Raw genomic sequence first — 57,671 nt, forward strand, 5'->3', positions numbered from 1 at the left:
GCTTCCGGCGTGCAAGGGGCCTCACATGCCATGCTGGTGGGCTCGGGATTAGCCTGCCTTGTGTACGTCGGCATCGCGGTCTTGAGCCTTCGGTGGGCTGCGCAGCGGCTCAGCGCACGGGCGCTCAACAGCGAGGTTCCTGGCATGGGCGCCGGGTGGCGGCTGTCTCCAACGGGGGCGGGTGCGAGAAGCTTCAGATTGAAGATCGTGGCGCCGTGGCTTGGCGTCCTCGTCAAGGACATGCGTATCGTGTTTAGGTCGCCATCTGAGGCCGCGTTGCTCCTCATGCCTGCCGCGGCCGTGGTCCCGTGGGCCATCACGATGGGTTCTCGCGGCCGGCTTGCGGTGGGTGCTCCTGACCTCGCCACATTCCTGGGGCTCATGGCCGTCACCGCCGTCCCCGCGCTCGTTAACGTGGAAGCGATCGGGTACACTTACTTGAAGACACTTCCCGTAAAGGCGCGGTGGAGCCTCGCAGCAAAGGCAGCTGTCGCGACCACCACTTACGTTGCATCGGTCATCGTATTGCTGGTGGTATCGATTCTGGTTGGGCGAGGCGAGGCCGACCAGATCGCTGTGTTTGGCGCATCCGGGGTCATGCCCACAGCCGCGGGCTCGCTGGTGACAGGTTTCGCGCTGTCATGGCGACCGGGCCGTGCTGGTCGGGGCGGTGGCCGCGCGGCCCGTCCTGACCGACCCCATCGCCGACCTCATCGTAGTGCTGACAGCCGCCCCGGTCTCCATCGCGGCCCGAGACTGAGGGTAAGCCCGTTTACGTCTCCGTGGGCCTACCTCAAGGCCGTCGCCAGCGGTGGACTAGTCATAGCAGTGCCTCATGTGGCCGCGCGAATCGGGCGGGCGGCCCTCGGGCTTCCGCAGCTGCCGACGTATTTCATCCTGGGCCTTCTTGAGTTCGGCCTTGTCGCCGCAACGACGCTCTTGCGACCGCGCGCAGACTAGAACGACACCGCGGTGGCACGCAGGGACGAAACGATGTCCATCGTGTCCCTGGCGATAACGAGTTCCTCGTTTGTGGGGATGACAAGCACCTTCACCGCCGAGCCTTCCGCTGAGATATCGGCCTCCTTGCCCCTTATCTCGTTTTTCGCGAGGTCGATCTTCACTCCCAGGAACCCGAGTCCTTCGCACACCCTGCGCCGCAGGAGTGGCGAATTCTCGCCGATCCCCGCTGTGAAGACGATGACGTCCACGCCGTTCATGGCCGCCGCGTATGCTCCTATGTACTTGCGAACGCGGTATTCATAGACGTCGAAAGCGTCTTTGGCCCGGGGGTTGCCCTGCGCCATCCCGGCCTCGATCTCCCGCATGTCGCCGCTCAAGCCGGAAAGCCCCATAAGGCCGCTGTGCTTGTTGAGCATGGCGTTCGCCTCTGCCGGCGTCAACTGCTCTTGCTCCATCACGAAGAACACCACGCCTGGATCGAGGTCTCCGCTCCGTGTCCCCATCATGAGTCCTTCGAGAGGGGTGAACCCCATGCTTGTGTCTACGGACTTGCCGCCCTTTACGGCCGCGATGCTAGCTCCATTTCCAAGATGGCAGCTGACTATTTTCAGGTCCTCCAGAGGTTTTCCGAGGATCTCGGATGCGCGCTGCGCCACGTACCTGTGTGAGGTCCCGTGAAAGCCGTATCTCCGCACCTTATAGCGCTGGTAAAGCACATATGGGATGGCGTACAGGAACGCCTGCCGGGGCATCGTGGAGTGGAAGGCCGTGTCGAACACCGCCACCTGAGGCACGCCGGGCATGAGCGCCTCTGCTGCTGCAATGCCTGTGAGATTCGGGGGGTTGTGAAGGGGTGCAAGGTCAATGCAGTCGCGTAGCGCTTTCTTGACCTCCTCTGTGATGAGAACAGAGCCTGTAAAAGCCTCGCCGCCGTGGACCACGCGATGGCCGACAGCTCCGATCTCACTGACATCGCGGATGACACCGTGCTCTTGGTGGGTGAGCATATCCAAGACCTTGCTGATGGCGGTGGTGTGGTCGAGGACGGGGCCGACCTGCTTGACAGGTTGCCGTCCTTCGGGCCGGTGCGTCAAGATCGCATCGTCCGAGCCGATGCGCTCGACGAGGCCCTTTGCCATTACTGATTCATCATCCATGTTGAAGAGCTGGTACTTTACGGATGAGCTACCGCAATTAAGGACGAATATCTTCATGGCGCCGCCTCCTGCTGGGTGTTGCGATTTGCTCTAGATTGAGGTCATTCGATGAGGTTTCCATCTTCGTCATATCTGAAGAATCCCTGGCCTGTCTTGACGCCGAGGTGCCCTCCGCGCACGAGCTTACGGAGCAGGGGGCACGGTCTGAACTTGTGGTCCCCAAGGTCGTGGAACAGCCGTTCCATGAAGGTCAGGACTGCATCCAGGCCCATACGGTCGGCGAGTTCAAGCGGCCCTCTTGGGAGGTCAAAGCCCAGCTTCATGGCGGTATCGATGTCCTTAGCCGATGCCACGCCCTCCATCAGGGCATACATTGCTTCATTCAGGAGCGGCGCGATGAGCCTCGTCGTCACAAAACCGGGCGACTCGTGCACCTCGACGCCGGTCTTGCCCAGGCTTGCAATGAACTTGCTGGCCTGCGCGAATGTCTCGTCGGATGTTTTGAGCCCGCGGACGATCTCGACCAACTTGATCCTGGTGACCGGGCTCAGGAAGTGGAGCCCGATGACCTTGTCCGGCCTGCTCGTGGCAGCCGCAAGCTCGGTTACGCTCAGAGTGGACGTATTCGTCGCAAACACCACATGAGCCGTGCAAAGGTCATCGAGGGCCCTGAGTACCTCCTTCTTCACTTCGGGGTCCTCGGTGACCGCCTCAATTACAAGGTCGGCCGGTGCGATGCTGGCGAGTTGAAACGCGGGCCGGATGCGGCCGAGGGTAAGCCTCTTTTCCGCCTCGGTGATGGCCCATTTCTCCAACCTTTTGTTGAGGCTCCTTTCGATGCGTGCCCGGGCTTCGTTAACGAGTTCCTCGGTGCGGTCCACGAGGATCACTTCGTAGCCCTTTTCCGCAACACTCTCTGCAATGCCGCAGCCCATTGTGCCCGCGCCCACGATGCCGACCTTTCGAATTGCCACAGCCCGATGACCTCCCGCGTTCGCCATATCATGTTTATCTACATCAGCGTATCAACGACGGCGAATGAGCAACTCCGAAGCTGACACGATGCCTCGTCGGAGACAGTGGGTTCGCCTGCCGGCTGTCGTCCCCACTCCACACGCAACTTCCGACAAGCCTGGGCTTGGTCATCCACACATACCACTGGTACCGGAGTAGTTACCCATACCAACCAGCTGCCGCCGCCGTCGAGAAGACGAAAACGGCAGCCACAGGATGAAAACGGGCAACCACCGGTCATTTTCAACGTAACAAGTGAACGACGTCACAATCCCGCGGGGACCACTGCCAACGCAAACGACCGAGGTCCGCGGCGCTTTCGTCGGCGCGACAGGCAGGCTTGCGTCTGCGCTCCAGCGCCACGATCTCGACGCGCCCAGCCAGAGCCCGTATCGTCTCAAAACCCTTCTCCATTTTAGACCTAGGGACCCGCCGGGTCAACCTTTCGCAGGCGATTCTCACGTAAAGTACCACAAGTAGAAAATGTTACTGCGCCCGACGCAGGTGTCGGGGCTTCCATAAGAGGCAAGGGGCGAAAGCAGTCCGTGCCGAGCGGAGCTTGAGAGTCTCGCGCGGCGCCGGGATGCCCGCGGCGCAGACCCCGACATGGAACGAACAGTCCTGCAGGTGCCGCCACGCCGGGTCGTGGCAAGCGACCCGCGGCGGTCGAGCGTCGAGCACAGAGCGCTAAACCCAGGAGCTCCGAGGCGATTCTGCTCGTATCCACGATTGACACTGGTAGACGCTTAACATATAATGCACCACAAAGGCTGGTGCGGGCGGGGCCGGCCCCCAGTCCCGGGAGGAAGGACGCGATGTCTAGCATCGTCATTTCTTGGTTGCCGCGGCAGGTTATCATGTCCACGCCCGGCTCGGTTTGCGGGACCACCATGGAGCTTTTGTCAAGCCGCCCGTTCAAAGAAGTGGTCCGAAGTTTCATTTCCTGGCTTCGGCGGAAGGACTCGCCGCTCCTTGCCCTCTTTGCGGAGCCCGCGGCGGACTCGTGTTCGTCCGCAGGGCCCTGCCCACGGGATCACGGCGAGGCGGCCACTGCGACTGGAATTGAAGAGGAAGGGCTCTTGGAGAAGAAAGTGGACGTGCTCGTCGCCCTCCTTCATGCGCTGGCTGCCTTCCCCCTTGAACAGGCTGCACGGAGCGTGCCTGGCGCAGAAGCTCTCGCCCGAGATCCGCGTTTGCTGCACGAGTTCGTGGAAGCGCTGTACGACTATTGGCGCCGCTTTAACCGCTTTCTCGTTTGTTACTCCGAGCATTCCGAACCAGGCGCGCGAGCCGGCGCGGTAGCCGGCGCAGGCCCCGCTCTCGGCTCGGGGTTCGGCCTTGGCCTCGATCGGAGGCCCTACCGGACGTTCAACGATACTGTGGAACAACTCACCCACGTGGTGAGGGCTGCGTACCGCGATGTGTGCGAGAACATCACGGGGGACCACCCGCGTATCTACCGCCAGGTGGCTGCCGGAGCCCAGGTCGGCCTCATCGCCGTGCCGAAGGATTGGCCGTGTCCTGAGGAGTACCGCACACTTCGCAATGTCCGCTTCATCCGGCAAGTGCTCATCGACCCGCCTCTCATCATCGATCCCCCGATGAATAAGCGGACAGGCGAGTTTGTCAGAGTGCCCGACAACCCTCTTCTTGGGCTTGCGTTCAAGGCGGAGGAGTGGCTTTGCTACCCCGCGCAGGTGGGGCCGGTCGTGGTCTTCGTGTACTTTCATCAAGAGTTTATGGGCCTGGGCTGCTCCCTGGCGAACCTCTTTGAACTTGCCACCGACGAGCAGATCAGGCGCGGGCCTGACGCCGTTTTTGCTTTCGGCGTCTCGCCTGAGGCAATGATGAGATTCGGGGAGCTTCCGACAGTCTTCCACGAAGACCGCGCCAATGGCCTGCTGGTGGCGGCCATCCCTGGTGAGAACAGGTTCGGGTATTTCGGCTATCTCAAGAAGATGATCCTTACCCTCCACAACGTGCTCGTGATGAAGAAGCTCGGACGCATGCCTTTCCACGGTGCCATGACGAGGATCGTGATGAAGACCGGGCCGGCGGCCGGCGTCGTGATCATCGGCGACACGGGCACGGGCAAGTCAGAGTCCCTGGAGGCCTTCCGTGTGCTTGGGCAGGAATACATCCGCGAGCTCAGAGTCATCGCAGATGACATGGGGTCGTTCGAAGTGGCTCAGGACGGCAGCATCAGAGGGTATGGCACCGAGATCGGAGCGTTTGTCCGCCTGGACGACCTCCAGCCCGGGTACGCCTTCGACCAGGTGGACCGGGCCATCATAATGAGCCCTCACAAGACGAACGCTCGGGCGGTGATCCCCGTCACGAACACAGGCGATATACTGGCCGGGCACCGTGTGGACTACCTCCTTTACGCCAACAACTACGAGGAGGTGGACGCAGACCACCCGGTCCTCGAGAGGTTCGGGGACGTCCGGGCGGCGCTTGACGTCTTCCGCGAGGGCGCCGCTATGTCCAAGGGCACAACCACCTCTACCGGCCTCGTGCGTGCTTACTTTGCGAACATTTTCGGGCCTCCGCAATACAAGGACATCCACGAGGACCTTGCGGAACGCGTCTTCAAGGCGGCGTTTGAGCAGGGCGTGTTTGTCGGACAGATCCGCACGAGATTGGGGATCCCGGGCTACGAGCTCGCGGGACCGGAGGCTGCGGCGAGGGCTCTCTTCGACCTGATCTCCCGCACCGGTCGGTGAATCATCCCGCTTTCCGTATCAAGGATTGCCCCGGAACACGCGAATTGTCACCCAGCTTGAAACGTGCGGCGCGCCGTCGCCATGTGAGCAGTTTACGGCCCGCGCTGGTGGTGATAGACTCTTCGCGGGAGGGGATGCGCGTGTACAGCAAGGTTGACGAGCGGATCGTGGACATGCTCGCGGAGATCGTCGGGTCCGAAGCCGTCGTGACCAGCGAGGAAGGCCTGGAGCCGTACTCGCACGACGAAATGCCGGGATGGCGGTTCATGCCCGAGGTTGTGGTGAAGCCCGGGTCGGTGGACGAGGTAGCGCGCGTGGTTCGACTCGCCGCGCGCGAAAACGTCCCTGTCACCCCGCGCGGCCTTGGGACGGGGCTCTCGGGGGGCGCTCTCGCGGTCCATGGGGGCGTCGTCGTGTCAATGGAGAGGATGAACAGGCTCGTCGAGGTGGACCAGGACAACCTCATGGCGGTCGTAGAGCCCGGCCTCGTGGTCGGGGAGCTACATAAACAGGTCGAGGCACTGGGGCTTTTCTACCCGCCCGACCCCGCGAGCCTGGACAGCTGCAGCATCGGCGGCAACATCGCTGAGAACGCCGGTGGGCCGCGAGCGCTCAAGTACGGGGTAACCCGAGACTACGTCATGGGAATCGAGGCGGTCCTCCCAGATGGAAGCGTGGTGCGTTACGGTGGCAAAACCGTGAAGAACGTCACCGGCTATGACCTTGCGAACGTGCTCATCGGGTCCGAGGGGACTCTAGGCATCGTGACTCAGGCTATCCTGAAGCTTATTCCCCTGCCGCAACACCGCGTTGACCTTCTCGTGCCGTTCCACAGCTTTCACGACGCGACGCGCATGGTGACCGAGATCATCCGTGCGAAGAGGATCGTGCCTGTGGTGCTCGAGTTCATGGACAGGGAAAGCGTGAAAGCGTGTGAGATATACCTCGAGAAGGAGCTCCCGTTCAGCGACGCCGAGGCGCAGCTCATAGTGGGTCTCGATGGAAACAGGCGCGAGGACATCGACGCCCAGGCGGAGATCGTGGCCGGGCTGTGCCTCGAAGGCGGGGCTGACGATGTGCTGGTGGCGGACAGCGCGTTCCAGAAGGACCAGCTCTGGCACGCGAGGCGCGTCCTTCTAGAAACGCTCAAGGCCATCAGCGAGAGGGTCGAGGTCGAGGACGTGGTGGTGCCGAGGGTGAGGATTCCGGAACTCATCTCCGCCGTCGAGGAGATCTCGGAGCGCAGCGGTTTGCCGATAGTGAACTGGGGTCACGCGGGGGACGGCAACGTGCACGTGGGCGTCCTCAAGCGCGGCGTGAGCGACGAGAAGTGGAACGCGGAGCTCGACCGGGTGAACGAGGCCATTTTCGAGGCGGCGCTCAGTCTCGGAGGGATGATCACAGGAGAGCACGGCATAGGCATCTTCAAGAAGAGGTTCATGCCCAAGGCGGTGGACGAGCCCACCATGGCGGCCATGCGCGTCTTGAAGCGCGCTTTCGATCCGGCGGGCATCATGAATCCTGGCAAGGTGCTGCCGTGAGCAACATCAGGGTAACTTGAAAGAGCTGAGGCAAGTTCGGGAGGACAACGAGATGACACACGAGATGACATCAGAGAGCCGCCTCGCACTGAAGAGGCAGATCGTCGAGGCCGGGATCCATATGATCCGGACCGGCCTCGTGTACGGGACCGGCGGGAACATCAGCGCGCGCCTGCCCGGGATGCGCTATTTCTATGTCACGCCGAGCGGCATGGCTTACGAGTCATTGAGCACCGACGATGTCGTCGGGGTCGACTTCAATGGCCGCGTGGTCGAAGGCACAAGGCGCCCATCCATCGAGTGCATGATGCACGCCGCTATCCTGCGGGCGAGAGAAGACGTGGGGGCCGTGGTTCACACTCACTCCATGTACGCCACCGCCCTCGCCTCGGCTCGCGTCTCGATCCCGCCATTCCTCGAGACGGTGATAGCCGCAACGGGCGGGCATGAGGTAAGAGTGGCGGACTTCGCCCCGGCCGGGTCGCGGGAGCTTGCGGACATCGTGGTCCGCACTCTTGGCAGCGACAACGCGGTCCTCCTCGCAAACCACGGGGTGGTCGGCGTTGGCCGCGACCTCGACGAGGCCATGGCGATGTGCGAGGTCGTGGAGAAGGCCGCCATGGTATTTCTGTTGAGCAAGGCGGTGGGTGGGCCCGTTCTCCTCCCAGGGGAGCTCGTGGCAAGACAGGTAGAATTCTTCAAAGCCCGGTACGGCCAGCAAGGCTGAACCGGAGTCTCCACCCTACCAGCCCGGCTATGCAGGCCTTCAGCACGTCTCCCGGGATGAACGGCAGGGCGCCTGCAACGATGGCCTTGGTAGGCGTGAGGCCTGTCACAAGTGCGAGCTGGGACACGCCGAGGCCATACACGACGACCACTCCTCCCGCTAGACACGCGAGGACTAGCCATGCCGGGCCGAGACGTCTCGGGGTCGCGTGTCTTTGCGGCAAGAGGGCCAGTATGCTGGTCACGCCCGCCCCGACCACGAAGCCCGAAAGATAGCCGCCGGTCGCCCCAGCCAATACCGCAAAGCCGGAGGCGCCCCCCGCGAAAACGGGCAATCCGGCAGCCCCGATGAGCACATAGAGCAACTGACTCAGCATGGCCTCGCGAGGCCTGAGGAGGAGCCCCGCAAGCATGGGCCCGAAGGACTGCGCCGTCACAGGGACCGGGCTGAAAGGCAAGGGTATCGACACGAATGCCAGCACGCTCGTGAGTGCGGCGAAAAGAGCTATCCTGGTCAGCGAGTATATGTCGTTTCTTCTCATAGCGTGGGCGATCCCTCAACTTACACTTACGCTTACGCTCGACGGTGTCCCAAGGGCCCGCCGTAACTAGCGGCGCTTTTGGGCAAACCTAATGGAGCGTCTTGACCATCCTGTGCAATCCTTCGATCCCGCGGCGCCTTGTCTCCGCGTGAAACGTGTAAGTGCCAGCGACCTTGTAACCAAGGCGCTCATATAGCCCTCGGGCCCCGGTATTGCCAAGCTCGACATCGAGCGAGCATTTGCTGAGCCCCTCGGCTTTCGCCTTTTCCTCGGCCGCCGCAAGGAGCATCGTGCCAATGCCCTGGTCTCGCCATCCGGGCAGGACGGCAACGTGCGCTATGTAGAACTCGCCAGGGCCGGGCCTGGGGAGCTCGAATAGAAGCGGGCCTGAGTGTAAGGCAAGGCTCAATGCCCGACGCAGCCCGTACACGAATGGCGCCTGAAAAGCCATGTTCAGGTTCAACCGCCTTATCCTCCGGCTTGCGTATCCCAGGAACATGCCTACGACCTTGTCGCCAGCCTCCGCCACCATCGCGAACTCATAGCTGAACCGGTTCGCGTCTCTCATGAAGAACGCACGGAGCGCCTTGCGCGCGAGGTCCGGGTTGCCCAGGCCGAAGACCGCGTCGGCCACCTGTTCAGACGGGAACGACATCCGGACGAGAGCCGCGCCGACCGGCGCGTCGTCGGGTCGCGCGTTCCGCATGCGAACCTCGATCGCCATCTCACATCACCCCATGCAGTGCAGGCGGGCATTGATCCTGGCCATGCGTTGTGCCCGTAGTGTCCCGGCCCGACACGTCACGAGGACCTCAGTTGGTGGGCGCCAGACCTGTCTGCGGCAGGTAATGAGGTCACATGTCCCACGAATGCGGCATGCCGGGCACCGGTCGTGTTCTGGTGTTGCCAAACCGGAATTCCGCACATGCTCCCTGATCTCCTTCTCAAATCCTGGTTGGATAAGAAGTCTTTCATGCCTTCTATTCTTCTTGTTTCGGAAGGAGGAGACCGGCGTTTGGTGTAGAACATATTAGTTCGGTATGACATTTGGTGTACCAAATCGGTGTGCCAACTGCCTGCTTGAAGAGTCGAACACGTTACTTGGATGCCACTTGGGGACGCTCTCTTGAAAGGAGGGGGGCGGCGCGGAAGCGGGACAACTAGACTCGGTGGGACCTCTACACTGGTGACGGAGCGTGCGCTGGGAAGAGTCGTAGCAAGGTATTTCATCAGCTATGTCGTGGCAGCGTACGACCCAGGAGAAGCCGAAATCTGATGAACGAAGAAGACCCGCGTCGGCGGGTGAAGGCCGGGAGGGGATATCCGTGCGAAGGTTCACGAAGGTAATGGCCATGGTAGCAGCGCTCACACTCCTCTTGAGTGCGGTCGGCACTAGCGGAGAGGCCGCTAATAGGGTATTCATCCGCATTCCCACGGCGAGCATGGGCGGGTCGTTTTATCCCGCTGGCTCGGTTATTGCGAGCCTGATCAACGACAAGTTGGGCAAGGAAGGCGTTGTAGCGTCGGCCCAGGAGTCCGGCGGCTCTCCTGAGAACATCAATATGATGGCGAAGGGTGAGGCGGAAGCCGCAGTTCTCCTAGCAAGCGTCGTTGTTGACGCGTACAACGGCAGAGGGGCATTCAAGGACAAGCCTTACAAAGATCTCCGGATGATAACGGTATTGTGGCCGAACGTCGTCCAGATGGTCGTGACTGAGAAATCAGGCATCAGAAGCTATCGGGATTTGAAGGGTAAACGGGTGTCAGTCGGCCAGCTCGGAAGCGGCACCGAGCCGAATACCATAGCCGCTCTGGACGGTGCCGGCATGACCTACAAGGACATTCTCCCCGAGTTCCTGGGCTTCTCCCAATCTGCTGATGCGATAAAGGACGGGCGCATAGTGGCCGCGCAACTCTCCGGCGGCATCCCCCACCCGTCGGTGCTAGACTTGTTTGCTAGCAGGGTCGGGGCTCGGCTTCTGTCGATGACGCAAGACGAGGTCAAGCGCGCGTGTGAGCTGCATCCAGAGTTCTCGGAGTTTACGATACCTGCGAACACGTATCCGGGCCAGGATTACGCGGTGCGTACTATTGCTACGACGACTGCCCTGGGCATCAGAAAGGATATACCTGAGGACCTCGTGTACAAGATTACCAAGACCATCTTCGAGAATCTAGACTACATTCATAAGTCGTACTCCGGACTTGAATACATGTCACTTGAGCACGCCATACCTGGGCTTGTTGCGCCATTGCACGCAGGGGCCGTGCGTTATTTCAAGGAGCGCGGCATCAAGATTCCCGAGAACTTGATCCCACCCGAGTACAAGGGTTAAGTCGAGTCGGGGAATTCAAGGCTCGTTCAGGTATGAAAGCATGAAACGCACCACGAGCGGACCAATGTGAGCCGTCGGGCCCCGGCGGTTGATCGGGAGCCCCGGGGCCCGGGGCCGCTGACAACTGACAACGGCCCTTGGGCGGTATTAAGGTACGCAGCACTGAGCACTGGAGGTACGCACCTATGTCGACGAGTCTGGAAAGCGAAGCGAGGCCTCAAGCGGGATCGAAGCGCGCAACAGGCGTTGTCGTATCGATATGTTCGATCATTGCTGTGGCGTTCTCGGTATTCGAGATATGGGCGAATAGCTTCTCGTTTCTTCCCACACTTAAGCTCAACACGATTCACCTAGCGTTCCTTATGTTCCTGTGCTTCTTGATGTACCCTGCGCGACGGGGCGCTGCGAGGGACAAGGTCCCAGCCATTGACTGGATCTTCGCGATCCTTGGGGCAGGATGTGCTCTCTACTTTTGTCTATCGTTCGACGCGCTGTACAACCGGGGCATGATTCCGCTGCCCAGAGACTACGTTGTTGCCGTCGTGGGATTGCTCCTGGTTCTTGAGGCGGGAAGGCGGTCGACAGGGCCCATACTGCCAGTTCTTGCCATCATATTCCTGCTATACGCAAGATATGGCCAGTACGTTCCGGGCGTGTTCGCGCATGGCGGGTTTCCGTGGTCAAGGGTCGTATCGAGGATGTTCATGACGGACGCGGGCGTTTTCGGAACCACCATTACCATTTCCTCGACGTACCTCTTCCTCTTTGTGCTCTTTGGGGAGTTCCTCGCAAAGAGCGGTGTGGGCGACTTCTTCAATGATTTCGCGTTTTCGTTGATAGGCCACAGAAGGGGCGGCCCCGCTCAGGTCTCGGTGATTTCAAGCGCGCTCATGGGCACGATAAGCGGGAGCTCCATAGCAAACGTCGCCACGACGGGGAGCTTCACTATTCCGCTCATGAAACGCATCGGGTACACGCCTGACTTCGCCGGGGCCGTAGAAGCGACCGCATCGACTGGCGGAATGATCATGCCGCCGATCATGGGGGCAGCAGCGTTCCTGATGGCTGGTTTCCTCGGGGTTCCTTATACCACGATTATGGTCGCTGGCATAATCCCAGCTATCCTATATTACCTATCTCTGCTCTTTGTGATAGATATGGAGGCACAGCAGAGAGGCCTTCTGGGCCTCCCGAAGTCGGACCTTCCCAAGTTGTGGGAGGTGCTGAGGGACAAGGGGTATCGCGTTATCCCCGTGCTCGTGATCATCTACGCACTCGTCACTGGCCTCACTGCTATTACGTCGGCGTTCGCGGGCTTAGTATCAACGGTGCTTGTCAGCCTTTTCAACAGGAAGTCTAGGATGGGGCTCAAAAAGATTGTAGAAGCGCTCGCTGGTGCAGGACGGAGTATCGTGCCCATCGGCCTTGCCTGTGCGGTGGTGGGCATCATCGTCGGGGTAACGGGCATGACTGCTCTGGGCTCCGTGGTCGCCTACAACATGATCAACCTTTCAAGGGGCGTCACGCTCCTCGCGCTCGTGTTCGTTCTCCTTGCCTCGCTCGTTGCTAGCATGGGGCTTCCCGCCACAGCCTGTTATGTGGTGGTTGCTGCAATCGCCGCGCCGGCGCTTGTGCGAATGAACATCCCGCCCCTTGCAGCCCACTTCTTCGTGTTCTGGTTCGGCTGCCTCTCAGGGATCACGCCTCCAGTAGCGTTGGCTTCCTACACAGCTGCCGGAATCGCAGGCTCGAACCCTAACAAGGTGGCTATGACCGCATTGCGGATAGCTGCGCCGGGGTTCTTGCTCCCGTTCCTTTTGGTGTATCGACCGGAGTTGCTTGGGCTGCCCGCTCCCATGCCTAGGCTCGTCGTTTCTATCGGAGTGGCCGTTCTGGCGTGTCTGTCAACGGCTTGTTGCACTCACGGCTACTTCATGGGCAAGCTCTCCATGTGGGAGAGGGTTTTGATGGGCATCGGGAGCGTGATGTTGGTAAACCCTGACATGTGGTCGTACGTTGGCATAACGATGATAGCGTGTGTCCTTGCATACCGATGGTATCGCGCCAGGAGAGGACGGAACCGCTCGGCCGGGCTGCAATGCGAAGCCTGCACATGAGACCAAGAGGACCGGGCGAAGGACGGCCCGGCCCGGTGTCTCCGATGCGTCTGCGTTGGACGCCGTTTGGGTTTTTGCTGGCAGGGTTCTGGCGCAGTAGTCCCGGTGACATCGCCATCCTCGTCCCGTCACACTAAAAGAAGGAATACACTGGATGTCGCCGAAATGAGAATCAGCAGGGCTCCAACTGAGCCCGATGACGGGGTGCGTCACGAGTTGAACAAAGGGCAGTGTCGCTGATGTCAGGCGGCGTCGTAAGCACACTGGTGGCGAGTGAGCATTGAAGACTGCTGCTGGCATGTGCCGGGACGGGCCCGGGAAGACGTCGCTGGCCGTGGCGCGAGTTTTCGATGTAAAGGAGAACCGCTTCGTGAGTAGGGAATGCGATGGTTCCAGCAGAGGGCAGCAAGCCGAGAAAGCGTACATCGAGATCCGCGACCGCATTAAGAAAGGTATCTGGGGCCCGGGCTACCGCCTGGTCGAACGAACGGTCGCGGAAGAGCTGGGCGTCAGCCGCACCCCGGTGAGAGCTGCATTCGAGAGGCTCTTCTCCGAAGGCCTGGTCGAGCTAGTGCCGAACAGAGGCGCGGTTGTGGTAAACCTCTCGACTGAGGATGCCATCGAGATCCTGCAGATGAGGGAGGCGTTGGAGGTGCTGGCCTGCAGGCTCGCCGTCCCGAGACTGACAGATAAGGACCTGGAGCGGTTGAAGGGCATTCTTGTCGAGATGAAGAAAGCGGTTCATGACAACGACCTATTCAGATACTCTGACCTCAACGGCGCCTTTCACCGGATCATAGTTGACGCCAGCGGAAGCCGGCGTCTGGCGGAGACGCTTGATCTCCTCAAGACTCAGACCGTGCGCCACAGGCTGACGTCGCTTCTAACCCCCGGTAGGGCTCGCAGTTCTCTGGCGGAACATGAGGCTATTCTTCGCGGGCTGACTCGGTCGCGAAAGACTGGTACATCGAGGTACGCCGAGGAGGCAATGCGACGACACATCGAAGGGCTTCTTGCGAGCCTTCTGTATACAGCACAGCGCGGCGGCGAGTCAACCGGCCTGTAGTCGGGGTAACTCGACACGTGACCTCACGAAAAACAAGAAAGTTGCAGTGAGGCAGCAGGAATTCAAAGGCGGGCGGCGAAACATCCTCGTGAAGAGATGGTATACCAAATAGAATGCCGCACATCTGCAGCACACGACGCGCCCTATGCATCGAGAACGAGGGCGCGGCAAAGGGGGAACGGTCAGGTGTCCATGCGAGACGAAGCCTTACGCCTTCACCTAGAGAACAAGGGCAAGCTAAGGGTCGAAAGCAAGGTGCCCGTGAGGGACGCGCGCGACCTTAGCCTTGCGTACACGCCAGGGGTGGCGGAGCCCTGTAAAGAGATCCATGCTGACCCACAGAAGATATACGACTATACGGCCAAGGGGAATCTCGTTGCCGTCGTGACCGATGGAACGGCGGTCCTGGGACTCGGCGATATTGGCCCTGGGGCTGGGATGCCCGTCATGGAAGGCAAGGCGGTTCTGTTCAAGGCGTTCGCTGGTGTGGACGCTTTCCCCATATGTCTTGCTACAAAAGACGTGGCGAAGATCGTTGAAACAGTCAAGCTCCTCGAACCTACTTTCGGGGGTGTGAACCTCGAAGACATCTCAGCCCCCACTTGCTTTGAGGTCGAGTCCAGGCTGAAAAAGGAAGTCGAGATTCCCGTATTCCACGACGACCAGCACGGAACCGCCATCGTAACGTGCGCTGCTCTGATCAACGCTCTTAAGATCGTTTCCAAGAAGCTTGACCAGATCAGAGTGGTGGTGAGCGGGGCGGGCGCTGCAGGAATCGCTGTTACTAAGCTGCTCCTAAAGTTGGGAGTTACTGATATCACGCTGTGTGACACCAAGGGCGCGATCTACGAGGGACGGAAGGAAGGGATGAACCCGTACAAGGAGGAGATCGCCCGTGTCACAAACAAGCGCCGTATAGCGGGCGGGCTCAAGGAAGCTATTGTAGGCGCTGATGTGTTCATAGGGGTTTCTAAAGCGGGCATCATGACCAAGGAAATGGTGAGGACCATGGCGCCCGATGCGGTGATCTTTGCGATGGCAAATCCGGTGCCCGAGATCATGCCGGACGAAGCAAAGGAGGCAGGGGCGAAGGTTGTCGCCACGGGCAGATCGGACTTCGCAAACCAAATCAACAACGTCCTTGCCTTCCCTGGAGTATTCAGGGGCGCTCTTGACGTCCGGGCCAGGGACATCAACGAGGACATGAAGCTTGCCGCTGTGCGAGCCATAAGTAGCCTCATCTCAGACGAAGAGCTTTCGCCGGATTACGTCATTCCTGGGCCGTTCGATTCTCGCGTTGCACCCGCCGTGGCGGCCGCTGTCGCCAAGGCAGCTATGGAGTCAGGGGTGGCTCGGGTGAAGGTCGATCCTGACGAAATCAGGCAACGCACAGTTAAGCTCGTGGAAGCGGTGAGGGCGGCCTGGCGGTGACGGATGTCGAGCGGATCATCACAGGTTCAGGCGTTTTCGCCTGGTTGCATTCCGATCTGGGCTCGCAGGAGGTGAAGCTGGGGGGTTCATTAGCGTGGCTGTTAGGTTGCGCATCACTACATAACCACGGGAGGTAAGGCAGGATGGAACGGATGACTGAGGAAGAGGTCAAGATCGCAGCAGATGGTATAGACACGCTAGTCACTGCAGCGATCGGTGGAAAGTTTCACAAGTGGGAAAAGGAACCATTGATCCGGTCCCTCTACAAAGTGGCAAGAGAGCGTACGCCCGGGCAGGTGCCGCTAACCTTTTACGCAGCGAAGGGATTGCGCGATCACGTGAAGCCTGGCGACGTCGTACTGATGGTTACTGGGTGGTATCTCCCGCACTTCATGTCTGGTGAGACCGACGGACCTCCAGGCACGGCTGCACTTGCGCGCGCTATCGACCTCGGCCTTGGTGCGACGCCCGTGATCATGACAGAGCCGAAGCTCAAAGAGATCGTAGAGGCGAGCTGTCGTGGCGCAGGCCTGCGGGTGTATGACCGTAAAGAGGCCCTGAAGATACCGAGGAGAGTGGTAGTTGAGACGCCTCTCCATCCGTACATGAGCGTAGAAGAATCTGAGAAGGTCATCAAGCAGATCCTGGACGACCTAAAGCCTGCGGCGGTTGTCGCAGTCGAGAAAGGCAGCCGGAGCAAGACAGGGATCTACCACTCTCTGTGGGGCATCGACATCACCCCGCTCACCGGCAAGTATGACCGGCTGGTTGAGGAGGCCCGGCGGCGCGGGATATTCACGATAGGAATCGGCGACGGCGGCAATGAGATAGGCCTCGGCGGCATCAGGGATGCCATCGAGAAGTACCTCCCCGTAGGGGCGAAATGTCATTGCCCGTGCGGACAGGGTGTGGCAGCGACCACGGAGACAGATAGCATGATCGTTTCGTTCGTATCTAACTGGGGAGCGTACGGCATCGAAGCTGCGCTGGCCATGTTGCTTGGTAGGACGGACGTCATGCATTCCGCCGAGGACGAGCAAAGGATCCTCCGTGCCGCGGCGTGGGCAGGCGCTATCGCGTCGCCATACGGATACTCCGGCGTTGCGGTGGTCGATCAGATACCTGAGAAGATCAACGTGAACGTGGTTGAGATGCTGCACTACATGGTGCAGGCGTACATCGTCGAGACCGAACAGCGCAAGTGGTACCAAGAGACAGCAAAGCACCAGGCTGACATGAACACCTGGATAAAGGAAGAGTACGCCGCGTGGAAAGATAAGTAGTCGGATCGCTCAGTCTGCCAGGTCGCGGGTACCGGGAGCTCGGCGTCCTGCGCTGCGGGGTTGAGGTGAGAGGGGCCATGGCGAGGCCGGAGCTGGTCTCGCCATGGCCCGAGCAGGGAGATCCGGGGTATGGGTGGTGAATCCTTAGGTCGCATGTCGCGGGTCGGAGTGGGGCATGTGACGATGTGCTTCGACGCTCGCACGCAAGATGCGCTTTGTTTCAGTGACACTGGTGCCCGGATACCTAAAGGCGTTCAGCATGCGATTTGGCCGTCTGGGCTCACGGGTGACAGGAGCACGTGGCGGGATAGATAGCGGAAGGAGTGCACGTGATGATCTTCGAGAAGACAAGGGCTTTCATGAGGAAGATAGGGCTGCCGGCATCAGACGCGTGGGATCTTCCCACATCGGGAAAGACCTTCCCTGATGGGGCGCATTGGCGGAGCGAGGTGCCCACGGTTAACTCTGCGGAGGCGATGAGGGCGCTCGTTGAGACCTCCAAGAAGGTGTACAAGCATAACATCAACCGTGTGGACGATACGTATGGAATCATGCGGCACACGGCACAAGAGATCAAGGAGTACATAGCAATCGCAAAGGACTACGGCGTGGAGTTGAACTTCTCTGTAGGCCCGAGGGCGACATACGATACCGGCGCCACTGTATTGAGCCCCCAGGGCGTGAGAGTGGGCTACAGGCTGCGCGGCATGGAGCAGCTCGTGAGAGCTATAGAGGACGTCAAGAGAGCAGTAGACCTGGGGGTCCGCGGGATCATCGTATATGACGAAGGCATGCTCTGGGTGCTGGACGAAATGAGAAAGGCCGGCGAGCTTCCTGCGAACCTGCACATAAAGCTTTCAGCGCATATGGGCGCATGCAACCCCGCGTCATTCAAGCTCTTCGAGAGACTGGGGGCAAACAGCATCAACCCAATCCGTGATCTTCAGCTTCCCATGATCGCGGCGCTGAGGCAGGCCGTGAGCGTGCCGATCGACTTGCATACTGACAACCCGCCTGCGTCGGGTGGCTTCATCAGAACGTATGAGGCGCCCGAGATGGTCAGGATCGCGTCGCCTGTTTACCTCAAGTCAGGTAACTCGGCGGTGAGCGCCCACGGGATAATCACCAACGCCAACGACGGAAAGAACATGGCCGCGCAGTGCGCGATTGTCAAGGAGATCATGGAGCGTTACTTCCCTGAGGCAAAGCAATCTGAGCCGGGCCAGCCAGACATGGCTATACCGGAGTAGCGAGCGCTGTAGCCCGGGTTCGGATAGGCGATAGGTGGGCGACGGGCTTCCAGGGTGCCGGCGGCGCTTCGACGTCCGGCGGCACCCTGGGCAGCAATCGCAACTCGTTAGCAATGGGGAATGATCTAAAAAGAAGACCGGCGCTTCCGTACGCGACAGCAGACGTTCAGGTAGGCCTGGACGGTGGAGAACCGCGTAGGGTGCGCTTGGGGTCCCGGCATTAGTGGCCCATGCTGGTTTCCGGTTGGCCTTGCGCGAGGGATGGAACCTCCGAGGGTACCGGGAAAGCATTCTCCGGCGACGGGGCATCGAGGGCTGCACAGCCCTCGCGCCGTCAGGGGGTCATCCGGGGGAGGAGGGGTAATGCTTACCGATCGTGTCATACAGGCGACAGGCTATTGTAGTCCCCTAGACCTTGTTTGACGGCATGGGTACAGAATAGGAGGGACTCGAATGAAGACCTTCGACGATCTCAAAAGAGACGTAGTCGACCAGGGGCTATGTATGGGTTGTGGGACCTGCGTCGGGGTATGCGCATCCGGAAGCATTGCCATCGATTACAGCTTGGATGAGCCGGAGCCGCGGCTAGTCAAGGATTGTACCGAGTGCGGCCATTGCTACGAGGTCTGCCCTGGGAAGAACCTTCCTTTGAAGGACCTCGACAAGATGTTTCTGGGGCGGGAAAGGGAGCCTGAGAAGGAACCCCTTGGAATCTATAAGGACTGCTATAAAGGGTGGGCGGTAGACCCATACGTGAGGACGAGCACGAGCAGCGGCGGCGTAACATCTGCTCTTCTCAACTACGCGCTGAACGAAGGCCTCATCGAAGGAGTCCTCATGGCGGGATGGAACCCGGATCCGCCGTACTGGCGGTGCCGGCCTTTCATAGCGACCACGCCTGAGGAGGTGTCGATGGGCCTGCGCACCGGTATGATGATGGTGCCGAACAACGCGCTCATTGCTGAGGCGGTTAGCAAGCGTAAGCTTTCGAAGATCGCTGTTGTGGGGTGTCCGTGCCACATCCAAGGGATTCGCAAGCTGCAGGCACATGGGCAGCCGAAGAGGTTTGTAGACGCAATACAGTTCACGATAGGTGTTTTCTGTGCAGCCACGTACTACGGGGAAGGGACCAAACATCTCATACAGGAGTTCGCCAACGTCCAGAACCTCGACGACATCATCGCCATGGACTACCGAGGAGGGAAGTGGCCAGGCTCTCTCTACGTCGTTACGAAAGACCGGAAGATTCACTGGGCAGGGAGCAAGCATGACTACACGTGGCATTTCCTCGGGTCCGCCAGCTATAAACGGGATCGGTGCCTGATGTGCATTGATTTCTCGTCAGAGCTCGCGGATGTGTCGTGTGGCGACATATTCCAGGAGGTTGGCCACACGAACCGTAGGCTGGTTGCAACGCTTCCCAGGACGAGCGTGGGCGAGGAGCTTCTCGCCGGCGCTCGTGCAAAAGGGTACATTGAGCTCGAGCCTCATGACCCAGCGCTTATACCTGCGAGCGGCATGGGATGGGAGGCCAAAAAACACGCGGGAATGTATAGGTTGATTCAACGCAAGAGATATGGTTGGCCGACTCCGGATTTCCAGTATCCACTGAAGGTGACGGCTCTGCCCAGAGCACTAACCTTCCCGTCGGCGTGAGCCGACGGTTGTGTCATACCCAGTCCTTGAGTCCCCACGATGCGCGGCAGCCGCGCATCGTGGGGACCCGGCTGGTGCAAGCACGGGACAATGCAAGCGTGGCAAGCCCGGTACTTCAGTGTCGCGGCACGAGGTTGCCGTGTAGAACACCGCGCCGGGGGCGTTGGAAGGCCGGGATGGGTCCGCTCTATGGTATCACTGGCACCATAGAGGCAGTCTACGGGGTAAGGGTGCTGCAGGCGCTGAGTTCCTGCGACTAGAGCTGCAGGTGCAGGAGATGCGCCAGGGGAACAGGAGGGCTGGAGACCTCGCACAGCGCGACAGCTGTAAAGGCTCTGGCCCTTTCTCGCCATGACTTTTGTGAGGCCGAAGGAACGATCTCAAGCGGGTTCTGTCCTGCGGACGGCACGGTCGTGCTGGCGTGCAGCACGAAGACGTTTCCTAGCATTGCTGACGGATACTCCGAGCGCTCAGGAGCGTCGGACGCGACCACGAGGGAACGCCGGGCTGTCGTACTTGTGGTAAGGTGGAGCTGACTCAGTTGTGGCGACCCTCGAAATGCGTCGAAATCAGTGTGGTTGTGCGTGACGATCATGCCGAGTATCCCTGCGAGTGTCGCCTCGCCGGACAGCGAGAAGGGTAGGTGCGTTGCGGTGCGTTGCACGCAAGCGGTCCGACCTGGTGAACCTAGCGTCCGAAGTGGGGGCGCAAGACCTCAGGTTGAGCCCGATCTCGCGTCAACGTCAGGCTAGAAGCGGAAGCAGAAACGGCCTCCGAGCGCTGCGGATCACTTGCGGGTATCGCCGTCATCGGGCAGCGGTGGGGCAACGATGAGGTTGAAGGATTCTCGGTTTCATAGAAGGATTATGGACGATGCTGCCGAAAATAGTAGTGTCTCGGATATCGGGTACCGGATCCAGACTTCCAGGTTGCAGAAGGTCAGGGAAGGGGAGAGCGCTAAGGCGGCTGGGGCGGTTGCGTTAATGTGTGGTATACCATACGGCATGTATACAAGGATACACTTGCTTGCTTGGGAGCAAAAGCGCACTGAACGATGCAAGACGGACGGAGGTGGTGCCGGAAGACAACGAATACGCTCGGCAGGTATAGAGGGAACACCCGATGATTTGCGACAAATGGCCAAGTTTAGTTTGTTACGAGGCGCACACGTGACGATGCAAGAGCCCGTGCGCACATGGGTGTGCCTAAGTCCGGCTGCACGGAGGCGCGTACCTTAGGCCCCGTGCCATCGCGGAGGCGTAGCGGCCAGCAAATACACGTGTGCATTCGGTTTGTGCGTAGCAATCTCGCACCTGGGGGGCATTGGTTGAGATGGCGAAATTCGAAAAGACGATGAACGCCGTCATTACTGCGATCTCAGTAGCGATGGCACTCTTCCACACATATACTGCCGTTTTCGGCTCCCTTACCTCAATGTGGCAACGAAGCATTCATTTGGCATTCGGGTTCCTTCTCGTCTACCTAATGAATTCGGCGAAGGGGAAGACAACCCCCGAAAGGCTCTACGGCATAGTCCTTGCTATCCTCGGATGCGCCACTGCGGTGTACGTCATCGCGGATTTCAATGGCATAATCATGAGGTTTGGCAGCCCGACGACCTTGGACCTGGTGTTTGCAGCCATCATCGTAGTGCTTGTGATCGATGTTTCCCGTAGAACCTTGGGGTGGGCCATGCCGATAATCGCGATAGCCTTCCTGGTGTACGCGTTTGTGGGGCCCTACTTGCCTGGCGCACTTTATCACAGAGGTTATGATCTATCAAGGGTTCTGAACCAGATGTACCTGACCACGGAGGGGATCTACGGCATACCTTTGGGCGTCTCTGCTGACTACATATTCCTGTTCATATTGTTCGGTTCGTTTTTCGTGGCCACAGGAGCCGGACAGTTCTACATCGACCTTGCCAAGGCGTTGGTCGGGCGGGCCAGGGGCGGGCCGGCCAAAGTCGCCGTTATAGCAAGCTCATTCTTCGGGATGATCTCGGGCAGCGCCCAGGCTAACGCGGCTGGCGTAGGGATGATAACCATCCCGCTGATGAAGAACGTTGGCTACCGCTCGGAATTCGCGGGAGCGGTCGAAGCTGCGGCATCAACCGGCGGACAGATTATGCCGCCGGTCATGGGCGCGGCAGCCTTCATTATGGCAGAGATGCTTGGCCTTCCCTACCTCCGAATAGTAGAGGCTGCCTTCATCCCGGCAGTAATCTACTATGTCGCGCTTCTCTTCTCAGTGGACTTCGAGGCAGCAAGAGCGCGCATCCCCGGCTTGAAGAAGGAAGAGCTACCTGACATCCGCAAAGTCTTGAGGGAGGGTTGGCTCTATCTCGTACCCATCGTTGTGATGGTGTTCCTCCTTGTTGTTCTCAAATGGACGACGACGAAATCCGCGGTCTACTCGCTGTTTTCGACCATCATTATCGGGTTCTTGCAGCGTCAAAAGAAATTCGGCTTACATGAGATAGTCGAGGCGATGAAAGACGGCGCGAGGGGCATCATCAGTGTCATCACAGCGTGCGCTTGCGCGGGCATCGTCGTAGGCATAGTCAACCTCACAGGGCTCGGACTGCGTTTCTCCAACATCGTAGTCAGTGCCGCAGGCGGTAACGTGGCCCTTCTGCTGTTCCTTGTCATGCTTGCCTCGCTAGTGCTTGGCATGGGGCTTCCCACCACGCCTGCCTACCTTGTGCTCGCCGTTCTCGGCGTCCCAGCCCTCCAGACGCTCGGAGTTCCACTTCTCGCTGCCCATATGTTCATCTTCTATTTCGGATGTGTATCGATGATCACACCGCCCGTGGCCCTTGCCGTATACGTTGCGGCAGGGATTGCCAAGGCGAATTTCTGGAAGACCGGCATAAACGCTGTCAAGCTCGGTATAGCGGCGTTCATCGTGCCGTACTTCTTCATCTTTAATCCATCCCTGTTGGGGCAAGGCCATCCGCTTTCTGTGTTGTGGTCGGGCCTGACCGCTGCAGTTGGCGCTGCCCTGTTGAGCGGCGCTGTAATCGGGTGGTTTATGGGAGACATCGGCATTCCCGAAAGGATCGTCCTTTTCGCGAGCGCCCTCGGTCTCATTGACCCTGGACAGCTCACCAACGTCTTGGGGCTCGCGGGCCTAGCGCTTGTTGTCATCATCCAGCGCGTAAGAGCCACGAGAGCAAGAGGCTCGGCAGGCGGAGACCTGGCTGCCCGCGGCTGAGGGGCTGAGGAATGGCCGGGGCGGTTGCATCGCCGACACGGAACACCTCGGCCTGTGGGCTGACCCGACACCAAAAGTGCCATGCCGTTCCTTGTCGGGTGGCCTCGCCCGAAGGGGGGTGGTGCAAGGATCAACTGGAAGCGATGACACGCCGCCTGGGAGTTCGGGAACAAAGGCACAGAAAGCCATCGTACCAGCGGAAGCAGTCCGTATTGTCAGTTCGTCCAGCCGAAAGGAGTGGACCAAATGAGGAAGCGAATTGTCTGGTTGGCGGTTGTAGCGGCTCTCTTGGTGACTTGTGGCTCTCCAGCTGTTGCTGGCACTGCCCTTCCCAAGCATCTGTCGCTGGGGGCATGCGGTACCGCGGGAACCTTCTACCTGGTTGGCGCGGGGATAAGCCAAGTCATAGAGAAGTACCTGCACGTGCCGACGACGGCGGAAGTGACAGCGTGCGCTGTGGAGAACGCGAAGCTTCTCGACACCGGCAAGGTAGAGCTCGGGATCCTTACACCCGAGGTCGCCGATCAAGCGTTCAGAGGCATCGCGCCGTTCAACAAGAAGCAAGACCTTCTGGCGATAGCGCCGCTCTATCCAAACCTGTACCAGCTCATAGTGCCGGCCAGCTCGCCGATCCAGTCCATAATGGACATCAAAGGCAAGAGGGTATCGGTCGGGGCGCCCGGGAGCGGGATTCTCGAAAGCAACAAGCTGCTTCTTGATGCTCTTGGAATAAAGTTCACCGACTTCAAACCCGAGTATCTCTCGTTCAGTGAGACTGCGGAGGCTATGAAGAACGGCTGGGTGGATGCAGCCATAATCGTGACGGGAGCTCCGTCTTCGTGGGCGCTGGACCTCGAGTCTGTGAAGCCGATCAGGGTCGTACCGCTCAGCGAGAAAGAGCTCAACACGATAGTCCAAAAGGTGCCGTACTACGTGCCAACGGTGATCCCCAAGGGGCGATACAAATCTCAAGACTATGATGTCCGTAGCTTCGCAGCGTGGAACGTCCTTGCAGTCCAAAAGGATCTGCCTGAGGACGTGGTATACGAGCTTACAAAGACCATAATGGAGCACAACGCTGACATCGCCAAAGTACACAAAGAAGCTGGCAACATCCGCCCCGAGAACGCCGACACGGTGAAGATTCCGTACCATCCCGGAGCGATCAGGTACTACAAAGAGATAGGAATCAACGTGCAATAGGCGAGTTGCATGAGTGTCCTGTCTCGGACTCAGAGGCCTGTGGTGTCCGGCGAGGGGGCGAGGCGTGGAATGGCGCCCAAGCCGACGGTACGCTGCTGCATCGTGTGAGCTTCTGAGAGGGTCTTTCTGGTGGAGGTCTGCCGGGAAGCACCATCAAAGGCGCGCGGCGTGCGGGCATAGCCGTCCGGGCAGGTGCACGGCGCCGCGCGCGGAACTTATGTTGCTCACGCACGTTGATAAGGCAGATTTCACGCCGTATGACACGGCTCACGGGGGCTTAGACCAGCATGTGTAGGCTTAGCTTGAGGAAGCGCCCGGGTAACATTGGGCTCGCGCTATGCTTACTCGTCGGAACGTGTGTTATTGCGGGTGCGCGTCTTCTTTGGTGGGGGGGCGAGGGCGAAGGCGGGTGCCACACTCTTGTCATTACAGCGGGATACGGCACGGATCCCTTGCTCAAGACTCCCGTGGCGCCGGGGTCGGAGTTTGTGCTTAGATACACTCACAGCCAGACCGGCGGGCCCATGGAGCTGTGGTTCATCGTAAACCCGCAGTGCAGAATCGTTCTGCGCGAGGTTCGGGCGAAGGTCCTGAGGCCCGAGATCGAGGATCTTGCTGAGTACGCGCAAGAGGTCGTCATGAAGGACGGGTGGACCATCTACCGAGGGATGGAACAGGTGATGGACCCGCTTCTTATAAGGGTCAGGATGTCCGAAGGGGAGCAGAGCCTCGTCCTTGGAGGCAGGGAGATTCCGCTCCGATCATTGGCAGATGGGGGCACAAGATTGGAGATTAGGGTGAGATAGGGCGCGGCGACCACCGTCATTGGTTGGTCGGCGCTCAGATGGGGCGAAAGAGGCGAACTAAGGAAGGGGTGATTCCTGCTGATGCGTAACAGGTTACCCGGATTCGACTATTTGGAGCCTCGCTCGGTTGAGGACGCGCTGGCGGTCCTGAATCGTTTAGGCCCTGGGGCTAAGCCCTTGGCAGGGGGCACCGATCTTCTCGTGGCCATGAGGATGAAGGGAGCGAGGCCGAAGGCCCTTGTCAATTTGAAGACCATTCCAGGCCTCGATGCAATTGAAACGCGGCGAGAGGGGCTCTACATCGGGACTCTAGTAACAATGCAGGCATTGGCTGACGAACCGAGACTTACGGACAGATTCACATGCCTCTCACAGGCGGCGGGGGCAGTTGGCTCCTGGCAGGTGCGCAACAGGGCGACCATCGGTGGAAACCTCTGCAATGGGGCGCCATCGGCCGAGACTGCTCCACCGCTGCTGGTGCTCGGGGCCAAGGCACATGTTGCGGAGCCCGGGGGCGTGAGAAGGCATGTCGATCTCGACGGGTTTTTCCGGGGGCCGGGTGCGACGGAGTGTTCCGCTGGGAAACTGCTCCTTGGGGTGGAGATTCCGACCCCTCCTGAAGGTATGAGGTCGATATACATAAAGCACAGTCCCCGAAAGGCGATGGACATAGCAGTCGTGGGGGTTGCGGCAGGGCTCGCGTTGCACGACGGATGCCGCGTGAGAGAAGCGAGGATCGCGCTGGGAGCCGTGGCGCCGGTTCCTCTGCGAGCGCGCGAGGCTGAGGCGTACTTGGTGGACCGACTCCTCACGCCCGAGGTTGCAAGAGAAGCAGGCAGGCTCGCCGCGCGTTCGGCCAAGCCCATCTCTGACGTGCGAGCTTCAGCGGAGTACAGGTTGGAGATGATCGAGGTATTGGTGGCGAGGGCGCTCATGACCCTTGCTGGCACCGAGGGGGTGTTCGAACGTGAGCGAGACGAAACACTTGGCTGACGGCTCCATGTTTGTGACGCTCAGGGTGAACGGCCGATCCTACGAGGTGGCCGTGAGACCTAACGACACGTTGCTTGATGTTCTCAGGGAGAAACTGGGCCTCACCGGGACCAAGAAGGGATGTGACCTTGGGGACTGCGGGGCATGTACGGTCTTGCTGGATGGGAAGCCTGTGAATTCGTGCCTTGTCTTGGCGGTGGACGCTGCGCGTGGCGAGGTTGTCACCGTCGAAGGACTGGCCCAGAACGGGGAGCTACACCCCCTCCAGGAGGCATTCATCAAATACGGCGCGATTCAATGCGGATACTGCTCCCCTGGAATGCTTATGTCACTTAAGGCATTGCTTGACCGCGAGCCGCACCCCACGCGCGATCAGGTTATGAACGCTATCGCCGGTAACCTCTGTCGGTGCGGCGGATACCACAAAATCGCTGACGCGGCCCTAGCCGCGTCGCGTGCCGGAGAACGCGGGGGTGAAGAGTAAGGTATGAGCGGGTTCAGTGTAGTGGGCGAGGTGCTTCCGAGGATCGACTCCCAGGGAAAGGCGACGGGAGAGACACGCTATATCACGGACCTTTATATCCCAGGGATGGTGTACGCAAAGGTATTCAGGAGCAGCGAGGCTCACGCGCGAATCAAACGCATAGACGTCTCCGAAGCAGAGCACATGCCCGGGGTCGTCGCGGTGGTAACGGGAGCGGACGCGCCGTACAGTTACGGGCGCATGGTCGAGGACGAGCCGTTCCTCGCCCGAGAAGTCGTACGATATATCGGTGAACCGGTTGCCGCCGTTGCAGCGTTGGACGAGGCTACGGCGGAAGCTGCCCTGGAGCGGATTCACGTGGAGTACGAGCCGCTTCCGCATGTGTTCGATGTGGAGGAGGCGCTGAGCCCCAAGGCACCGCTCATCCATCCCGAGCTGGGATCCTACCGCAGGGGACCGATCCCGGTGCCCGTGCCGGGCACCAATATCTGTAGCAGCTTCAAGATTAGAAGGGGCGATGTCGAGGCCGGCTTTGCCAAGTCTGACTTCGTCTTCGAGCACAGGTTCACGACGCCGCCGATACAGCACTGCTACATCGAGACATGCGCAGCCATTGCGCACTTCGACGAGTCTGGCATCCTGACCGTTTGGACCGGCACCCAGGGGGCTCATCTCGTCCAACAGCTGCTGAGCACCTCTCTTGGAATGCCTCTCGATAGGGTGCGGGTGATCCAGCCTCCTTATGGCGGGGGGTTCGGCGGCAAGGTGCCCATGCACGTCGAGCCCATAGCAGTGGCCCTCACCCTCAAATGCCGTAGACCGGTGAGGATGGTGCTGAATCGCGAGGAGGAATTCGCCGCATCCACGACCCGACACGCAAGCGTCGTGACGATTAAGTCGGGCGTTACGCGAGATGGCCGGATCCTGGCGCGAAAGGTAGACGCTGTGCTAGATACAGGCGCGTACGCCCGGATCGGCCCGCTCGTGCTCCGAAACGGAAGCATCGCTGCGAGCGGTCCCTATGATATCCCGAATGTCTGGATCGATGGCGCCTGCGTGTACACGAACAAGGTGCCTGCTGGTGCTCTACGTGGATTCGGGACTCCACAAATGACATGGGCGTATGAGTCTCACACTGACATGATCGCTCGTGAGCTCGGCATGGATCCTGTTGAGTTCAGGCTGAAGAACGTCCTTCGAGAAGGCAGCGAGAACGCCACCGGAGAAAAGGTGAAGTACGTTGCGGTTGACCGTTGCATTCAGCTCGCGGCGCGGGAGATAGGTTGGGGTAGCCCAAAGGCCGCTGCGTCACCGGGTAAGGCTCGCGGCAGGGGAATCGCGGCCACGGTCAAGGCTTGTGCGGGTCCGGCGCAGTCTAACGTGGTACTACGCTTCAACAAGAACGGGCGCGTGAGAGCCCTTGTGAGCGCAAGTGAAATGGGCCAGGGCCTCCATACGATTGTGGCGCACATCGTCGCCGAGGAACTGGGGCTTAGAGTGGACGACATCGTTGTGGCTCAGCCTGACACCGACTTTACTCCGTTCGACGAGCTTACCACCGCAAGCAAGGCCACGTTCCATACAGGAAACGCGGCACGAGCCGCGGCACGCGACCTTCGGCAGCAGATATCCGCGATAGCAGCGGAACTGCTCAATGTGCCACAGGATACGCTCGTGTTCCGGGGAGGGCGCGTTTTTACGCAGGACGGCAAGGCCTCGATAGCTATCAAGGACATAATCGGCAAGGGTAGGCACCGGGCTTCTAACGAACTTGTAGGAAGGGGTTCATTTGAGTCCGATTATGTCATACCGTTGGACAGGGAAACAGGTCAGTCGGCGGCGCCCGTCGCTTTCTGGATGTACGCGGCACAGTCTGCCGAGGTCGAAGTGGACCTTGAAACGGGCGATGTAAAGGTGTTGAAGGTGGTCGCCGCGCACGACGTCGGACAGGCCATCAGTCGCCTTGGGTGCGAACAGCAGATCCAAGGGGGCGTCGTGTTCGCCTTAGGGCAGTCCTTGTGGGAACAAACGATGATACGTGACGGCCGGGTCATCAATCCTACTCTTCTAGACTATAAGATCCTCACGTCTACTGATACGCCCGAGATAGTACCCATCATCATAGAGGATGCTCCACACGCCTTGGGTCCGTACGGAGCTAAAGGGCTCGGAGAGATCGTGACAACGCCGACGGCGGCTGCTATAGCGAATGCTGTATACGACGCGACTGGGGTGCGGATCATGGATCTCCCGCTTACTCCTGAGAAGGTCCGAGCTGCTATCAAAGCTGCCAGAGCTGCCAAAGAGAAATCGACCGTTTAGGCGAGGATGGAAGGGATGTTGCGATGAGTGCAGAACGTACAAAGAAGGGGTTCGAGGACCTGAGAGCTGATGTGGTGAGGACGGGGCTATGCACGTCGTGTGGAACGTGCGTGGGCGTGTGCGCAGCTAAGGCGATAGAAATGGACTACTCCTTGGACGAGCCTTTGCCTAAGCTTACCGGTAGGTGCACGTCGTGCGGGGCTTGCTATGATGTCTGCCCGGGCAAAGACGTGCCATTACGGGACTTGGACAGGTTCTTCCTCGGCCGAGAGCGGGACGAAGAGAAAGACCCTGTAGGCATCTTCAGGTCGTGTTATCGAGGGTGGGCGACGGATCCGTACGTGAAGGCGACCTCGAGCAGCGGAGGGGTCGTGACAGGGCTGTGTAAGTTCGCCCTCGACGCGGGTATTGTCGATGCGGTAATCATGGCTGGATGGAGCCAGGATGAGCCGGCCCGGTGTGCTCCTATGGTCGCTACATCCGCGGAGGAAGTCGAGGCGGCGGCGCGATCTGCCATGGTGACAGTGCCCAATAACGCTGTCCTGGCCGAGGCGGTCCTCCGTGAGAAGCACGCGCGCGTGGGCGTCGTGGGGCTTCCATGCCACGTACACGGCCTCCGGAAACTGCAGATGAAAGGGCAACCCAAGAGGTTAGCAGAGTCGGTGAAATTCATCATTGGGCTCTTCTGCGCTTCCACGTACTATTGGGAAGGTATAAAACACCTCGTTCGCGAATTCAGCGACATCAGAGACATCGATGAGGTCGAAAGGCTGGATTACCGCGGCGGACAATGGCCCGGAGGCATGTATGCGGTTACGAAAGATGCCAAGGTTCACTTTGTAGCGAGCAAGCATGACTATACTTGGCATTTCCTCGGTGCGGGTACCTTCAAGCGCGACAGGTGCCTGATGTGCACGGACTTTTCAGCGGAGCTTGCGGATGTGTCCTGCGGTGACATCTTCCAGCCCGTGAAGCCTGGTGACCGACGGATCGTGGCGACTGTGACGAGGACCGACGTGGGTGAAGACCTTGTGACGCGTGCGCAGGAGGCAGGCTACATCCAGGTCGAGCCGCACGATGCAATGCTCATACCAGCAAGCGGCCTCGGATGGGAATCCAAGAAGCACGCGGGCATGTATCGCCTAATACAGCGGCGCGAGTTCGGATGGCCGACTCCCGAGTATCAATATGAGCCGAAGGTTGTGCCGCTCAATAGGCGCCTGACCTTCCCATCCTGACCGCTGCGAGAGGGGTTGCGACGGCGACCGCGCCAGCGTGACTTACCGCCTTTAGCGTGACCTATTGTCCTTGACCCCGAATGTGGAGGCGCGCGGGTGGTCATGCTCAGTAGGGGGCCTGTCGGGCGCGGCAAGCCCATGTGACGGGGCCGAATCGAACCGCCTGCGCGCCTGCGCGCGAGCCGCGACCCGGGCGCGTCGGTCATCGAGGGCAACGGGCGCAGCCGGAGATCCAGGGGATGAGGTCGGCACTGGGGGTAAACCAAGGGTTAGGCCAGCTCTTGACTACTTGCCAAGACCCACGGGGTCGGATCTGTCGCCCGCAAATGCAGCAACGCACGGGCATGATATACGGGTGAGGTTTGTTGGAGACAGGAACCGGTTGCGGGGGCAAGCTTCTGACTCGCAACTTCGTACTAACGTGTTTCGCCACATTTCTATTCTATAACAGTTTTCATCTCCTGCTGCCGACCTTGCCCGTATACGTGCTCGGGCTCGGTGGCTCCGAGGGCGATGTGGGGCTCGTGATGAGCGCCTTTGCCATGGCCTCAGTGTTCATGAGGCCTTTTGCCGGGCGGTGGGTTGATCGGGGCGGCAAGAAAGGTCTCATGCTCGCTGGTGCTTTGGTTTACGTAACGTCGGCTGTCCTGTACGGGATTGTGACGCATGTGAAAGGGCTCGTGGCGGTGAGGTTCCTTCACGGTCTCGGGATCGGGATGTACTCGACCGCTGCGAGCAGCCTTATTTCTGACTCCGTACCGTACCACAGGAGGGGTGAGGGCCTCGGCTATTTCCTGCTCGCGACGAGCCTAGCTATGGCGGTCGGGCCGATCGTAGGGGTGGGGATTGTCGAGAGCCTGTCGTATGGGGCTCTCTTCGCAACGTCTGGGGTGCTCGCGGGAATCGTGTTCATCTGCACCCTTTGTATCAGCGTGCCTTCGGCTGCGTTGCGTGAAACGGGAGGCTTGAAGGTGCGCTTGTTCTCGCGCATCCGAGGCGATCGGATACACGAGGAATATGGCCCTCCGCGCGACGGATGCTGCATGTCGTGCGGCCGGGTAGGCGGCGGCCACAACGAGTACTCCAGTCACACGACGCGCGGTCCCCACGGTGTTTTAGCGCGCATCGGCTCATTTCTCGGCCTCGAGGCGCTCTTTCCTTCGGTCACACTCGGCCTTGGGTCCGCGACCTACGGCTCGATAGCATCGTTCATTGCGGTGTACGCCAAGTCCAGAGGGATTGGAAATCCGGGCGTGTTCTTCACAGTGTTTGCGCTGTCGATGTTCGCCACACGAACTTTTGCTGGAAAGATCTCCGACAGGTACGGAAGAGCCTCAGTTATTGCTCCGGGCCTTGCGGCGATAAGTCTGGGCATGGCCGCTCTGGCGAACGCGACTTCCCTCGCGTCTTTTGTGTTTGCCGCGGTAGTATACGGAATAGGCTTCTCCGTGATGCAGCCTACGGTGACGGCGCTCCTAGTGGACCATGTGGCACCCGAGCGCCGCGGCACTGCTCTTGGGACACTCCTTGCGATGTACGACGTGGGTGTTGCGGTAGGCGGCATGCTGGCGGGATGGATCGCGGAGCACCTTCCGCTCCACGCAGTTTATTGGTGCATGTCCGGCGTAGGAGCGTGTGGGCTCGTCTTCTTTGCATGTGGTTACCAACGCTACTGCGCCACGTGGTCCCATCATGAAACAGACCATGTGCAGGACTCGTTCGATGTACAGGTGAGCTCTCATCCTCTCTCTGAAGAGAAACGCAGCTTGTAGAAGGATTAAGGGGGTAGTGAGTGCCGCTATGCCTCTACGCCAACAACGTCAACGGCAACGGCAAGGGGAATCGTCACAGGACAACGGGTATCCCAAACTCCTCGCATTAGACGGTCGAGAGATTAGGCAGACCATTCGGGAGAGAGTGTACGCTCGCCTTCGCCAGGCGATCGTAGAAGGGTATTTCGCGCCCGGGGAACGTCTCATACAAGACAAACTCGCGGAACAACTGGGTGTGAGCAGAAGCCCGGTCAGGGAGGCGATTCGCCGACTGGAGTCGGAGGGCTTGGTCGAGGTCGCCCCCGTGAGAGGAGTCACTGTGATTAATATGCCGCTCGACGAGGCGATCGGCTTGTACGACCTAAGAGAGGTGCTCGAGGGTTTGGCTGCCCGCCTAGCGGCTCGCAACATCACGCCACAGGAGCTCTCTGAGCTGCGCGGCTGCGTGGTACGGATGGAACAACTCCTTCCGCCCAAGGCCGCGCCTCATAGATGGGTCGAGGAAAACTCGAGATTTCATGAGATAATCGTTCGGGCGAGCCGCAATAGGAAGCTGACTGAATTGCTCCCTGTGCTACGTGAATCCATAGGTGTGCTATGCAGAGCCATAGAGTCGAACCCGAGCCGTGTGGCCGAGGCCATGCGCGAGCACGAAGCCATCTTAGCAGCTATTGCTGCACGCGACCCAGAAGAGGCGGAGCGGCTCGGACGCCAACACATAGTGTGTTCGAAAAACGCCGTACTCGCGAGATTGCAAGGTGAAGCGCAGGCCAAGCGCGAGACCAAGCTATCCTGACGCGCGTCTGGTCCGTGCCCGCTAGGTGTCCATCATTGTTGATCGGTCATCCTCCGGTACCCACGCACCACATGCGTGTTGGGCGTGGTGCAAGTCCCTCGCCGTAGGCCTTTTGTCCATCCACCGATCGCCCAGGCATTTGCTTGTGTGGGCATCCCTGATCCCGAAATGCCCCCTGGAGTCGCTCAGACATACTGACACGGATCTGAAGGAAGCGGCTGGTGCACGCAGAATCGTAATGTTGCGACGCTTCTCGCGATCCGAGGCGGCGCCATAGGCCATAATGGCTATTCACCTTTTGCGGTTATGGGCAGCGGCGCGCCGCGCCGCTGCGCCGCCTTGCGCGACGTTCGCAGGCAACAATATCTCGGGCGGAGGTGTTTGCGGTGCAGGACTATCCCGGTGTTTCGACTGAAGGGAGAACGCTCATGGGGCCCGGTCCGAGTAACGTGCACCCAAAGGTGCTTCAAGCTCTCGCCATGCCGACCCTCGGCCATCTCGATCCCGAGTTCCTGGAGATAATGAACCGCACAAAGGAGCTTCTAGCGAAGACGTTCGAGACCGAGAACGAGTTCACCATCCCGATATCCGGGACGGGCAGCGCCGGGATGGAGACGGCGCTGGTGAACATCATCGAGCCGGGAGACAGGGTTCTCGTGTGCGTGAACGGCCTCTTTGGCCAGAGGATGGCCGACATCGTGACGCGATGCGGCGGGGATCTCGCCCTTGTCGAAGCGGAGTGGGGGAAGATCGTCGAGCCGGAAAGGGTTGAAGAGGCGCTCAAGGCGCGTCGCACTGACGTCGTTGCGATCGTTCACGCGGAAACGTCCACAGGAGTCTTGCAGCCCATCCAGCCCATAGCCGAGCTGGCTCACAGATACGGTGCGCTTCTTGTTGTGGACGCGGTGACGTCTTTGGGCGGGGCACCGGTCTGCGTCGACGCGACTGGTATAGATGTCTGTTACAGCGGCACGCAGAAGTGCCTTTCCTGCCCGCCGGGGCTTGCTCCCATCACCCTCGGGGCACGGGCGCAGGCGAAGCTTGGCGCGCGCAAGACCAAGGTACAGAGTTGGTATCTTGACCTGGCCATGCTGCACAGCTATTGGGGCAAGGAGCGGTTCTACCACCATACCGCGCCGGTGAACATGATCTATGCGCTCTATGAGAGCCTTCGTATCGTCCATGAGGAAGGGCTCGAGGAGCGGTTCGCCAGGCACAGGCTGCACAGCGACGCTCTCAAGGCGGGGATCACCGCCATGGGCCTCCGACTATTCGCCCAAGAGGGCTATAGGGCGCCGATGCTCACGTCTGTCGAGGTGCCAGAGGGAGTTGACGATGCCCGGATTCGGCGGCATCTGCTGACCCACTATCGCCTGGAGATAGGGGGCGGCCTAGGCCCACTAAAGGGGCGCATATGGCGCGTGGGCCTCATGGGACACTCCTGCACCCAGGCCAACGTGATGCTTTTTCTCGGCGCACTGGAGGAGGCCTTGACGGCTGCAGGCTATCGGGTGGAGCCCGGCGCCGGTGAGCTTGCCGCCGCGAACCACTACTCGGCACGGGATGCTGGCTTCTAGAACGGCTTCGCCCTGCTCGGTTGGAGACCCGCTGCGACCCTCTGCGAGCTGCGAGCGCGGAACGCTCGTGCCCGCAGCGCGCAGGGGGATAGCTTTAGGTTTTCGTGGGGTGCTCAGCGTGCGTCACCGTTTCGCGCTGACGCGACGGGCTGAGGAGTTGACTTCGTTTTTTGACACGTGTTATACTTGTGTCACAAGAGGTAGGACCTCCAACCAGAAGGGGTTGCCGCTGTGGAAACCTTGAGCCGAGAAAAGCGAGTGAACGCTGCCCGCGCTTCTCTTGTCCACGCCATCCGGCACACGTTCAAGCCCGGAGAGTGTCTGCCTTCCGAACGCGAGCTTGCTGAAAAGCTCGGCATCAGCCGCAACACGTTGCGTGAAGCCCTCGAGACCCTCCGTGCCAGCGGGATCCTGCTGCGGCGGTGGGGACTTGGCACTTTTGTCAACGCCAATGTGGGCCTCATCGAGACAAGTCTCTCAGAGCTGAAGCCCATCCCGGACATCATCAGCGCAAGCGGCCAACAGTGTGATATGGCGGGCTTCGCGTACAGAAAGTGCGACGGGGAAGGGGAAGCCGCGATTCGAAAGTGCCTCCAATTGGACGCTCCAGTTGAGCTCTGGGAGCTGGAACGCGTGTACCTTGCAGATGGCGAGCCTGTGATATACCTACGCGATTATCTTCCCAGCCTAATCGATGGTCTCGCGGTTGACCCCGCGTTGTTCAAGCGCGACATGCTATCGTTTCTTGAAGAACAATGCCACGTGCGTTTGGAGTATACGATCACGTTCGTAGAGCCCGTCCTCGCGGATGAAACGATAGGCAATAGGCTGTCGATCGCGATAGGCACCCCTATTCTCTTAACCAGGCAGATCGCATACACAGAGGAAGGCGTTCCGTTGCTGTACACCGAGGGATATCAGAGCACAGACAAACTCTCATTTCACATCGTCCGCCGTCGATAATCTGGTCGATGGTGTGTAGGAGTTCGCTGTCGGTCCAAAACCAAAACACTTCGGCAGAAAAGGGGGTCGCTTCGATGTCGCAGAGACGCATTGGCATGAATGGTCGTGGTGTGGCAGCAGTACTACTCTTGGCGCTCCTCGCAGGAATCTCGTTGTCTCTTGTCATCCGTGCCCCAGGTGCAGTGACCCAGGCGGCGGGCGCAGCCCAGGTAAGGCTGGGCGTCGACTCCTTCATCCTGGGTGCCCAGATTCATGTTGCCGCTGAACGCGGGCTTTTCAAGAAGTATGGCATCGACCCCGTTGTCCAGGTCTTCTCTTATGGCGCGGACACCCTCGATGCCGTGCTTGCGGGTCGGTCTGACTTCGGCGTAGGCATGGACTTCGCGACGCTCACACGGCTTGCCCCAGGACAGCTCCGACTGGTGGCGACGATCATGGAGCCGGACCCCGGTTTTCACAAACTTGCCGTGTCGAGCGCCATCAACGATCCCAAGGACCTGCGAGGCAAGAGGCTGGGCGTTGCTCAGGGCTCGCTTCAGGAGTACGTGACCCTGCGTTACCTCGAGGTCAATGGCATACCAGAGGACAGTGTCAAGCTCACGCCGTTCTCCAGCCTCTTCGAGATCATAGCGGCGCTCCGCGCGGGCCGTATCGATGCGGCTTGGGTATGGGGTGAGGGCACCGACCAGGCGAAAGAGATCCCTGGCGTGCGGATCCTGACAGACGACAGCGCCGCTAGACAGCAGTCCCTTGGCTTTCTGGTGGCCAGCCGGCAACTGGTTGAGAAGAATCCCCAGGTTGTGGTGGCGACCCTCAAGGCGCTTGCTGAGGCCACCGACTGGATGCTAAGCAACATGAACGAAGCCAGCAAGATTGTTGCCGACAAGGTGAAGGCTCCGCAAGAACAAGTGCTAACCGAGATGCGTCGCGAGAACTACACACTGAGCTTGAAGGACGAACAGCTGAAAGCCATGGAAAGCCTGGCGCAGTTCATGGTCAATAAGGGTATCATCAAGGAAAAGCTCTCGGTCCGCCAGAATGTGGCACCGGATGCGCTGCGTTCAGTGGATCCGGCCCGGGTATCGTTGAAGTAGACGGACACGACAAGTCTTGTCGAAGCCACCAACATTGCGCGAGGGGGAGAGATGGTGACCAAAGCCGGGACAGTGCAACGGGCCATCGTCATCGGGATAGATAGCTCATTGCTTTCGCTTGCCGAGAGGTTCATGGCCGAAGGGTGTATGCCAAACCTCAAGAAACTCGCCGATCGAGGTTCCTACAGTGAGGCTCTGTCCTCGATTCCAGTTGACACGCCTACGAATTGGACTACGATAGCGTCCGGTGCCGAGCCCGCAACTCACGGTATCCTGAGCTTCACCGCTCATCGTGCGGGTGAGCCGCTCGACGCTGGCGAGAAGGACGGAGCAAGGAACAAGCAATCGACCTCTAGCAGGGCAGAGTTTCTGTGGGAGGCGGCGGAGCGAGCGGGCAAGCGAACGTTGATAGTGAACTACCCCGTGGGATGGCCAGGCACCGGTGACGGCAGAGTGGTCCTTGGCGGGCTAACGCCTGGCGGCGACCCATGGCGGGTCAAGAAGCCGTGCGTATATGCTACGAGTTACCCAGAGGCTGTTGTCCTCGACCTTCCGACAGCAGAGATAAAGCACGCACCCTTGCGGCTTCGACCTGCCGAGGGCTGGTCGGGTCAGGTCGAATCAAGGATAACCCCGCTTGAAGCCGAGATACGGGTGGGCGGTGACACTGAATCCACTGGAGAAGACCTATCGCTCTTGCTTATTGCTAGCACCTCAGAAGGATACGATCGGCTCATCATCGCCCATCGGAAGGACGCGCGAAGACCACTTGCGACCCTGGCACCCGGGCAGTGGAGCGAGTGGTTGGTGCGGCAGCTCGGCGTCGGCAGGGTTGTCTTCAGGTTCAAGTTAGCCCGCCTCTCCCCTGAAGCGCAGCACGTGGAGCTCTATTGCACGGATGTGTTCCGCGCAGAGGGATGGAGTTACCCACCTGGGCTCGAGGCCGAGATCATATCCGAGATCGGTCCGTATGTGGAGGGTCTCGAGTGCCCGTACGTTCCGGTGAACGAACAACTGCGCCCGTACGGTCCGCTCAATGTGAGTGCCGACATCACTCTCGAGCAGGCTGCGTTCCAGGCGGACTGGATGGCTCGGGCTGCGCTGTACCTGCGGGGCCGGGCCGGTTGGGACGTGCTCTTCATGCACTACCACCTCATAGACGCTCTCAACCACACATTCCTGGGGTACCTCGACCCTGAGTTTCCCTACACATCGCCGACCCTCACACGCAGGGCGTGGGACCTATACAGAGACGCGTACCGGATAGTGGACGGGCTAATCGGCACGATAGCTGAGGGTTGCATGGACGCGTCCACCGTGTTGGTGGTCACATCGGATCATGGCTCTCTGCCAACATGGAAGTATGTTTCGGTGGTCCAAGCGTTAGTCAACGCGGGGTTGTTGCAGTATTCGTGGGACTCGGCGGCGGGGCGGTTCGCCGTGGACATAGAGGCGTCCAAAGCCGTGCCGTATCTAGACCCGCAACACATTTGGGTGAATCTCGCCGGGCGGGAGCCTGGGGGAAAGGTACGACCGGCAGACTACGAAGCGGTTCGGGACCAAGTGATAACGGCCTTGCGGCAGATTCGGGATCCTGAGACCGGCGAGTGCCCCGTGCATCTCGCTTGCCGGCCCGAAGACCTTGGCATTGTCGGGGCATCAAAGGAATGGATAGGGGATGTGCTGTACTTCCTCAAACCAGGATATTCCACATGGGACGGCGAGATCCAATCGCTGCGGTTCGGCAGCCTTTATGCGGACCGTTTGGGTCGAGCAATCGTTCGCCCATGCACGGTGGTGACAGGTCATCACACGCCGTACCTGCCAGCCGCGACCTACAAGGGGTTCTCGAACGCGGCAATGACTTTCTTCAGCGGTGCCGGCATTCGACAAGGTTACAGGCGAAAGTGGGCGATCCGACTCAAGGACATCGCGCCTACCCTCGCGTACCTCATGGGGCTAGAGGGACCGGCCCAGTCGGAGGGCAGCATACTGTGGGACATGCTCGAAGGAGAAGAGCGAAATGGTGCCAGATAGCGTTGCCCTGCGTCTACGAGGGGTATCCAAGACGTACCGCCGCGGACGGGGCCGCGAAGAAAGGGTTCTAGGCGAGATCGACCTTTCGGTGCACACGGGAGAGTTTCTTGTCCTAGTGGGCCCAAGTGGCTGCGGGAAGTCCACGCTTTTGAAGATAATGGCCGGATTCACCGAGCCAACCAGCGGCGTTGTAGAGACTTCGGACGGCCAGCGCGTCACGGGGCCCAGCCGGGACCGCGGCATGGTATTCCAGTCCCTAGAGGCGCCCCTTTTCGACTGGCTGAACGTCGAGGAGAACGTCGCGTTCGGCCTCCGAATGCAGGGGATGGCGCGGGACAGCCAGCGGGCTACGGCGCTTCGCTATATCGAGATGGTCGGCCTCAAGGGTCAGGAGCGAAAGTTTCCTGCCGAGCTCTCCGGCGGCATGAAACAGAGAGTCCAGATCGCGCGCACGCTTGCCACCGATCCCGCGATCGTGTTCTTGGACGAGCCGTTTGCGGCGTTGGACGCTCAGACGAGGCGCATCCTCCAGCGGGAGATAGTGAACATATGGCTCAGGACCCAGAAAACCTTTGTCTATGTGACGCACGATATCCGTGAAGCCGTGCTGCTTGGCAAGCGCGTCGTGATAATGACCGCGGGGCCGGCTTCCAGGATCAAACGTGTGATCGAGGTGCGCATGGATTATCCCCGCGATGAACTCGCCCCGGACTTCGTCGACGCGTTCCGTCAGATCGAGCATGACATCGAAGAGGAGGTCTCGAGGGCATGGTCGGGAAACGGTACCCTTTCTACTCGGTAGCGAGCGTCGTGGCCATGATCGTTCTCTGGCAGCTTGCGTCGACCTACCTGATTGACCCTTTCTTTCTACCGGCGCCAACGGCCGTGGTGAAGGGGACCGGCGAGCTTCTCCGGGAGGGGATCCTCTTGAAGTCCATCGGGGCGAGCCTCGGAAGAATCTTCGCCGGGTGGATACTCGGAAGCCTCGTGGCCATTCCAGTCGGCTTACTGGTTGGTTCATCCCCGGTTGTTCGTAGCTTGGTTGACCCTTTCACGCATTTCTTTCGGTTCATCCCGGCGCTCGCGCTGATTACTCTGTTCATCGTGTGGTTCGGTGTTGGCGAGTTGTCAAAGATCCTCCTCATTGTCTATTCGACCGGGTTCATCGTCATGATCAACACGGCGACGGGCGTCGCAGCCATCCCTGAGGAGAAGATCTGCGCCGCGAGGTGTCTTGGGGCCAACCGTCGTCAACTGTTCCTGCACGTAACTGCCCCGGCAACCGTCCCGTACATCTATGTTGGCATGCGCCTCGCCATGGCGTCCTCATTCCTCGTGATAGTGGCCGCGGAGATGCTCGCGGCGAACTCGGGACTGGGCTACCTCATATGGACGTCAAGACTGTATTTCCGCATAGACTGGATGTTTGCCGGCATCGTGCTCCTCGGTCTTCTCGGCTACGGTACCGACCGCCTCTGGCGCCTCGTGGGGTCGACGTTGTTGGCTAGATACCTTCGCGAGGTCTCGCGATACTAGGATCCCACGATACCTAAGTGCATCGCCAGTACGTCGCCAGAAGTCCGCGCTACATTGCGGCGCGGGGTCGTGCTGGGGGTGCCGGCGTTGCCCTCCGTGGACCGCGCCGCGGTCGCGGCGCGCCTCATTCGAATTTAGCTCTGGTGTGCGCGCCGGGTGGGGGCTGGCCTGCTGCCTCGCCGAAAACGGCACGCTTAAGGTCGGCTTGCCCGGCATCCCCGTCCTTCTCACTTATCACCCACCGCTAGAAAAGGTGCAAACTTGTGGTGAGTTATCCAGGTCCTTGGCAGGATATCGACGGCCAGGGAACGAATAGTTACGTGCGCTGTCGGGCAATCGTTCATCGCTCGTTCTTCAGTGGCGGTGCATCGACGTGGAGGTTGTGCACGGCCAAGCCTAGAGTTGAGCCATGTGTGGGTCGCACGCAGTCCACTTCGCCGCCAATGGGTGGCTTGGCGGTCTCATCTCTCAACTCTCGAGTTGGCTATCCATGATTGCGCCGGCCAGGAATACCACAGTCCTGCGGGAGGCCACGACATGATTCCTGAAGCGGAGCTCGGTAACTCCGGAATACGCGTGACACGGCTAGGCTTCGGCGCCCTGCCTATAGGACCTGTGCAGGCGGACGTTCCCATCGCGCAGGCGGCGCGGGTGATACGGCGCGCCTTGGAGCTGGGCGTCACGTTCATCGATACGGCTCATACCTATGGCACATATGAGCACATCCGGCGGGCGAAGGAGGGGTGGGCCGGGCCGCTCGTTATCGCCACGAAAACGCCGGCTTCTTCGTATGAGGAAGCCGAGGAGCACGTCCGGTTTGCCCTTGACGCGCTCGACGTGGAGCAGCTGGACATCGTGATGCTCCACGCCCACCGCTTGGACGAGCGAGTCTTTGAGGAGCGTGCCGGTGCTCACGCGTGCCTCGTGGAGTACAAAGCCAAGGGCCTAGTGCGGGCCATCGGCATCTCGACTCATAGGGTAAGCGTGGTGAGAGCTGCGGCGCAGAGGGCGGACATCGACGTGATCCACCCGCTCATCAACGTGGCTGGCTTGGGCCTTCTAGGCGGGACGGCTGATGACATGGCCGCGGCCATCCGCGTGGCTGCCGAGCGCGGGAAGGGCATCTACGCCATGAAAGCGCTGGGGGGCGGGCATCTAGTTCCAAGGCGGGAGGAAGCGTTCCGATACGTGCTGGGGCTTCCCGGAGTGCATGCGGTGGCTGTCGGAATGGTATCCGAGGCCGAGGTGGATATGAACTGCCGCATATTTGCCGGAGAGACGATTCCCCCAGGCGAGCAGGAGGCCACTCTGAAGAGGAAGCGGCTCAAGATAGTCGCGCAATACTGCAAAGGGTGTGGTTCGTGCGTGGAAGCATGCCCGAATGGGGCGCTCGCGATCGTGGACGGGAAGTCCCGCGTTGATGAACGCGCCTGCATCCTGTGCGGCTATTGCAGCCCCGTGTGCCCGGAGTTCGCTATACGAGTAATATAGGTGCCACGACGTCAAGCCCGTCATTTGCGAACGGGACGACCGCCAGGCCGAACGGCGCAACGGCCAGACCGATGGTCTCTGACACTATCACGCGCTCAGCAACGGGCGGGGATGGGGGCATGGGCCGAAAGTGGGTGCGCTAGTCAAGCTTGTCTTGGTGTGCCTGTTCATTGTGGTGGCTCTGCGCAGAAAGATGAACCTGGGCATCGCTATGCTCTTGGCCGCTGTGGGACTCGGACTCATGTTCGGGATGGGTCCAGTGAAGCTCGTGCGCGGCATCGTGGCATCGGTGTTCGCGCTGGATTCCGCCGAATTGGCGGCGGCGCTGCTCGTCGTGATGGTGCTCGAGAACGTGATGCGCCACGCGGGCTTTCTCGGCGGCATGACCGGGGCGCTCGGCAAGATAGTGCGGGACAGGCGAGCCGTCGCCGCCCTTCTCCCGCTCCTAGTGGGTTTTCTCCCATCGGCAGGCGGGGCGCTTTTTTCTGCGCCGATGGTGGGCGAGGCCACTCAAGAAATGTCCATGTCGGCGGAACGGCGTAGCTTCATCAATTACTGGTTTCGGCACCCGATGGAATTCGTGGTTCCGGTGTACCCGGGGCTCATAATTGCCTCAAACCTGCTGCGACTGCCGCTCCCGACCTACGTAAAGCTGACGGCTCCCTTCTTTGTCATCGCCGTGGTAAGCGGCGCTTTTGTCGGATTTCACGGCGTTCCGCGGGCCGAATGGGCCAGCTCCGACACAGCGCGTCCTACGCGCGAAGACTGGATAGCGCTAGCAAACGGCCTCGTACCCATTTTGTCGGTCGTCGTGGGCGCTGTGGCGCTTTCTGTGGACATCACGCTTGTTCTCGGCGTCGTCGCCATACTAACGGCTCTGTACGCTCACGTCCCGGTGCGGAAGCTTGCCGCTTTCGCGAAGGAAGCCATCGCAAGCAGCATCATCTTTCTCATCGCGGGGGTCATGGCCTTCAAGGGCGTCCTGGAGCTTTCGGGCGCGCTCGAGGAATTGCCGGCTTTCTTTGAGTCCTCCGGGGTGCCGGTCATCCTCGTTGCGGTCGTAATGCCGTTCCTCGTTGGTTTTCTTACAGGTTACGCGCCGGCCTACGCAGGGCTTGCTCTGCCTGTTGTCGCAGGCCTCGGCGCACCGATCGCGGGTGGGGCCGCGGCGGCGACCGCGGGGACGTTTCTCGCACAGCGGTCGATCGACCTTGCCATCCTGGGCGTAGTGAGCGGTCAGGCGGGAGTCATGCTGTCTCCAGCACACCTGTGCCTGTCTCTTACGGTCGCTCATTTTGGGGCGGACTTCGGGGGCGTCTGTAAACTCGTGGCGATACCCGAGGCCATCCTGGTGGGCGCAGCCGCCGTGTGGACGATGCTGAAATGAGGTTACTGCGTCACACATGGGAGTTGGTGACGGACGGCATGGGCGTGGAATGGGCGATCCCCGCTGAAGCTGGACGCGACGCGGACCGGGCGGACGCGGCCAAGGTGGGCACGGTCGCGGCCAAGGTAGGCACGGTCGCCCGGTGCAGGCGGGTGCGACCGCTTGGCCGCAGGCGCGGCCTTCCCAGGCGGCGGGTATTGCCAAGTCGGGCTTGCGACAGGTATAATGTCTGTGGACAGAGCGCGAGGGGCGACTCCTTATCGCATGAGGGGTCGGTCCCGCAAAGCCCGCAAAGGCGGAGCCCGTGCCGGGCGACAAGCGAAGGGGAGTAGCTGGTTCAGGTAAAGTCAACAACCGGCCTTGAGCCTGGCTTTACCAGCCTCGTGCAGGCTTGGCAAGACCTTCGCACCACTTCGATGGTGTGGAGGTCTTTTTTTCTAGCCTGGTGCCGTCATTTGGAGTGCTTGCACCCACGCCGCGCTGACGCGCCCAACGGGCAGCATGCGGGTGGATGCGGTTCCCTGATGGAAGGACACGCTAGTTGTGTGGAAGAACCCCAGAGGAATGACGGGGTCTTGAGTTCGGCACGAACGGCGCGTCGCATCGAGACTCGTCGTATTGAAAGGAAATGAGCGATGGAAAGAGAAACGGCTGTGAGACGTGTTAACGAGACCGACCCCAGCGCTATCAGAGGCTCCGCGGAAGCTACCCCTCCGTATCATTGCATGAGCGCATCCGACGTCGCCGCCCTCCTCGGAACGGATCTCTCGAAGGGCCTCTCCTCCAGGGAGGCCAAGGCGCGTTTGGAGCGTTTCGGCCCGAATGAGCTCCGTGAAAAGCCCGGGCCGAGCATCCTCCAGATGTTCCTGGCCCAGTTCAAGGAGCCCCTGGTGCTGGTGCTCATCGTTGCGGCAGCCATCTCGGCGGCGCTGCGCGAGTTTACAGAGGGAATCGTCATCATGGCCATAGTCGTGCTCAACGCCGTCCTCGGGGTTGCGCAAGAGAGTCGTGCCGAGAAAGCCCTGGCTGCCCTCAAGAAGCTCGCGGCCCCGAACGCCCGCGTGCGCCGCGACGGCGTCACTGTTACGGTGCCAACGCGGGAGCTCGTGCCGGGAGACGTGGTGCTCATCGAGGCCGGGGACCACATCCCTGCGGACATGCGCGTCGTGGAAGCGGTCACGCTCAAGGTGGAGGAGGCGGCGCTCACGGGCGAGTCCGTGCCCGTGGAGAAGGCTGCTGACGCAGTGCTTCCGGAAGACGCTCCGATAGGCGAGCGGTCCAACATGGTCCACATGGCGACGATCTGCGTGTACGGGCGGGGGCGTGGCGTAGTTGTCGCGACAGGCATGAAGACTCAGGTCGGGCACATCGCCGGCCTCATCGAGACGTCCACCGAGAAGCGAACGCCGCTGCAGGAACGGCTCGAGGAGCTCGGCAAGTGGCTTGGGGGCGCGGCACTTGGGCTATGTGGGATCATGTTCGTCGCCGGGCTCCTGCGAGGCATCCCGGTCTTCGACATGTTCCTGACGGCGGTCAGCCTTGCGGTCGCGGCGATCCCCGAGGGGCTCCCTGCCATCGTCACCGTGGTGCTGGCTATCGGGGTGCAACGCATGGCGCGGCACCATGCCATCGTTCGTAAGCTGCCTGCCGTGGAAACCCTGGGAAGCGCGACGGCGATTTGCTCAGACAAGACGGGCACTCTCACGGAAAACCAGATGACGGTAGTGAGGGCATATGCTGACGGCCGGGTGCTACGGGTAACGGGGCAGGGCTATTCGCCCGAAGGCGAGTTCAAGGTGGCAAGAGGCCTGGGCGAGGCCGAGGGCGAATTGGCGGCCGCTTGCGCATCGGCAGCGATTCCCGCGGCCTCGAGGGCAGGGGCGGAGTATAAAGGGGCTGCCGCCGTGCCGGCCGCCCGAACCGTCACTCATGCCGCCGCAGCTCCGAATCGTCTCGCCGATGTCCGGCCGACCCAAAGTGTCGACCTGATCAGTGGGACAGCGGCGAACGGAAACGTGGCCGGAATCGACTCAGAGCCAGCGGCTGGCGAAGAGGTCGGGACATCCGACGTCGGTGCGGCTGCCGTTGATTTGGTGGACGGCGCCACCGTGGATGCCACGGACCCGCATCTCGGGATGATGGCGCGCATTGCTTTCCTATGTAACAACTCTGAGCTCCGCCAGAACCCTGATACAGGGGAGTGGTACGTCACGGGCGATCCGACTGAAGGCGCTCTTGTTGTAGCAGCCAGGAAGGCCGGCTTCGGTCCGGACGAGGCCGAGAAGGCACCTAGGGTGGGGGAGATCCCGTTTGACTCGGTTCGAAAGCGAATGACCACGGTGCACCGATTCCCTTGGCCGGTCCCCGCTCCGCCCGCGTGCGGACCCGAAGATCTCGACGGCCCCCAAACACATGCGAGTGGACCGGTCACCAAGGGCGCAGATGCTGGCGTTGCGGCTTCGCCACACCTGGAGGGCGGCGAAGACTCCTGCCGCGGCGCGCAGGGTGGGAGCCACTATGTGGCCCTAGTGAAGGGTGCCCCTGACTCTGTGCTCGATCGGTGCAGGTTTGTGTTCGAGCGGGAGGAGGTTCATATTCTTGACGACGCGGCGAGGACCCGTATAATGGACGTTAACCGTCATATGGCCGGCGATGCACTGCGCGTATTGGCGTTCGCCTTCAAGCACTTACCGTCGCTTCCGCCGCGCCTGGAACCTGATGACATCGAGCAGGACATGGTTTTCGTAGGGCTCATGGGCATGATGGACCCGCCGAGAGCCGAGGTGCCTGCTGCGGTCAGGACGTGCCGGGAGGCTGGCATTGTGCCCATCATGATAACGGGAGACCACAAGGATACGGCCATAGCGGTGGCAAGGGCCATCGGTCTTGCCGGGGAAGGCCAGAGAGGAGGCCCTCATGCGTCCGAGTCCGCGTCCGCGTCCGAGTCCGAATCGGAGGCTCGGTCAGGGGCTCGGGGTCTTCCGGCCGGCAGCACCGCTACGGCGGCTGCGCCTGGGGCCGGGGGCTTCGCAACGGGCGGTCAGTCTGTCTCTTCACGAGGCAGCGTCCCGGCTCCGCTGGCGCTATCAGGAGCCGAGCTTGATAACATGAGCGATGAGGAACTCGACGCTGCGGTGCGGCGCGTGTCCATTTACGCACGGGTTTCCCCAGAGCACAAGGTCAGGATCGTGGAGGCCCTTCAACGGCAGGGACACGTCGCTGCCATGACGGGCGACGGCGTCAACGACGCCCCGGCGCTCAAACGCGCGGACATTGGATGCGCGATGGGAATAACCGGCACTGACGTGGCCAAGGAAGCCGCGGACATGGTGCTGGCCGATGACAACTTTGCGACGATCGTTGAAGCGGTGCGGCAGGGAAGGACCATCTTTGACAACATCAGGCGGTCCATTGCATACCTCATCTCGTGCAACATCGGAGAGATAGCGGCGATCTTCACGGCGATAGTATCTGGCACTTTCAGCCCGCTTACGCCAATCCAGATACTCTGGGTAAACCTCGTCACCGACAGCCTTCCTGCACTTGCCCTGGGCGTGGAGCCGCCCGACCCGGGAGTGATGAGGCGCCCACCGCGAAAGAGGTCGGAGTCGGTGTTCGGTGCGGGCGGCGTTGTCCGCATAGGGCTCTACGGGGCGTTTATCGGTGGCATCACGCTTCTGGCTTTCTGGCTCGGCGTGCAGGAAGACGCCAATACCGGCCGAGACCCGGTCCTTGCGGCACGAACGGTGGCTTTCGCCACTCTATCGCTCAGTCAGTTGTTCCATGCTTTCAACCTTCGTTCGACGCTGCAGTCACTCTTCCGTCTTGGCCCTCTGACCAACAGGTACCTCGTGGGGGCGTGGGTGGCGTCAACCGCACTTCAACTCGTGGTGTTGGTGGTACCCGCGCTACGACCCATCTTCGATACGGTTGCGCTTACGCCGGCGGAGTGGCTGACAGTCTGGGCCCTTTCTGCGTCGACCATCTTGTTCGGCGAGATCGTGAAGGCAGCGGCCCGGGTCTCAGCCGGGCGTAGGAAGCGTGCATTGTCCGCTCCGACCCGGCGATGACGATGGCCTCTGGTTTTGCCCTGGTCGCTCGGGCGAGTGATGGGTGCGAAGTCGCGAAATGGGACACGACGGGGTTACTCGGGACGTGGCACAGAACCGTGGCACAGAACAAGGCTCGACCGTGCACTTATTGTTTCAGCCTGGGGTCTAGTGCGTCGCGCAACCCGTCTCCGAACATGTTGAACCCCATGACCAGGAGTACTATGGCGATTCCCGGGAATGCCGTCACCCAAGGGGCGACGCGGAGGAAGGCGCGCCCGCCGCTTAGCATCGCGCCCCATTCCGGTGTGGGGGGCTGTGCCCCGAGCCCAAGGAAGCTCAATCCCGCTGCGTCGAGGATCGCCGTGGCGATGCCGAGGGTAGCCTGCACGATGAGCGGCGCCATGCAATTTGGAAGGACATGTCGGAGAATGATGCGCAGGTCGCTGGCACCGAGTGCTCTGGCGGCCTCGAGGTATTCGCTGGCCTTGACCTGCAGCGTCGACGAGCGGACTATCCGTGCATAAACCGGAATTGACACAATCCCGATAGCCACCATGGCGTTGCCGAGCGACGGGCCCATGATCGCTACCACGGCTATGGCGAGCAGCACACCCGGAAAGGCCAGCATGACATCCATGACGCGCATTATGAGGTTATCCATCAGCCCTCCGTAGTAGCCAGCTACTATCCCGAGAACCGCTCCGGCTGCAAGTGCGAAGGCGACGGCGAGTATCCCCACTTGGAGCGACGCCCTTGCGCCATAGATTATGCGACTGAGGATATCCCTTCCCAGGTCGTCGGTGCCCAACCAATGAAGGACTGACGGAGGTGAGAGCCTATCTTCCAGGCTCGGAGCCAGGGGATCATACGGTGCCAGGTAGGGGGCTGCGATCGCCACGGCTGCGAGAAGTAGCACGAGGACGCCTCCGGCGACGGCCGACCGATTCCGAAGAAGCCTCCGCCATGCGCTCCGCCACAGGCTTGATCCACGAACTTCACCACCGCCGTCGTGTGTGTTTCCCGCCGCAGCAATTTCAATCACCGGGGTCAACGCCGTCCCTCCCGCCGCATTCTGATGACGATCATGGTCGTACCAGGCAGAACGAGTCTTGTTGCAAGGCAACGCCGGTCAAGTCGATCAGTCATAGTGGATCCTCGGATCGAGGTACGCGTAAGCCACGTCGACAAGCAGGTTGATGAAAACGAACACACATGAGATCAAAAGGATGGACCCCTGCAAAACCGGGAAGTCCCTGTTCATGATGGCATCGAAGGCAAGCCGTCCGACGCCGGGCCACGAGAAGATAGTTTCCGTCATCACAGCTCCGCCCAGTAGGAATCCGAACTGCAGGCCCACCACGGTGATCACTGGTATCAACGCGTTTTTCAGGGCGTGCTTGATCACTACGGTCCGCTCGGCGAGGCCCTTGGAATGGGCGGTGCGGATGTAGTCCTGCCGCATCACTTCCAACATGCTTGACCGGGTCATCCTCGCGATTATGGCCATCGGGATCGTTCCAAGAGCGAGCCCGGGCAACACAAGGTGCGCCAGGCTGTTCTTGAGCGCCGCAAGGTTACCGGTCAGAATGCTGTCCAGCACGAAAAGCCCTGTGATAGTGCGGAGATCAATTGTTACATCCAGGCGGCCCGACATCGGAAGCCACCTGAGCTCGAGCGCAAACAGCCATATCAACATGAGCCCCAGCCAGAACACGGGCATAGACACGCCGAGGAGCGCGACCATCATGCTGATATGGTCAAACAACGAATATTGTCTGGCCGCTGATACGATTCCTGCCGGAACACCGATAACGACAGCAATCAAGATGGCAGCCACCGCAAGCTCAATCGTAGCCGGGAACCTTGTGGCGAGCTCATGTGAGACCCGGGTGTTGCTGACGATGGACCGGCCCAGATCGCCTCTCAAGAGGCGTCCCAGGAACCGTAGGTACTGTACGTATAAGGGGTCATTCAGGCCGAGCTCCTCGCGTACCTGTTCCAGGGCCTCGGGCGTGGCCCTCTCGCCTAATATCACCCTGGCAGGATCTCCTGGGATGAGGTGAAGGAAGAGAAACACTACAATCGTAACGCCTAAGAGTATTGGCACTGTCGCCATCAGCCGTCGTAGCACGTATTGGGCCAAAAGCTGCCCGCCTCCCCGATTATGACGATTACGACGAATCATAACGCGAGGCGCCGCGTTTGGCGCCGGCCGGCCTGGGGCTTCTGGCCACCGGCCAGCCCCAAGCCGGCCCCGGCGCCACCGACGACATGGAACGGAGCCGAGCGGAAGTCGGCTCCTCAACTCGCCCGTTTGCCCTCTATTTACCTATTTATCCAGACCTTCCGGAAGCTTTCCGACACCGTCGGGTGCGGAATGTATCCCTCAACTTCCTTCTTCGCGCACAGTGGCGGAGTTGAGTGTACTAGCGGTACCCACGGGCAATCGTCATGGATGATTTGCTGGGCCTCCTCGTACAGCTTCGTCCTTGTGTTGAGGTCTGAAACGGTTTGTGCCTTCACGAGGAGCTCGTCTACCTTGGGATTCTTGTAGAAGGAATAGTTGCTTGCCCTGCCCGGAACCGCGTTGCTCCCGGAGAAGAGGACGTAGATGAAGTTGTCGGGGTCGCCGTTGTCGCCAACCCATCCGATGAGGCACATGTCGTGTTCTCCGTACGCTATCTTGTCAAGGTAGGTCGCCCAATCGTACGAGACTATCTTGGCTTTGATTCCCACCGCTGCCAGGTCCGCCTGGATCGCCTCAGCTATCTTCTGAGGCTGTTGCATGTATGGCCTCGGGACGGGCATCGCCCAGAGTGTGGTCTCGAACCCGTTGGGGTACCCCGCCTCCGCCAAGAGCTTCTTGGCCTTGGCAGGGTCGTATTCATAGTCGGTCACACTGTCGTTGTAACCCCAAAGCGACGGCGGCATCGGGTTCTTCGCGACTTCCGCGAGACCGGCGAAGAATGCCTTGATTATCGCTGGTTTGTTGATGGCGTGTGCTATCGCCTGCCGTACCCTTATGTCCCCGAATGGCTTCTTCTCCATGTTCATGGCCATGTAGCCTACGTTGAAGCTCGGTCGCAAGAGGATCTTGAGGGCCTTGTCCTTCTCGGCGATCTTCACATCGTCGGGGCTGAGGCCATCCATGATGTCGATGGATCCGGCCTGAAGTTCCATGAACCTCGCGGAGTTGTCCGGGATGGACCTGAATACTATCCTATCTAGGTACGGCTTGCCGCCCCAGTATGCGTCGTTTCGCTCCAGAGTGATCTTGTCGCCATGGTCCCATCTGACGAACTTGAACGGACCTGTGCCCACCGGATGGTTCCCGAAGTCTGCGCCGTACTTCTTGATAGCGGTGGGGCTCGCGATGGCGAACGGCGTCATTGCCAGGTTAGCAAGGAATGGAGCGAGCGGTCTCTCCAGAACGAACCGGACGGTATAATCGTCGACCACGTCAACTGACTTGATGAGGTCGGTGTCCCCTTGGACGAACATGTACGAGTAGTACTCGAAGGCGCCGTCATGATATGGGTTCTTGGGGTCCCTCCAACGGTCGAAATTGAATTTGACAGCCTGAGCGTTGAAGGGGGTGCCATCATGGAATTTCACGTTTTGCCGCAGCTTAAACGTCCACACCTTTTCATCCTTAGACACGGTCCACGAGACAGCCAAGGCCGGCTCAACAGACGTGTTTTTCTCGTTATACTGAAGGAGGCCGTCAAAGATCTGCCTCGTTACGATGAGAGATTCTCCGTCAGTAACGTTGATCGGGTCGAGGGAAACCGAATCCGCGCCTCTCGCGAACACAATCGTGCCACCGTACTTAGGAGACTGGCAATACCCTACGCCGGCGGCCAACAACAGTACTAAGGCGACTACCGTGACGGACAGAGCGCCTCTACGATACATCCTGCTCACTCCTCCTATTCTGTCGGCGTCCGGTGAGCTGGCTACCCGGGCCGAGTTGGCTTTGCCCGCTTGTCCTGGCGGACTTAAGTGACTCCAATTCGCCACGCCGCCCGAAACTCCTGCAGGTGCATCCGAGCGAATTCTCTCGGGATGGGCCGTTTCTTCGCTAAATGAGGCGTAACGTCCGAACGCGGAAAGGAAATTGCAAATTTACTTGCATTTATCTGCACGGACGAATAGAATAGATTCAAGCCCAACTTGTTCAGGTCGTTCCGGTATACTCACAAGGCCGGCCGCGGGCCAGGGGCGCGAATAGAATAGACGAGAAAGGTGCGCCGGGGTACAACGGTTATCTGAGCAGGGGTGTCATTACCACAAAGCGAGGGGATTTGTCCAGTATGGAGTTCAAAGACAAGGTATTGACGTGTCGCGACTGTGGTGCGGAGTTCATCTTCACCGCAGGGGAGCAGGAGTTCTACGCAGAGAAGGGCTTCGAACACGAGCCCGTGCGCTGCAAGGACTGCCGCGCGGCCCGCAAGCGCCAGCGTAACGATGGGCCGAGAGAGATGTACACGGTGATTTGCTCGTCCTGTGGCAAGGAGACTCAGGTCCCGTTCAAGCCCCGCGAAGACAGGCCGGTGTACTGCCGAGAGTGCTTCGAGGCTCAGAAGGGTTATCGTGGTGCCTAAGTTGCTGATTGGAAACTAGCTTTAGGGTCCAGTGGTCAAGGTTGATGAGTGGGACGGTGTCGTACGCGGCATTCAAACGATGCCGTTCGAAAGGTGCGAGTCAGCAAGCGGCGCGGCCGAAAGGCCGCGCTTTTCCTCATATTGGGGCTCCAAGAAACCTGTACTTGCTACGGGTTGGGGCGTGCAATATAATCGGACTAGAAACCTGGAACTTTGAGGAGGGTGTGGAGCGAAGATGAAAAAGTCCGGCCTCGTACTTATCATCGGTGTCATCGTCATTATTGTCTTGGCCGTTGCCCTTGCCCTGAAGAAAGCGCCGGAACAGGCGGCAGCGCCTGGGAACGAGGCACAAGAGGAGCTTCCTGTGCTCAAGGTTGGCTGCGACGTGGCATTTCCTCCCTTCGAGTGGCAGGATGAGCAGACCGGGGAGTTCAAGGGTTTCGACATCGAGCTCATTCAGGCCATCGCAAAACAGATGGGTATGAGGGCTGAAATCATCAACACCGCGTGGGACGGCATATTGCCTGGCCTGCTGAATGGCAACTACGACGTGATCGTATCCGCAATGACCATAACCGACGAGCGTGCACAAAGCGTCAATTTCTCAGACCCCTATTTCACCGCTGGCCAGGTCATAGTGGTCCGCAAAGACACCGAGGGCATAACCCAGCCATCTGATCTCAAGGGTAAGAAGGTCTCAGTACAGATTAACACTACCGGTGATTTCGCGGCTTCCAAGATCGAGGGCATCGGAGAGGTCAAGAGATTCAACCTCGCACCCGACGCGTTCCTGGAGCTCAAGAACGGCGCGGTCGATGCGTGCATAATGGACATCGCCGTTGCGTCGGATGCTGTGAAGAATGACGATTCGCTGAAAATAGTCGGCGCTCCGTTCACCGTTGAATACTATGGGATTGCTATGCGCAAGGACAGAGAAGACCTCCTCAAGAACATCAACAAGGCCCTTGCCACGCTGAAAAGCACGGGCGAGTACGATGAGATCTACGCGAAATACTTCGGCCAGTAAGTAAGCACGAGACACGGAAGGAAGTTGGCGCTACCGTCGTGACGCGACGAGGTGGCGCAAGGTGGCGTGACGCAGGTCCGATGTGGGACCGAAACGCAGGAAGCGAAGCCCGACAGACGCGGTCGGCCGATTCAAGGTTGTTCATCGAGGTGCAAGGCGTAACACATCCGCGCGCAACCGTTCCGGTTGCGCAGCGGCGGTGTTACGCGTCTTTTTGTTGTGCGACCGTTGAAGGTGAGTGGGTTAGTGAGTTCTGAGTAGTGCCCGACGGGCTTTCCGGTCTCCGGCGAGTTCGAACGCGCCCAGGGAGGTTGGATGCGTCGGCACCCGTGGCCGTCGCGTGGCCGGGCCCGCTGCCGAGGCGCCAGGCGCTGGGCTGTCAGAGTTCTGAGTGGACGAGCCGTCCGGTACAGAACACAAAAGTGGGAGTGGAGAGAGTTGAACGCTGCTTTTTCATTTCTTGCTGGCTTACTCCCTGGGTTCAGGTGGGACGTGATCGAGAGATCGCTTCCGTTTCTCCTCCTGGGGGCGTGGATGACGCTGCGTCTGACCACAATCTCCATCACCTTCGGGATCATCATCGGGACCTTTGTAGGCATAGCTAGGATCTCCAAGACGAGACTCGTCTCATACTTGGCCGCTATATACGTGGATTTCCTCCGCGGTACCCCCCTCCTGGTACAGATATTCATCATATACATGGGGCTTCCTCAAGTGCTGGGCTTCCCGGTGCCTCCGTATCTTGCCGCGATCTCGGCTATGAGCATAAACAGCGGGGCGTATGTAGCCGAAATAGTCCGAGCGGGGATTCAGTCCATCCACAGAGGGCAGATGGAGGCCGCTAGGGCGCTTGGCATGACCTACGTGCAGGCCATGCGCTTTGTGATCCTTCCGCAAGCGTTCAGGCGCATTGTGCCGCCGCTGGGAAACGAGTTCATCGCCCTGCTCAAGGATTCATCCCTCGTATCGGTGATAGCCATGGAAGAGCTCGTGAGAAAGGGTCAGATAGTGATAGGGCGCACATTCCGGCCGTTCGAGATATGGATGATGGTGGCGCTTATGTACCTCGTCATGACGCTGACCATCTCGCGGCTGGTGGTGATCACCGAAAGAAAGCTTCACGTGCCCGGCTGAAGCGGGCCGTGCACAAATGGGAACGAGCCAGCGGCTCCATCGCCGGGCAGTGGATGGTGGGGCAGGATTTCCCCCCGCGAGGGGGAATATACTACGTGGAAGCCTCGTTTTCACGATCCGGAAAGGAGCTGACGGGGATGGAGATAACCATCAAAGGCAAAAACGTGGAAGTGACAAAAGCTCTCCGGGACTACGCCGAGAAGAAAGTCAACAAGATCCAGCGGTTCTTCGAAGGCGACAAGATCGACGCCCAAGTGACCATGGGCATCGAGAAAGGGCTTCACATCGTAGACGTCACGATACAAATAAACGGCCTGCTCCTACGCGGCGAGGAGAAAACAGGCGATATGTATGCGTCGGTGGACGGCGCAGTCGACAAAATCGAGCGGCAGATACGGAAGTACAAGACACGCATCAATCGCCGGCTGCGCCAGATCGGTGCGCGCCTTGTGGAGGCGGCATTCGCTCCTGAGGGTCCTGAGGGGCCAGACGTCCCCGAGGAGGCCGAAGAGGAGGCGCGCATCGTCAGGACGAAGCGGTTTGCCATGAAACCTATGTCCGTTCAGGAAGCCGTTATGCAGATGGAGCTTCTGGGTCACGACTTCTATGTGTTCTCCAATGCCGAGACAGAGGAGGTCAATGTCGTTTATCGGCGCAGGGACGGGAACTATGGCCTCATAGAGCCTGAGTTCTGAGGCCTAGACGCGCGCAACGAGCAACCCCGCTGGCCGGCGGCGAAGTCGTCCACCTGGGTTCCTGGTCTCGCCCGCAGCCCGTGGCACACGCGGACGGGAGCGGGCCATGAAGGAGTGGTGCGGTGCGTAAGGTTACGCTCGTAGTGTTCGAGGGCGGTAGGCCCTTGAGCGAGGTCGAGGACCTCGTGGTTTCCGTGAGAAAGGCCGTGGTTCTCGACAACCTCAGCAAGTTCACTGGGCTTCCCGAGCTCGACCGCGTTCTGCTTTATACAACCTATGAAGACCTTGCTTCCAAGGCCGCGCGAATAGGGACCAAGATCGAAGTGGAGCTGGTGCCGGCGCGCGGCCAATTCCATTTCGGCGAACATATCGTCAAGGTCGTGAAAGAGCACGCCTTGGAGGCCGTGCTCTACATGGGCGGCGCGTCAGGGTCGCTTCTCGCTGCAGGCGAGGTTGCAGCGGTGGCACGGGGTTTGGCGGCCGCGGACGCGTTGGTCGTTGCCAACAACGTATTCTCCAGCGACATTGTGGGTTTCACGCCGGCCGCCGCTGTCCTTGGTCTTTCGGGCGATCTGCCGGCGTCCGACAACGCGCTCGCAATGAGCCTTGCCCGCGTGCTGCCGGTGGCATCGATGGACGAGACTGTCGGGGCGTTGTTTGACGTTGACACACCCACAGACGTGATGGTCCTGGGCCTTCATCCCGATGTGGGCCCTTGCGCGCGGGCCGCTATCGGTAATCTCGATCTCGAACCCGCGTGGGGGCGACTCCTCCAGGCGCGGGACACCCTATCGAGTTACCTCTCGGAGATCGCGCTTATCGGACGCGTGAATCCAAGCGCCGTCGGCTACGTGAACCGGCACCTGAAATGCAGAACGAGAGTGTTCTCAGAGGAACGCGGGATGAAGGCTCTTGGCAGACAGCACCGGAAAGAGGTCGTCTCGCTGATCGGTTGTCTTATCGAACAGGTGGGGTTCGCCGCCTTTGTGACGGCCCTCGGGAAAGTGGCGGACGCGGCTTTCATGGATTCGAGAGTGCTTTTCCAGCACCTCGGCCTGATGCTTTCCGCAAGGGATAGATTCAGCTCCGATCTGATGCGCCCGGCGGACATCCAGAACCGGGTGGCGGGCGACTTCACGAGGTCGGTTCTGGATGCCGCAATTCCAGTGGTTCTGGGGGGACATTGCCTGGTATCGGGGGGGCTGCGAGCTCTCGTCGACTCGGCTGTCCGCCGACAAAAAACCGGGAACGGGCTCGTGCTGCGGCAGGATTCCCTGCTGTAAGGTAGAATAGCATAAGCGTTGGCATAAAGTTGCAAGCAAGGGAGCCAATGCTATGGCACCCCGCAAGGAAGCGCATCAAGAAGGCAGCCACGTAGACAGCTCGACGAGCGGTGTGCGCGGCCCCGAGCAGGCGGCTATGCTTGAAGCTGCCATAAGGCAAATCCCCGGGGTTGCGTCCGTGAGCGTGAATTGTGGTGCTGACGGCGAAGTCACCGCCATCGACATACTCGTGGAAGGCCGGGTCCAGTCTCGTCGCATTGTGCGAGACGTCGAGTCGGCCTGCACGACGCATCTGGGTCGGAGGTTGCCTCTCGAGGCGGTCAGCATGACAAGAGGGCGAAGTGGACCGGCGAGGTCGTCGAAACGGGGGGCGCTTGTTCCGGAGCGCGTCGGCCCGGCAACTCAAAGCGCAATGGGTATCCTGGCGCCCGATGTTTCGGTGAGCCCGGCATCTGGTGACGAGGCCAGGGCGGGCGGGGCGCGCGGGACCGCAAATGGCGAGAGTGGGGCACCAGAAGGTGCCGGACAGCAGGGCGCTGATGCCAGGAAGGCTGTCCCGAAGAAGTACAAGGTTGTGTCGGGCGAGACCGTGGCTTCGCAGGGTACTGACAAACCGAGAGAGGACGGCCGTGGGCGGGCGGTCGGCGACGAGGAACTGCGACTCGAGCCCCGCATCGGCCTCAAGCGTTTGGGAGTGAACGTGTATTCCGATCGAATACACGCCGTGGTCGAGCTGTCATACGGCCCGAGGACTTTCATTGGCGAGGAAGACGACCTGCCTAACGAGGATAACAGGTTCAAGGTGCCGGCGGCCGCGGCACTGAAGGCCCTTGATAAGGCATTCGGAGGGCTTGTGGGCCTCTCGGTCGATGATGTCCAGCTCTGCAGGCTATCAGGCAGAGAAACCGCAGTCGTGCTTGCGACTATCGGGTCACCGTGGGGCGACGTGCCATCCACGGGCGCGTCGTACGTAACACGAAGCGAGGAGGAGGCGGTGATAAGGGCTCTTCTTCACGCCGTAAACAGGTGCGTGACCCTCACGTACGGAGGGGAGGAGTATTACGACGAGGACGTCGGTTAGCTTGCGGAAACCTCTAGCAGGGTGGTAGGAGAAACGCGCCTGCGGCGATAATTCAACATCGTCAACGGTCTTGGAACCCCCGCCGGAGAACCGCCAACAGGCCGCTATCGTGGGTTACGGTGTAACTCTGGGAGCGGCAGAGCGGCCTGAAGCAACGCCTTGAGCGGAGACCAGGTCCCGATTCGAGTTCTCCGGGCCACTCTAGCCCGGCATTTCATAAATGCGAATGGAGGCTGGAAGGCAAATGAAGAACATCGTGAAGGCGATCCTTGCACTCGTGGCGTTGGTTTTGGCGGGCGGCGGCAGCTTCTACTGGTGACGAGCCCCGCAGTGACGAGCTTTCGGTCCAGCAGTAGACTAGCGTAGCGCCTGTCTCAGGCGAGGGTTCCCTACATTTGTTGCCGAGGTGATGGTGTAAGTGCAACATTCCCACAGAGAGGGACGCGCCCGAGATGGCGTCTCGCGGGCTCTGATACTCTACGTAACTGGCACAGTCCTCGTCGCTGTGACTGTGTTGTTTTGCACAATTCCACACCTCAGGGCGACACCGTGGCAGTCTCTGGTTTTCTTTGGTGGTTTATCCCTTTTCGCAGGAATGCTGCCGGTACCGTTGCCTAAAGGCGGTGCGGTGTCTGTCAGTTTTGCGACGAACTTTGCTGCAGTACTTGTCTGTGGACCGTCTGCTGCGTACGTGGGTGCTGTGGATGGCGCTGTAAGTGCATTACGGCGGCGCTCTGGACCTCTTAAGGTTTTTTTCAATCTGGCTCAAATGGTAATAACGGTTGGGCTGGCAGGGTTTGTATACGGATGGTTGGGAGGCCACATAGCTTCGCCTCACCTGCCCGAGGACAGCCTGCCTGTTGTAACCAGCACGCTCGTTTACTTTGTTGTGAACGCTTGTCTCGTTACGGGTGTGATAGCACTTGCGGAGTCGGCGCCATTCCGCGTAGTTTGGTCGGGAAACATCAGTGGAGTCTTGAGGAATTACCTTGCTCTCGCGCCGTTGGGCTTTCTCATCGGTGCGGCGTACCCGTACATAGGTATGCTCGGCACCACGCTGTTCTTCATTCCC

43 protein-coding genes (2 of these 43 cut by a window edge) are annotated in these 57,671 nt (G+C 60.1%); 36 read left to right on the forward strand and 7 right to left on the reverse strand.

Annotation, left to right across the window (positions count from 1 at the left end):
• Nucleotides 1-960, forward strand: the 3' portion of a protein-coding gene (locus GX515_01915; protein ID HHY31767.1) for a hypothetical protein. Its footprint begins 825 nt before the window's first position; only the last 960 of its 1,785 coding nucleotides appear in the window; its start codon lies off the left edge, out of view; it ends in the stop codon at nt 958-960.
• Here the strand turns inward: GX515_01915 and GX515_01920 are convergent.
• Together GX515_01920 and GX515_01925 are read right to left on the reverse strand one after the other, a co-directional pair.
• Entirely contained in the window at nt 957-2,177 is a 1,221-nt protein-coding gene (locus tag GX515_01920) for an acetate kinase (protein HHY31768.1), read from the reverse strand. The two genes, GX515_01915 and GX515_01920, sit on opposite strands and share 4 nt — an antisense overlap.
• 44 nt (nt 2,178-2,221) lie before the next feature.
• Nucleotides 2,222-3,094, reverse strand: coding sequence for an NAD(P)-binding domain-containing protein (locus GX515_01925; protein ID HHY31769.1), 873 nt, complete (start codon nt 3,092-3,094; stop codon nt 2,222-2,224).
• Between the two features lie 855 nt (nt 3,095-3,949).
• Here GX515_01925 and GX515_01930 point away from each other — a divergent pair.
• From GX515_01930 to GX515_01940, 3 genes are all read left to right on the forward strand, one after another.
• Nucleotides 3,950-5,860, forward strand: coding sequence for a phosphoenolpyruvate carboxykinase (locus GX515_01930; protein ID HHY31770.1), 1,911 nt, complete (start codon nt 3,950-3,952; stop codon nt 5,858-5,860).
• A gap of 140 nt (nt 5,861-6,000) precedes the next feature.
• Nucleotides 6,001-7,401: an FAD-binding protein gene (locus GX515_01935; protein HHY31771.1), complete on the forward strand. Its 1,401-nt coding sequence runs from the start codon at nt 6,001-6,003 to the stop codon at nt 7,399-7,401.
• Between the two features lie 64 nt (nt 7,402-7,465).
• Nucleotides 7,466-8,128, forward strand: a complete 663-nt coding sequence (locus GX515_01940; protein ID HHY31772.1) for a class II aldolase/adducin family protein — start codon at nt 7,466-7,468, stop codon at nt 8,126-8,128.
• Here the strand turns inward: GX515_01940 and GX515_01945 are convergent.
• Together GX515_01945 and GX515_01950 are read right to left on the reverse strand one after the other, a co-directional pair.
• Nucleotides 8,100-8,669, reverse strand: a complete 570-nt coding sequence (locus tag GX515_01945; protein HHY31773.1) for a biotin transporter BioY — start codon at nt 8,667-8,669, stop codon at nt 8,100-8,102. The genes GX515_01940 and GX515_01945 overlap by 29 nt on opposite strands.
• Before the next feature lie 88 nt (nt 8,670-8,757).
• Nucleotides 8,758-9,393 (reverse strand): GNAT family N-acetyltransferase, encoded by a 636-nt coding sequence (locus tag GX515_01950; protein HHY31774.1) that lies wholly within the window; start codon nt 9,391-9,393, stop codon nt 8,758-8,760.
• Between the two features lie 601 nt (nt 9,394-9,994).
• Here GX515_01950 and GX515_01955 point away from each other — a divergent pair.
• The 25 genes from GX515_01955 (at nt 9,995) to GX515_02075 (ending at nt 46,793) form a co-directional block, all read left to right on the forward strand.
• Nucleotides 9,995-11,005, forward strand: a complete 1,011-nt coding sequence (locus GX515_01955; protein HHY31775.1) for a TAXI family TRAP transporter solute-binding subunit — start codon at nt 9,995-9,997, stop codon at nt 11,003-11,005.
• 185 nt (nt 11,006-11,190) lie between these two features.
• Nucleotides 11,191-13,122 carry a TRAP transporter permease gene (locus GX515_01960; protein ID HHY31776.1) on the forward strand — a complete coding sequence of 644 codons (1,932 nt, stop codon included), beginning with the start codon at nt 11,191-11,193 and terminating at the stop codon, nt 13,120-13,122.
• A gap of 370 nt (nt 13,123-13,492) precedes the next feature.
• The gene (locus GX515_01965; protein HHY31777.1) at nt 13,493-14,188 is read left to right on the forward strand and encodes a GntR family transcriptional regulator; all 696 of its coding nucleotides are present in this window, start codon (nt 13,493-13,495) and stop codon (nt 14,186-14,188) included.
• Nucleotides 14,189-14,374: 186 nt separating this feature from the next.
• Nucleotides 14,375-15,619 (forward strand): NAD-dependent malic enzyme, encoded by a 1,245-nt coding sequence (locus GX515_01970; protein HHY31778.1) that lies wholly within the window; start codon nt 14,375-14,377, stop codon nt 15,617-15,619.
• A gap of 143 nt (nt 15,620-15,762) precedes the next feature.
• Nucleotides 15,763-16,902 carry a DUF4392 domain-containing protein gene (locus GX515_01975; protein HHY31779.1) on the forward strand — a complete coding sequence of 380 codons (1,140 nt, stop codon included), beginning with the start codon at nt 15,763-15,765 and terminating at the stop codon, nt 16,900-16,902.
• A gap of 329 nt (nt 16,903-17,231) precedes the next feature.
• A complete protein-coding gene (locus tag GX515_01980) occupies nt 17,232-18,152 on the forward strand; it encodes a peptidase (protein HHY31780.1) in 921 nt (306 codons plus the stop codon).
• Nucleotides 18,153-18,605: 453 nt separating this feature from the next.
• Nucleotides 18,606-19,808 (forward strand): 4Fe-4S dicluster domain-containing protein, encoded by a 1,203-nt coding sequence (locus GX515_01985; GenBank protein ID HHY31781.1) that lies wholly within the window; start codon nt 18,606-18,608, stop codon nt 19,806-19,808.
• 1,332 nt (nt 19,809-21,140) lie between these two features.
• Nucleotides 21,141-23,024, forward strand: coding sequence for a TRAP transporter permease (locus tag GX515_01990; protein HHY31782.1), 1,884 nt, complete (start codon nt 21,141-21,143; stop codon nt 23,022-23,024).
• 246 nt (nt 23,025-23,270) lie between these two features.
• On the forward strand, nt 23,271-24,227 hold the full coding sequence (locus GX515_01995) for a TAXI family TRAP transporter solute-binding subunit (GenBank protein HHY31783.1): 957 nt from the start codon (nt 23,271-23,273) through the stop codon (nt 24,225-24,227).
• A 287-nt stretch (nt 24,228-24,514) separates the two neighbouring features.
• Complete coding sequence (locus tag GX515_02000; protein ID HHY31784.1) at nt 24,515-25,033, forward strand: DUF1850 domain-containing protein; 519 nt, start codon at nt 24,515-24,517, stop codon at nt 25,031-25,033.
• Between the two features lie 81 nt (nt 25,034-25,114).
• The gene (locus GX515_02005; GenBank protein HHY31785.1) at nt 25,115-26,026 is read left to right on the forward strand and encodes a xanthine dehydrogenase family protein subunit M; all 912 of its coding nucleotides are present in this window, start codon (nt 25,115-25,117) and stop codon (nt 26,024-26,026) included.
• Between the two features lie 7 nt (nt 26,027-26,033).
• Nucleotides 26,034-26,510: a (2Fe-2S)-binding protein gene (locus GX515_02010; GenBank protein HHY31786.1), complete on the forward strand. Its 477-nt coding sequence runs from the start codon at nt 26,034-26,036 to the stop codon at nt 26,508-26,510.
• Nucleotides 26,511-26,513: 3 nt separating this feature from the next.
• A complete protein-coding gene (locus GX515_02015) occupies nt 26,514-28,832 on the forward strand; it encodes a xanthine dehydrogenase family protein molybdopterin-binding subunit (GenBank protein ID HHY31787.1) in 2,319 nt (772 codons plus the stop codon).
• A gap of 23 nt (nt 28,833-28,855) precedes the next feature.
• A complete protein-coding gene (locus GX515_02020; GenBank protein HHY31788.1) occupies nt 28,856-30,070 on the forward strand; it encodes a 4Fe-4S dicluster domain-containing protein in 1,215 nt (404 codons plus the stop codon).
• Between the two features lie 362 nt (nt 30,071-30,432).
• Nucleotides 30,433-31,842 (forward strand): MFS transporter, encoded by a 1,410-nt coding sequence (locus tag GX515_02025; protein ID HHY31789.1) that lies wholly within the window; start codon nt 30,433-30,435, stop codon nt 31,840-31,842.
• Nucleotides 31,843-31,987: 145 nt separating this feature from the next.
• Nucleotides 31,988-32,638: a GntR family transcriptional regulator gene (locus GX515_02030; GenBank protein HHY31790.1), complete on the forward strand. Its 651-nt coding sequence runs from the start codon at nt 31,988-31,990 to the stop codon at nt 32,636-32,638.
• Between the two features lie 428 nt (nt 32,639-33,066).
• A complete protein-coding gene (locus GX515_02035; protein HHY31791.1) occupies nt 33,067-34,215 on the forward strand; it encodes an alanine--glyoxylate aminotransferase family protein in 1,149 nt (382 codons plus the stop codon).
• Between the two features lie 231 nt (nt 34,216-34,446).
• The gene (locus tag GX515_02040) at nt 34,447-35,178 is read left to right on the forward strand and encodes a GntR family transcriptional regulator (GenBank protein HHY31792.1); all 732 of its coding nucleotides are present in this window, start codon (nt 34,447-34,449) and stop codon (nt 35,176-35,178) included.
• Nucleotides 35,179-35,252: 74 nt separating this feature from the next.
• Entirely contained in the window at nt 35,253-36,272 is a 1,020-nt protein-coding gene (locus GX515_02045) for an ABC transporter substrate-binding protein (protein ID HHY31793.1), read from the forward strand.
• A gap of 51 nt (nt 36,273-36,323) precedes the next feature.
• Complete coding sequence (locus GX515_02050; GenBank protein ID HHY31794.1) at nt 36,324-38,309, forward strand: hypothetical protein; 1,986 nt, start codon at nt 36,324-36,326, stop codon at nt 38,307-38,309.
• Nucleotides 38,296-39,111 (forward strand): ABC transporter ATP-binding protein, encoded by an 816-nt coding sequence (locus GX515_02055; protein ID HHY31795.1) that lies wholly within the window; start codon nt 38,296-38,298, stop codon nt 39,109-39,111. The genes GX515_02050 and GX515_02055 overlap by 14 nt, the downstream gene beginning before the upstream one ends.
• A complete protein-coding gene (locus GX515_02060) occupies nt 39,078-39,845 on the forward strand; it encodes an ABC transporter permease (protein ID HHY31796.1) in 768 nt (255 codons plus the stop codon). The genes GX515_02055 and GX515_02060 overlap by 34 nt, the downstream gene beginning before the upstream one ends.
• Before the next feature lie 537 nt (nt 39,846-40,382).
• Nucleotides 40,383-41,336 carry a 4Fe-4S binding protein gene (locus GX515_02065; GenBank protein ID HHY31797.1) on the forward strand — a complete coding sequence of 318 codons (954 nt, stop codon included), beginning with the start codon at nt 40,383-40,385 and terminating at the stop codon, nt 41,334-41,336.
• A 130-nt stretch (nt 41,337-41,466) separates the two neighbouring features.
• Nucleotides 41,467-42,723: a DUF401 family protein gene (locus GX515_02070; GenBank protein HHY31798.1), complete on the forward strand. Its 1,257-nt coding sequence runs from the start codon at nt 41,467-41,469 to the stop codon at nt 42,721-42,723.
• A 653-nt stretch (nt 42,724-43,376) separates the two neighbouring features.
• Complete coding sequence (locus tag GX515_02075; GenBank protein ID HHY31799.1) at nt 43,377-46,793, forward strand: cation-translocating P-type ATPase; 3,417 nt, start codon at nt 43,377-43,379, stop codon at nt 46,791-46,793.
• A 127-nt stretch (nt 46,794-46,920) separates the two neighbouring features.
• Here GX515_02075 and GX515_02080 read toward each other — a convergent pair whose 3' ends face one another.
• The 3 genes from GX515_02080 to GX515_02090 form a co-directional block, all read right to left on the reverse strand.
• On the reverse strand, nt 46,921-47,817 hold the full coding sequence (locus GX515_02080) for an ABC transporter permease (protein ID HHY31800.1): 897 nt from the start codon (nt 47,815-47,817) through the stop codon (nt 46,921-46,923).
• A gap of 96 nt (nt 47,818-47,913) precedes the next feature.
• Complete coding sequence (locus GX515_02085; GenBank protein ID HHY31801.1) at nt 47,914-48,918, reverse strand: ABC transporter permease; 1,005 nt, start codon at nt 48,916-48,918, stop codon at nt 47,914-47,916.
• 182 nt (nt 48,919-49,100) lie between these two features.
• Nucleotides 49,101-50,690: an ABC transporter substrate-binding protein gene (locus tag GX515_02090; protein HHY31802.1), complete on the reverse strand. Its 1,590-nt coding sequence runs from the start codon at nt 50,688-50,690 to the stop codon at nt 49,101-49,103.
• A gap of 398 nt (nt 50,691-51,088) precedes the next feature.
• Here GX515_02090 and GX515_02095 point away from each other — a divergent pair, with 398 nt between their 5' ends.
• From GX515_02095 to GX515_02125, 7 genes are all read left to right on the forward strand, one after another.
• A complete protein-coding gene (locus GX515_02095) occupies nt 51,089-51,379 on the forward strand; it encodes a zinc-binding protein (protein HHY31803.1) in 291 nt (96 codons plus the stop codon).
• A 235-nt stretch (nt 51,380-51,614) separates the two neighbouring features.
• Nucleotides 51,615-52,406, forward strand: a complete 792-nt coding sequence (locus tag GX515_02100; GenBank protein HHY31804.1) for a basic amino acid ABC transporter substrate-binding protein — start codon at nt 51,615-51,617, stop codon at nt 52,404-52,406.
• A 315-nt stretch (nt 52,407-52,721) separates the two neighbouring features.
• On the forward strand, nt 52,722-53,540 hold the full coding sequence (locus GX515_02105) for an amino acid ABC transporter permease (protein ID HHY31805.1): 819 nt from the start codon (nt 52,722-52,724) through the stop codon (nt 53,538-53,540).
• Between the two features lie 137 nt (nt 53,541-53,677).
• The gene (gene raiA, locus GX515_02110) at nt 53,678-54,235 is read left to right on the forward strand and encodes a ribosome-associated translation inhibitor RaiA (protein HHY31806.1); all 558 of its coding nucleotides are present in this window, start codon (nt 53,678-53,680) and stop codon (nt 54,233-54,235) included.
• Nucleotides 54,236-54,357: 122 nt separating this feature from the next.
• Nucleotides 54,358-55,518 carry a hypothetical protein gene (locus GX515_02115; GenBank protein HHY31807.1) on the forward strand — a complete coding sequence of 387 codons (1,161 nt, stop codon included), beginning with the start codon at nt 54,358-54,360 and terminating at the stop codon, nt 55,516-55,518.
• Between the two features lie 52 nt (nt 55,519-55,570).
• On the forward strand, nt 55,571-56,599 hold the full coding sequence (locus GX515_02120; GenBank protein HHY31808.1) for a hypothetical protein: 1,029 nt from the start codon (nt 55,571-55,573) through the stop codon (nt 56,597-56,599).
• Between the two features lie 769 nt (nt 56,600-57,368).
• Nucleotides 57,369-57,671, forward strand: partial view of an HD-GYP domain-containing protein gene (locus GX515_02125; GenBank protein HHY31809.1) — the 5' portion only. 624 nt of this gene lie beyond the right edge of the window; only the first 303 of its 927 coding nucleotides appear in the window; the start codon lies at nt 57,369-57,371; its stop codon lies beyond the right edge, outside the window.

The organism is Bacillota bacterium, from assembly GCA_012842395.1.
GTDB lineage: Bacteria > Bacillota > SHA-98 > UBA4971 > UBA4971 > UBA6256.

Excerpts from the sequence above, each read along its gene's own strand:
- GX515_01920 (HHY31768.1), bottom strand. The coding sequence starts at position 2,177 with ATGAAGATATTCGTCCTTAATTGCGGTAGCTCATCCGTAAAGTACCAG.
- GX515_01930 (HHY31770.1), top strand. The coding sequence starts at position 3,950 with ATGTCTAGCATCGTCATTTCTTGGTTGCCGCGGCAGGTTATCATGTCC.
- GX515_01940 (HHY31772.1), top strand. The coding sequence starts at position 7,466 with ATGACATCAGAGAGCCGCCTCGCACTGAAGAGGCAGATCGTCGAGGCC.
- GX515_01945 (HHY31773.1), bottom strand. The coding sequence starts at position 8,669 with ATGAGAAGAAACGACATATACTCGCTGACCAGGATAGCTCTTTTCGCC.
- GX515_01950 (HHY31774.1), bottom strand. The coding sequence starts at position 9,393 with ATGGCGATCGAGGTTCGCATGCGGAACGCGCGACCCGACGACGCGCCG.
- GX515_01960 (HHY31776.1), top strand. The coding sequence starts at position 11,191 with ATGTCGACGAGTCTGGAAAGCGAAGCGAGGCCTCAAGCGGGATCGAAG.
- GX515_01975 (HHY31779.1), top strand. The coding sequence starts at position 15,763 with ATGGAACGGATGACTGAGGAAGAGGTCAAGATCGCAGCAGATGGTATA.
- GX515_01985 (HHY31781.1), top strand. The coding sequence starts at position 18,606 with ATGAAGACCTTCGACGATCTCAAAAGAGACGTAGTCGACCAGGGGCTA.
- GX515_01990 (HHY31782.1), top strand. The coding sequence starts at position 21,141 with ATGGCGAAATTCGAAAAGACGATGAACGCCGTCATTACTGCGATCTCA.
- GX515_01995 (HHY31783.1), top strand. The coding sequence starts at position 23,271 with ATGAGGAAGCGAATTGTCTGGTTGGCGGTTGTAGCGGCTCTCTTGGTG.
- GX515_02000 (HHY31784.1), top strand. The coding sequence starts at position 24,515 with ATGTGTAGGCTTAGCTTGAGGAAGCGCCCGGGTAACATTGGGCTCGCG.
- GX515_02005 (HHY31785.1), top strand. The coding sequence starts at position 25,115 with ATGCGTAACAGGTTACCCGGATTCGACTATTTGGAGCCTCGCTCGGTT.
- GX515_02010 (HHY31786.1), top strand. The coding sequence starts at position 26,034 with ATGTTTGTGACGCTCAGGGTGAACGGCCGATCCTACGAGGTGGCCGTG.
- GX515_02015 (HHY31787.1), top strand. The coding sequence starts at position 26,514 with ATGAGCGGGTTCAGTGTAGTGGGCGAGGTGCTTCCGAGGATCGACTCC.
- GX515_02020 (HHY31788.1), top strand. The coding sequence starts at position 28,856 with ATGAGTGCAGAACGTACAAAGAAGGGGTTCGAGGACCTGAGAGCTGAT.
- GX515_02035 (HHY31791.1), top strand. The coding sequence starts at position 33,067 with ATGGGGCCCGGTCCGAGTAACGTGCACCCAAAGGTGCTTCAAGCTCTC.
- GX515_02045 (HHY31793.1), top strand. The coding sequence starts at position 35,253 with ATGTCGCAGAGACGCATTGGCATGAATGGTCGTGGTGTGGCAGCAGTA.
- GX515_02050 (HHY31794.1), top strand. The coding sequence starts at position 36,324 with ATGGTGACCAAAGCCGGGACAGTGCAACGGGCCATCGTCATCGGGATA.
- GX515_02055 (HHY31795.1), top strand. The coding sequence starts at position 38,296 with ATGGTGCCAGATAGCGTTGCCCTGCGTCTACGAGGGGTATCCAAGACG.
- GX515_02060 (HHY31796.1), top strand. The coding sequence starts at position 39,078 with ATGGTCGGGAAACGGTACCCTTTCTACTCGGTAGCGAGCGTCGTGGCC.
- GX515_02065 (HHY31797.1), top strand. The coding sequence starts at position 40,383 with ATGATTCCTGAAGCGGAGCTCGGTAACTCCGGAATACGCGTGACACGG.
- GX515_02090 (HHY31802.1), bottom strand. The coding sequence starts at position 50,690 with ATGTATCGTAGAGGCGCTCTGTCCGTCACGGTAGTCGCCTTAGTACTG.
- GX515_02095 (HHY31803.1), top strand. The coding sequence starts at position 51,089 with ATGGAGTTCAAAGACAAGGTATTGACGTGTCGCGACTGTGGTGCGGAG.
- GX515_02100 (HHY31804.1), top strand. The coding sequence starts at position 51,615 with ATGAAAAAGTCCGGCCTCGTACTTATCATCGGTGTCATCGTCATTATT.
- GX515_02105 (HHY31805.1), top strand. The coding sequence starts at position 52,722 with ATGCGTCGGCACCCGTGGCCGTCGCGTGGCCGGGCCCGCTGCCGAGGC.
- raiA (HHY31806.1), top strand. The coding sequence starts at position 53,678 with ATGGAGATAACCATCAAAGGCAAAAACGTGGAAGTGACAAAAGCTCTC.
- GX515_02120 (HHY31808.1), top strand. The coding sequence starts at position 55,571 with ATGGCACCCCGCAAGGAAGCGCATCAAGAAGGCAGCCACGTAGACAGC.